At 68.0% G+C, this 55,118-nt stretch carries 56 protein-coding genes, 1 tRNA gene and 2 pseudogenes (1 of these 59 running past the window's edge); 31 read left to right on the top strand and 28 right to left on the bottom strand.

Going from position 1 to position 55,118, the window contains the following annotated elements; all coding sequences use genetic code 11:
* Positions 1-164: pseudogene (locus tag FA740_RS11345) on the top strand (IS3 family transposase); the annotation flags it as partial.
* A 44-nt stretch (positions 165-208) separates the two neighbouring features.
* On the opposite strand, the pseudogene FA740_RS11350 reads toward FA740_RS11345, so the two are convergent.
* The 3 genes and pseudogenes from FA740_RS11350 to FA740_RS11360 form a co-directional block, all read right to left on the bottom strand.
* A pseudogene (locus FA740_RS11350) lies at positions 209-849 on the bottom strand (transposase family protein); the annotation flags it as partial.
* 49 nt (positions 850-898) lie between these two features.
* The gene (locus FA740_RS11355; protein WP_136856896.1) at positions 899-1,705 is read right to left on the bottom strand and encodes a DUF6538 domain-containing protein; all 807 of its coding nucleotides are present in this window, start codon (positions 1,703-1,705) and stop codon (positions 899-901) included.
* 90 nt (positions 1,706-1,795) lie between these two features.
* A tRNA-Thr gene (locus FA740_RS11360) sits at positions 1,796-1,870 on the bottom strand.
* A 137-nt stretch (positions 1,871-2,007) separates the two neighbouring features.
* Between FA740_RS11360 and FA740_RS11365 the strand changes: the two genes are divergently transcribed.
* From FA740_RS11365 to FA740_RS11390, 6 genes are all read left to right on the top strand, one after another.
* Positions 2,008-2,199, top strand: a complete 192-nt coding sequence (locus tag FA740_RS11365) for a hypothetical protein (RefSeq protein ID WP_136856897.1) — start codon at positions 2,008-2,010, stop codon at positions 2,197-2,199.
* A complete protein-coding gene (gene murA / locus FA740_RS11370; protein WP_136856898.1) occupies positions 2,199-3,476 on the top strand; it encodes a UDP-N-acetylglucosamine 1-carboxyvinyltransferase in 1,278 nt (425 codons plus the stop codon). The genes FA740_RS11365 and murA overlap by 1 nt, the downstream gene beginning before the upstream one ends.
* On the top strand, positions 3,473-3,949 hold the full coding sequence (locus tag FA740_RS11375) for a DUF2948 family protein (protein ID WP_136856899.1): 477 nt from the start codon (positions 3,473-3,475) through the stop codon (positions 3,947-3,949). The genes murA and FA740_RS11375 overlap by 4 nt, the downstream gene beginning before the upstream one ends.
* A gap of 114 nt (positions 3,950-4,063) precedes the next feature.
* Positions 4,064-5,377: a histidinol dehydrogenase gene (hisD, locus tag FA740_RS11380; RefSeq protein ID WP_136856900.1), complete on the top strand. Its 1,314-nt coding sequence runs from the start codon at positions 4,064-4,066 to the stop codon at positions 5,375-5,377.
* Positions 5,374-5,853, top strand: coding sequence for a UPF0262 family protein (locus tag FA740_RS11385; RefSeq protein ID WP_136856901.1), 480 nt, complete (start codon positions 5,374-5,376; stop codon positions 5,851-5,853). Before hisD ends, FA740_RS11385 begins: the two co-directional genes overlap by 4 nt.
* A 4-nt stretch (positions 5,854-5,857) precedes the next feature.
* Positions 5,858-6,325 carry an arsenate-mycothiol transferase ArsC gene (locus FA740_RS11390; protein ID WP_136856902.1) on the top strand — a complete coding sequence of 156 codons (468 nt, stop codon included), beginning with the start codon at positions 5,858-5,860 and terminating at the stop codon, positions 6,323-6,325.
* Here FA740_RS11390 and FA740_RS11395 read toward each other — a convergent pair.
* The gene (locus FA740_RS11395) at positions 6,322-6,549 is read right to left on the bottom strand and encodes a DUF1127 domain-containing protein (RefSeq protein ID WP_136856903.1); all 228 of its coding nucleotides are present in this window, start codon (positions 6,547-6,549) and stop codon (positions 6,322-6,324) included. The genes FA740_RS11390 and FA740_RS11395 overlap by 4 nt on opposite strands.
* Before the next feature lie 145 nt (positions 6,550-6,694).
* On the opposite strand from FA740_RS11395, the gene FA740_RS11400 reads away from it, so the two are divergent.
* Positions 6,695-7,558, top strand: a complete 864-nt coding sequence (locus tag FA740_RS11400; RefSeq protein ID WP_136856904.1) for a LysR family transcriptional regulator — start codon at positions 6,695-6,697, stop codon at positions 7,556-7,558.
* 260 nt (positions 7,559-7,818) lie between these two features.
* Positions 7,819-8,940, top strand: coding sequence for a class I SAM-dependent methyltransferase (locus FA740_RS11405; protein ID WP_136856905.1), 1,122 nt, complete (start codon positions 7,819-7,821; stop codon positions 8,938-8,940).
* 200 nt (positions 8,941-9,140) lie between these two features.
* Here FA740_RS11405 and edd read toward each other — a convergent pair whose 3' ends face one another.
* Positions 9,141-10,943: a phosphogluconate dehydratase gene (gene edd / locus FA740_RS11410; protein ID WP_136856906.1), complete on the bottom strand. Its 1,803-nt coding sequence runs from the start codon at positions 10,941-10,943 to the stop codon at positions 9,141-9,143.
* Positions 10,944-11,063: 120 nt separating this feature from the next.
* On the opposite strand from edd, the gene FA740_RS11415 reads away from it, so the two are divergent.
* The 6 genes from FA740_RS11415 (at position 11,064) to ftsY (ending at position 17,786) form a co-directional block, all read left to right on the top strand.
* Positions 11,064-12,308 (top strand): RSP_2647 family RNA methyltransferase, encoded by a 1,245-nt coding sequence (locus FA740_RS11415; RefSeq protein WP_136856907.1) that lies wholly within the window; start codon positions 11,064-11,066, stop codon positions 12,306-12,308.
* Complete coding sequence (locus tag FA740_RS11420) at positions 12,308-12,847, top strand: RSP_2648 family PIN domain-containing protein (RefSeq protein WP_136856908.1); 540 nt, start codon at positions 12,308-12,310, stop codon at positions 12,845-12,847. Before FA740_RS11415 ends, FA740_RS11420 begins: the two co-directional genes overlap by 1 nt.
* Positions 12,848-12,907: 60 nt before the next feature.
* On the top strand, positions 12,908-14,353 hold the full coding sequence (gene zwf / locus FA740_RS11425) for a glucose-6-phosphate dehydrogenase (RefSeq protein ID WP_136856909.1): 1,446 nt from the start codon (positions 12,908-12,910) through the stop codon (positions 14,351-14,353).
* Entirely contained in the window at positions 14,353-15,024 is a 672-nt protein-coding gene (gene pgl / locus FA740_RS11430) for a 6-phosphogluconolactonase (RefSeq protein ID WP_136857003.1), read from the top strand. The genes zwf and pgl overlap by 1 nt, the downstream gene beginning before the upstream one ends.
* Before the next feature lie 10 nt (positions 15,025-15,034).
* On the top strand, positions 15,035-16,633 hold the full coding sequence (gene pgi / locus FA740_RS11435; RefSeq protein WP_136856910.1) for a glucose-6-phosphate isomerase: 1,599 nt from the start codon (positions 15,035-15,037) through the stop codon (positions 16,631-16,633).
* A gap of 103 nt (positions 16,634-16,736) precedes the next feature.
* Positions 16,737-17,786: a signal recognition particle-docking protein FtsY gene (gene ftsY / locus FA740_RS11440; protein WP_136856911.1), complete on the top strand. Its 1,050-nt coding sequence runs from the start codon at positions 16,737-16,739 to the stop codon at positions 17,784-17,786.
* Here ftsY and FA740_RS11445 read toward each other — a convergent pair.
* Complete coding sequence (locus FA740_RS11445; RefSeq protein ID WP_136856912.1) at positions 17,753-18,739, bottom strand: GlxA family transcriptional regulator; 987 nt, start codon at positions 18,737-18,739, stop codon at positions 17,753-17,755. The genes ftsY and FA740_RS11445 overlap by 34 nt on opposite strands.
* Before the next feature lie 147 nt (positions 18,740-18,886).
* Here FA740_RS11445 and FA740_RS11450 point away from each other — a divergent pair, with 147 nt between their 5' ends.
* The gene (locus FA740_RS11450; RefSeq protein WP_136856913.1) at positions 18,887-20,293 is read left to right on the top strand and encodes a class II 3-deoxy-7-phosphoheptulonate synthase; all 1,407 of its coding nucleotides are present in this window, start codon (positions 18,887-18,889) and stop codon (positions 20,291-20,293) included.
* 31 nt (positions 20,294-20,324) lie between these two features.
* Here FA740_RS11450 and FA740_RS11455 read toward each other — a convergent pair whose 3' ends face one another.
* From FA740_RS11455 to FA740_RS19715, 7 genes are all read right to left on the bottom strand, one after another.
* Complete coding sequence (locus FA740_RS11455) at positions 20,325-21,194, bottom strand: lysophospholipid acyltransferase family protein (protein ID WP_136856914.1); 870 nt, start codon at positions 21,192-21,194, stop codon at positions 20,325-20,327.
* Positions 21,170-22,114, bottom strand: a complete 945-nt coding sequence (locus tag FA740_RS11460) for a DMT family transporter (RefSeq protein ID WP_246053598.1) — start codon at positions 22,112-22,114, stop codon at positions 21,170-21,172. The genes FA740_RS11455 and FA740_RS11460 overlap by 25 nt, the downstream gene beginning before the upstream one ends.
* Positions 22,115-22,178: 64 nt before the next feature.
* Positions 22,179-24,197 carry a transketolase gene (gene tkt, locus FA740_RS11465; RefSeq protein WP_136856915.1) on the bottom strand — a complete coding sequence of 673 codons (2,019 nt, stop codon included), beginning with the start codon at positions 24,195-24,197 and terminating at the stop codon, positions 22,179-22,181.
* An 85-nt stretch (positions 24,198-24,282) separates the two neighbouring features.
* A complete protein-coding gene (locus FA740_RS11470) occupies positions 24,283-25,605 on the bottom strand; it encodes an HlyC/CorC family transporter (RefSeq protein WP_420873145.1) in 1,323 nt (440 codons plus the stop codon).
* Complete coding sequence (locus FA740_RS11475; protein WP_136856916.1) at positions 25,593-26,582, bottom strand: site-specific tyrosine recombinase XerD; 990 nt, start codon at positions 26,580-26,582, stop codon at positions 25,593-25,595. Before FA740_RS11475 ends, FA740_RS11470 begins: the two co-directional genes overlap by 13 nt.
* Positions 26,579-28,048: a hypothetical protein gene (locus FA740_RS11480; RefSeq protein WP_136856917.1), complete on the bottom strand. Its 1,470-nt coding sequence runs from the start codon at positions 28,046-28,048 to the stop codon at positions 26,579-26,581. Before FA740_RS11480 ends, FA740_RS11475 begins: the two co-directional genes overlap by 4 nt.
* Positions 28,038-28,205, bottom strand: a complete 168-nt coding sequence (locus FA740_RS19715; protein WP_169306285.1) for a hypothetical protein — start codon at positions 28,203-28,205, stop codon at positions 28,038-28,040. The genes FA740_RS11480 and FA740_RS19715 overlap by 11 nt, the downstream gene beginning before the upstream one ends.
* 140 nt (positions 28,206-28,345) lie before the next feature.
* Between FA740_RS19715 and FA740_RS11485 the strand changes: the two genes are divergently transcribed.
* Both FA740_RS11485 and aroB read left to right on the top strand, forming a co-directional pair.
* Entirely contained in the window at positions 28,346-28,897 is a 552-nt protein-coding gene (locus FA740_RS11485) for a shikimate kinase (protein WP_211243695.1), read from the top strand.
* Complete coding sequence (gene aroB, locus FA740_RS11490; RefSeq protein ID WP_136856918.1) at positions 28,894-30,000, top strand: 3-dehydroquinate synthase; 1,107 nt, start codon at positions 28,894-28,896, stop codon at positions 29,998-30,000. Before FA740_RS11485 ends, aroB begins: the two co-directional genes overlap by 4 nt.
* 81 nt (positions 30,001-30,081) lie before the next feature.
* On the opposite strand, the gene FA740_RS11495 is transcribed toward aroB, so the two are convergent.
* Positions 30,082-31,128, bottom strand: coding sequence for a Leu/Phe/Val dehydrogenase (locus tag FA740_RS11495; RefSeq protein WP_136856919.1), 1,047 nt, complete (start codon positions 31,126-31,128; stop codon positions 30,082-30,084).
* Between the two features lie 222 nt (positions 31,129-31,350).
* Positions 31,351-31,863, bottom strand: a complete 513-nt coding sequence (gene ssb, locus FA740_RS11500; RefSeq protein ID WP_136856920.1) for a single-stranded DNA-binding protein — start codon at positions 31,861-31,863, stop codon at positions 31,351-31,353.
* 215 nt (positions 31,864-32,078) lie between these two features.
* Here ssb and FA740_RS11505 point away from each other — a divergent pair, with 215 nt between their 5' ends.
* The gene (locus FA740_RS11505; RefSeq protein ID WP_136856921.1) at positions 32,079-32,699 is read left to right on the top strand and encodes a lytic transglycosylase domain-containing protein; all 621 of its coding nucleotides are present in this window, start codon (positions 32,079-32,081) and stop codon (positions 32,697-32,699) included.
* A gap of 20 nt (positions 32,700-32,719) precedes the next feature.
* Here the strand turns inward: FA740_RS11505 and FA740_RS11510 are convergent, their stop codons facing one another.
* The 12 genes from FA740_RS11510 to mdh all read right to left on the bottom strand — a co-directional run bounded on the left by FA740_RS11510 (position 32,720) and on the right by mdh (position 45,449).
* Positions 32,720-33,127: a lytic transglycosylase domain-containing protein gene (locus FA740_RS11510; RefSeq protein ID WP_136857007.1), complete on the bottom strand. Its 408-nt coding sequence runs from the start codon at positions 33,125-33,127 to the stop codon at positions 32,720-32,722.
* A 118-nt stretch (positions 33,128-33,245) separates the two neighbouring features.
* A complete protein-coding gene (lpdA, locus tag FA740_RS11515) occupies positions 33,246-34,634 on the bottom strand; it encodes a dihydrolipoyl dehydrogenase (protein WP_136856922.1) in 1,389 nt (462 codons plus the stop codon).
* 66 nt (positions 34,635-34,700) lie between these two features.
* Complete coding sequence (locus FA740_RS11520) at positions 34,701-35,102, bottom strand: MAPEG family protein (RefSeq protein ID WP_136856923.1); 402 nt, start codon at positions 35,100-35,102, stop codon at positions 34,701-34,703.
* Positions 35,102-35,356, bottom strand: a complete 255-nt coding sequence (locus FA740_RS11525) for a hypothetical protein (RefSeq protein ID WP_136856924.1) — start codon at positions 35,354-35,356, stop codon at positions 35,102-35,104. Before FA740_RS11525 ends, FA740_RS11520 begins: the two co-directional genes overlap by 1 nt.
* 83 nt (positions 35,357-35,439) lie before the next feature.
* The gene (gene odhB / locus FA740_RS11530) at positions 35,440-36,951 is read right to left on the bottom strand and encodes a 2-oxoglutarate dehydrogenase complex dihydrolipoyllysine-residue succinyltransferase (protein ID WP_136856925.1); all 1,512 of its coding nucleotides are present in this window, start codon (positions 36,949-36,951) and stop codon (positions 35,440-35,442) included.
* 4 nt (positions 36,952-36,955) lie between these two features.
* Positions 36,956-39,922, bottom strand: coding sequence for a 2-oxoglutarate dehydrogenase E1 component (locus FA740_RS11535; protein WP_136856926.1), 2,967 nt, complete (start codon positions 39,920-39,922; stop codon positions 36,956-36,958).
* Between the two features lie 34 nt (positions 39,923-39,956).
* Positions 39,957-40,346 carry a hypothetical protein gene (locus tag FA740_RS11540; RefSeq protein WP_136856927.1) on the bottom strand — a complete coding sequence of 130 codons (390 nt, stop codon included), beginning with the start codon at positions 40,344-40,346 and terminating at the stop codon, positions 39,957-39,959.
* 68 nt (positions 40,347-40,414) lie between these two features.
* Complete coding sequence (gene sucD / locus FA740_RS11545) at positions 40,415-41,299, bottom strand: succinate--CoA ligase subunit alpha (protein WP_136856928.1); 885 nt, start codon at positions 41,297-41,299, stop codon at positions 40,415-40,417.
* Positions 41,300-41,330: 31 nt separating this feature from the next.
* Positions 41,331-41,870, bottom strand: coding sequence for a hypothetical protein (locus tag FA740_RS11550; RefSeq protein ID WP_136856929.1), 540 nt, complete (start codon positions 41,868-41,870; stop codon positions 41,331-41,333).
* The gene (gene sucC, locus FA740_RS11555; protein ID WP_045999437.1) at positions 41,870-43,063 is read right to left on the bottom strand and encodes an ADP-forming succinate--CoA ligase subunit beta; all 1,194 of its coding nucleotides are present in this window, start codon (positions 43,061-43,063) and stop codon (positions 41,870-41,872) included. The genes FA740_RS11550 and sucC overlap by 1 nt, the downstream gene beginning before the upstream one ends.
* Before the next feature lie 187 nt (positions 43,064-43,250).
* The gene (locus FA740_RS11560) at positions 43,251-44,420 is read right to left on the bottom strand and encodes a hypothetical protein (protein WP_136856930.1); all 1,170 of its coding nucleotides are present in this window, start codon (positions 44,418-44,420) and stop codon (positions 43,251-43,253) included.
* Positions 44,421-44,486: 66 nt separating this feature from the next.
* Positions 44,487-45,449 carry a malate dehydrogenase gene (mdh, locus tag FA740_RS11565; RefSeq protein WP_136856931.1) on the bottom strand — a complete coding sequence of 321 codons (963 nt, stop codon included), beginning with the start codon at positions 45,447-45,449 and terminating at the stop codon, positions 44,487-44,489.
* Positions 45,450-45,607: 158 nt separating this feature from the next.
* Between mdh and FA740_RS11570 the strand changes: the two genes are divergently transcribed.
* The 12 genes from FA740_RS11570 to FA740_RS11625 all read left to right on the top strand — a co-directional run bounded on the left by FA740_RS11570 (position 45,608) and on the right by FA740_RS11625 (position 54,336).
* Positions 45,608-46,357 (top strand): sulfite exporter TauE/SafE family protein, encoded by a 750-nt coding sequence (locus FA740_RS11570; RefSeq protein WP_169306286.1) that lies wholly within the window; start codon positions 45,608-45,610, stop codon positions 46,355-46,357.
* 85 nt (positions 46,358-46,442) lie between these two features.
* Positions 46,443-47,285 (top strand): HpcH/HpaI aldolase/citrate lyase family protein, encoded by an 843-nt coding sequence (locus FA740_RS11575; RefSeq protein ID WP_136856932.1) that lies wholly within the window; start codon positions 46,443-46,445, stop codon positions 47,283-47,285.
* 42 nt (positions 47,286-47,327) lie between these two features.
* Positions 47,328-47,879, top strand: a complete 552-nt coding sequence (locus tag FA740_RS11580; RefSeq protein ID WP_136856933.1) for an NnrU family protein — start codon at positions 47,328-47,330, stop codon at positions 47,877-47,879.
* Position 47,880: 1 nt separating this feature from the next.
* Positions 47,881-48,087: a DUF1737 domain-containing protein gene (locus FA740_RS11585; protein ID WP_136856934.1), complete on the top strand. Its 207-nt coding sequence runs from the start codon at positions 47,881-47,883 to the stop codon at positions 48,085-48,087.
* On the top strand, positions 48,084-49,118 hold the full coding sequence (locus tag FA740_RS11590) for a MaoC family dehydratase (protein ID WP_136856935.1): 1,035 nt from the start codon (positions 48,084-48,086) through the stop codon (positions 49,116-49,118). The genes FA740_RS11585 and FA740_RS11590 overlap by 4 nt, the downstream gene beginning before the upstream one ends.
* Positions 49,119-49,423: 305 nt before the next feature.
* Positions 49,424-49,816 (top strand): succinate dehydrogenase, cytochrome b556 subunit, encoded by a 393-nt coding sequence (gene sdhC / locus FA740_RS11595; RefSeq protein ID WP_136856936.1) that lies wholly within the window; start codon positions 49,424-49,426, stop codon positions 49,814-49,816.
* A gap of 7 nt (positions 49,817-49,823) precedes the next feature.
* The gene (locus FA740_RS11600) at positions 49,824-50,213 is read left to right on the top strand and encodes a succinate dehydrogenase, hydrophobic membrane anchor protein (RefSeq protein ID WP_136856937.1); all 390 of its coding nucleotides are present in this window, start codon (positions 49,824-49,826) and stop codon (positions 50,211-50,213) included.
* 7 nt (positions 50,214-50,220) lie between these two features.
* Positions 50,221-52,023: a succinate dehydrogenase flavoprotein subunit gene (gene sdhA / locus FA740_RS11605; protein WP_136856938.1), complete on the top strand. Its 1,803-nt coding sequence runs from the start codon at positions 50,221-50,223 to the stop codon at positions 52,021-52,023.
* Entirely contained in the window at positions 52,023-52,394 is a 372-nt protein-coding gene (locus FA740_RS11610; RefSeq protein WP_136856939.1) for a hypothetical protein, read from the top strand. Before sdhA ends, FA740_RS11610 begins: the two co-directional genes overlap by 1 nt.
* Before the next feature lie 25 nt (positions 52,395-52,419).
* A complete protein-coding gene (locus FA740_RS11615) occupies positions 52,420-52,722 on the top strand; it encodes a hypothetical protein (protein ID WP_246053599.1) in 303 nt (100 codons plus the stop codon).
* On the top strand, positions 52,719-53,543 hold the full coding sequence (locus FA740_RS11620; protein ID WP_136856941.1) for a hypothetical protein: 825 nt from the start codon (positions 52,719-52,721) through the stop codon (positions 53,541-53,543). Before FA740_RS11615 ends, FA740_RS11620 begins: the two co-directional genes overlap by 4 nt.
* A gap of 13 nt (positions 53,544-53,556) precedes the next feature.
* Positions 53,557-54,336, top strand: a complete 780-nt coding sequence (locus FA740_RS11625) for a succinate dehydrogenase iron-sulfur subunit (RefSeq protein ID WP_136856942.1) — start codon at positions 53,557-53,559, stop codon at positions 54,334-54,336.
* Positions 54,337-54,483: 147 nt separating this feature from the next.
* Here FA740_RS11625 and glyS read toward each other — a convergent pair whose 3' ends face one another.
* Positions 54,484-55,118: the 3' end of a glycine--tRNA ligase subunit beta gene (gene glyS / locus FA740_RS11630; protein WP_136856943.1), read on the bottom strand. 1,684 nt of this gene lie beyond the right edge of the window; only the last 635 of its 2,319 coding nucleotides appear in the window; its start codon lies off the right edge, out of view; its stop codon occupies positions 54,484-54,486.

Raw genomic sequence — 55,118 nt, forward strand, 5'->3', positions numbered from 1 at the left:
GCCAGGGACCGTGGCGCAATATGCAGGATCTGGAAATGGCCACCCTCGGAAGGGTCGATTGGTTCAACAACAAGCGCCTGCTTGGCCCGATCGGAAACATCCCGCCAGCAGAGGCAGAACTGAACTTTCAAGTTCAGCGCGACATGCTCGATCTTGTCGCGTAAAGTCAAGCTATAGGTCTCCGATAAATCCGGGGCGATTCAGTCTTCCTGTCCGCCTTATTGACGAGCTGGGTCACGGCAAACTTGCTTGTGCGGTCAATGCCGACGAACAAAAACAGTTTGCCTTCAGCGGTCTGCGCCTCGGCGATGTCGATGTGAAAAACGCCGATGAGGTAGCGTTTGAACTTCTGCCGCTTCGGCTTGTCGCCTTCCACGTCAAGCAGTCGAGAGATACCGTGACGCGTGCCGGGCACCGATGCAGCGCCGAGCGTGTCAGGTGCGGGATGGATGGCTGCAGAGCATAGAGGCGTTCTGCGCTACCAACGATCCCCCGGATCGTTTGCTTCACGCTTGAACTCCAGCGGCAGCAGCGCGTGCCGCCGGAAAGCCACGATGGTCGCTTCCTCGGCCTCGGTCAGGATCGTCGAACGCGGTTCTCTCGGCCCGGTCTTGAGATCGTCGACCGTTTGTCGCTTGCGCCATTTCGCAATCGTCTTCTGGCTCGTCGGGAAAACGATTCACTGGATCGTTTTCTGATCCTCCTCACTCCCCAACTCCCGACTCAGAGTCGCGAGCGAAGCTTGCGATCATTCGGGCCAGGCCCTCGGACCGATGGCGGGCCGGCCCTCGTTATTGCAGCTCTGACGGCGTGCGTGGTCGTGGCGCTTCCGTGACGAACCTGACCCATAATGCATCCTTCCATTCCTCAGAAAGGATCGCACCATCAAACCGTGGGATCAAACAACTAGATATTTCTGACTTACCTTCCTGCCAGAAATGCTCTTGGCGTGGCGTAGATCGTCGCACCAGAGGGCGATGTCTTCAGGGGTCACCTTGCGGGCATCATCATGGCCAACGAATGTGCGCAGAGAGTCCAGCTTCTGTCGGAAGTCTCGGGCGGTCCTCTCGGGTTTCCCGTTGGCGAGGTGATCGCGTTCCCAGAGCTTGAACGCTTCGGTGATCGAGAAGTCAGCCGGGGAGGGTATCTGTTCGGGCACTTTGGTGGGGACCCATGCGGGGAACCTCTCGACCAGCTGGTCGGGGCGGAAGTCTCCTTGAGACCGGCGATGCTGGAAGTCGACCCATTCTTTGGCCACAATGTGCATCTGTCCGATGAGCCGACCGCGGCTGTAGTCATCGGCGTTCAGCCCCGCCTTGAGTAGCAGTCGGCCCGCATCGTCGCCATAATATTTGGCCAGTCCCTCAGGCGTGGCATCGGGCACCGACGACTTCTCCCGCAGGATTGCCCATAGCTGCGGTTCCCCCGGCTCTTGTTCAACCATCGTGTCGAGTACACGACGCCACTCACCAGCAAGGGCCACGAGTTGCGCGAAAGGTATCATGCCCGGGCCTGAGCGCATGGCCTGCCACTCTTGCTGCAATTCCTCATAGCGAAGGGCGAACCGACGCTTTGCTTCTGCCGGGTCTTTTGTGCGGAGGGATTCTTCCAGGACCGGGCGGGCCCCGGAGCGCACCAGATCGGATGGTGACCGGACTGTCAGATAGTAAACGCCGGTCTTAGGATGCTTGATCGGACTGGGCATTCGGAGGGCCATGTATGCCACTTCTGTATACCACCGAGGGGGCTTCAAGCCTCTGAACTAGCACAAGTTTTTTATGTTATTCAAAAAAAGTGGTGCTGTGAGAGAGGATTGAACTCTCGACCTCACCCTTACCAAGGGTGTGCTCTACCACTGAGCTACCACAGCAACGTGAGGCGGCGTTTAGACAAAGGCCGCAGAGGGTGCAAGGGGGTCCGTGCGATTTTTCGGCATTTTGGCGAATGACCGCGCGCGGCGCGTGCGTTTGCTGGACGAGCGGCGCGCGCGGCGCTAACAGATCAGCCATGACCGACCGTGACCCGGACAAGACACAGGCCCAGAGCCGCGACGAACGCCTCCGCCAGGCGCTGCGGGCGAATCTGGCGCGGCGCAAGCAGCAGGCCCGCGCCCGCGCCGGCACGGGCGGAGCAGGCACGGACGGAACCGACAACAAGACCACCCCGGACGCGGGCGGCGAGACAGGCAAGGACAGCTGATGGACCAGATCATCGTCACCGGGAACGGCCCCCTCAAGGGAGAGATCCCAATCGCCGGCGCCAAGAACGCCTGCCTGACGCTGATGCCCGCGACGCTGCTGACGGATCAGCCGCTGACGCTGACCAACGCGCCGCGCCTGTCCGACATCCGCACCATGACCGCGCTGCTGGGATCGCTTGGGGCCGAGGTCGCCAGCCTGCAGGAGGGTCAGGTCCTGGCGCTGTCCAGCCATGCGATGACCAGCCACCGCGCGGAATACGACATCGTGCGCAAGATGCGCGCCTCGATTCTGGTGCTGGGGCCGATGCTGGCGCGCGACGGCGTGGCCGAGGTGTCGCTGCCCGGCGGCTGCGCGATCGGCGCGCGACCCGTCGACCTGCATCTGCGCGCGCTGGAGGCGATGGGCGCGACGCTGGACCTGTGCGAGGGCTATGTGCATGCCAAGGCGCCGTCGGGGGGCCTCAAGGGCGCGGTCTTCGAATTCCCGGTCGTGTCGGTGGGCGCCACCGAGAACGCGCTGATGGCCGCCACCCTGGCACGCGGCACGACCGTCCTGAAGAACGCCGCGCGCGAGCCCGAGATCGTCGATCTGGCCCGCTGCCTGCGCGCGATGGGCGCGCAGATCGAGGGCGAGGGCACCGGCACGATCATCATCCACGGCGTCCAGGCGCTGCACGGGGCGACGCATCCGGTGGTCACCGACCGGATCGAGCTGGGCACCTATATGCTGGCGCCCGCCATGTGCGGCGGCGAGGTCGAGCTGCTGGGCGGCCGGATCGAGCTGCTGGCGGCGTTCTGCGAAAAGCTGGACGAGGCCGGGATCAGCGTCGAGGAGACGCCGCGCGGCCTCAAGGTCGCGCGCAAGAATGGCCGCGTGCGCGCCGTGAACGTGCGGACCGAGCCCTTCCCCGGTTTCCCCACCGACCTGCAGGCGCAGTTCATGGCGCTGATGTGCACCGCCGACGGCACATCGGTGCTGGAGGAGACGATCTTTGAGAACCGCTTCATGCATGCGCCCGAGCTGACCCGCATGGGCGCGCAGATCGAGGTCCATGGCGGCCACGCCACCGTCACCGGGGTCGAGAGCCTGCGCGGGGCGCCCGTGATGGCCACCGACCTGCGCGCATCCGTCAGCCTGATCCTGGCCGGAATGGCCGCGCAGGGCACCACCACCGTCAGCCGCGTCTATCACCTGGATCGCGGATACGAGCATGTCGTGCGCAAGCTGCGCGGCGTGGGCGCCCATATCGAACGCGTGAAAGAGGAGGCCGCATGACAGGCGACGCCCGCTTTTCCGATGCCGACCCCCGTCCCCTGGCCCTGAAGGCCGAGGATGAGGTCGACCTGCGCATCCTGTCCTCGCTGTTGCAGGACGCGGTGCTGACCGGGTCCGACATCAGCCACGACCCCAGGGCGCGGCGGCTGGCGCTGCTGGTCACGCGTTTCCGGTGGGAGGACGCCGCCGAGGCCCAGACCGAGGGCCGCGCGTTCGAGCGTGTCCGTTCGGTCCTGGTGATCGGCGACGTGATGCGGGTGGTCAGCGACGGCGTGGGTCGCGATGCGGACACCGTCCTGTCGCTGCTGGCGATCCGCTGGCAGCCGGGCGAGGACGGCACCGGCCGCCTGTCGCTGGATTTCGCCGGCGACGGCACGATCCTGGCTGAGGTCGAGTGCATCAACCTGGACCTGCGCGACGTGACGCGGCCCCATGCCGCCGTGTCGGGCAAGGCGCCGCGGCACCCGGACTAGGACGCGCCCGGCGTTTCGGGCAGAGGACAGACCCGCGGCATCCTGTCCGCGCCCCGGTGCTTGAGGCGGCCAGGGGTGCGGGGTAGGCCCGCGCGGGAACCAAGGGGAATGATGATGCCGGTTTTTCTGAACATCGCGGATGCGGATTTCGAGCAGGGCTTTGCGGCCATGCTGGGCGCCAAGCGCGAGGATTCGACCGATGTGAACGACGCGGTCACCGCCATCATCCGCGATGTGCGCGACCGGGGCGACGCGGCCCTGTGCGACCTGACGGCGCGGTTCGACCGGTTGCAGCTGACCCCCGCGACCCTGCGCTTTTCCCCCGAGGAGATCGCCGAGCAGGTGGCCCGCGTCACGCCTGAGGACCGCGCCGCCCTGGCCCTGGCCGCGGAACGCATCCGCGCCTATCACGCCCGCCAGATGCCCGAGGATGCCTCCTGGACCGACCCCGAGGGCGCGACCTTGGGCTGGCGATGGAGCGCGGTTTCGGCCGCGGGCCTTTATGTGCCGGGCGGGCAGGCGGCCTATCCCTCCAGCGTGCTGATGAACGCGATCCCGGCGCGGGTGGCCGGGGTGGAACGGCTGGTCATCTGCGTGCCGACGCCCGACGGGGTGATCAACCCGCTGGTCCTGCTTGCGGCGCAGCTGTCCGGGGTGGACGAGATCTATCGCATCGGCGGCGCACAAGCGGTGGCGGCGCTGGCCTATGGCACCGATACCATCGCGCCGGTGGACAAGATCACCGGGCCGGGCAACGCCTATGTCGCGGCGGCCAAGCGGCAGGTCTTTGGCCGCGTGGGCATCGACATGATCGCGGGGCCGTCCGAGGTTCTGGTGATTGCCGACGGTGATCAGAATCCCGACTGGCTGGCCTGGGACCTGCTGGCGCAGGCCGAACATGATGCCGACGCGCAGTCGATCCTGATCACCACCGATCCGACCATGGCGCAGGCGGTGGCGGCGGCGGTCGAGCGCATCATCCCGACGCTGGACCGCGCGGCCATCGCGGGCGCCAGCTGGCGCGATTACGGGACGGTGATCGTGGTCGATGATCTGGACCGGGCCGCCGCCCTGTCGAACCGCATCGCGCCTGAGCATCTGGAGCTGTGCGTGGCCGACCCCGACGCCTTGGCCGCCAAATGCATCCATGCCGGCGCAATCTTTCTGGGCGCGCATACGCCCGAGGCGGTGGGTGACTATGTCAGCGGGCCGAATCACGTCCTGCCCACGGCCCGGTCGGCGCGGTTCAGTTCCGGCCTGTCGGTGATGGATTTCCTGAAACGCACGACCATGGCGCGGCTGACGCCGGGGGCATTGGCCGCGATTGGCCCCGCCGCGGTGCGCCTGGCCGCATCCGAGGGCTTGCAGGCGCATGGCGCTTCGGTTCAGGCTCGGCTTGGGACCTTGAACGAAAGGCTGCCGGAATGAGCCGCATCACCCGGATCGAGATCGACGACAGCGCCATCGCCCCCGCCACCCCCGAGATGGAGCAGGAGCGGCGCGTCGCGATCTTTGATCTGATCGAGGATAACAGCTTTGCCGTGCCTGGCCGCGACGGGGGGGCGGCGCCCGACGGCCCCTTCGTGCTGGAGCTGTGCATCCGCGAGGGGCGGCTGGTCTTTGACGTCACCACCGAGGACGCGACCAAGGTGGCCGAGTTCCACCTGTCGCTTGGCCCCTTCCGGCAGGTGGTCAAGGATTACTTCCAGATCTGCCAAAGCTATTTCGACGCGGTCAAGCGCCTGCCCCCCGCCCAGATCGAGGCGATCGACATGGCCCGGCGCGGCATCCACAATGAGGGCGCACGCACCCTGCAGGAGCGGTTGGAGGGCAAGGCCAGCCTGGACATCGACACCGCGCGCCGCCTGTTCACGCTGATCTGTGCGCTGATCCCGCAGGGCTGAACCGATGGCGCAGGACAAGATCCCCTCATCGGTCCTGTTCTGCTGCGATCACAATGCCATCCGCTCTCCCATGGCGGAGGGCATGATGAAGCGGTTCTATGGCCGCGCGGCCTATGTCCAGTCCGCCGGGGTCAAGAATGACCTGGAGGTGGACGGATTCGCCATTGCCGTCTGCGACGAGATCGGCGTGCCCATCGCCAACCACCGCAGCCGCAGCTTTGAGGAAATGCAGGACTGGGGCGACGATCTGAGCCAGTTCGACCTGATCGTCGCCCTGTCGCCCGCCAGTCAGCGCATGGCGCTGGAGATGACGCGCCATGCGCATCTGGAGGTCGAATACTGGCCCATCATGGACCCGACCGGCTTGGCCGAGGGCCGCGAGGCGCGCCTGGCCGCCTATCGCCAGACCCGCGACCAGATCGAGGCCCGGATGCGCGACCGCTTTGGCCCGCCCCACGCGGATAAGGCCTAGCGGCGCCAGTGGCGCGGCACGTCCCACAGGGGGCGGGCGATCTCGGCCTCGACATCGTCGCGGGTCAGGCCGATGTCGCGCAGATGATCATCCGACAGGCGCGACAGGTCGATGCGGGTGCGGCGGACGTCCAGCATGGTCAGCAGACGCTCCAGCCAGGGCTTGCGCGGGATGATCCCGTGGCCGGTGACGACGCGCAGAAGGGCGGTGGATCGGGCAGACATGGTTCAACTCCGCTGATGGAACGTATCACGAAATCAGATGTATCAGTCATCGTTCATCTGATATGTTGATTGGTATCGCCTTCCGGGTTATCTGTGAAACGAATGGTTTTGATGCAACCCATCACCGGAACTGAAGGATCGACCCATGCGCAACCTGGATATCGGCACGTTGCGATCGCTGCAGGCGGTGGCCGAATACGGCGCCGTCACCCGCGCCGCCGAGGCGCTGAACATGACCCAGAGCGCGCTGTCCATGCAGATGCGGCGGCTGGAGGATCTGTTCGGCCGCCCCATGCTGGACAAGGCCGGGCGCGGCGTCGTGCTGTCGGATTTCGCCCAGGATCTGCTGGGGGAAAGCCGCAAGATGGTGGCGCTGAACGACGCGATCCTGTCGCGCTTTACCGGGGCGCGGCCCGACATGCGGCTGCGGGTGGGTCTGACCAGCGACTGGCTGTTCACCAAGGTGGCCCAGACCGTGCGCGCCTTTCGCCGCGACCATCCCCAGGTCGAGCTGGTGATCAACGACGCCCGCAGCAAGGACCTGCGCGCCCAGATGAAGCGCGGAGAGCATGACGTGATCCTGACCACCGAATTCGACGCGCCCCCCGGCGCGATCCATCTGGCCAAGGTCGATCTGGCCTGGTTCGGGGCCACCGGCGGGCAGGCCTGGTCGGAACGCCCGCTGCCGATCGCGAATTCGCCGCATTGCGCCTATTACCCGGTCGGCATGGCCGCGCTGGATCAGGCGGGCATCGAATGGGTTCAGGTCGTCGGAGAGGGCGGCAGCGATACCTGGCGCGTGCTGGCCGCCGCCGATCTGGGGGTGACGCTGCTGCCGCGTGGCATCCAGCAGCCGGGGCTGGAGGTTCTGGATCACGGCGGCGCGCTGCCGCCGCTGCCGCCGACCTGGCTGAACGTCTATGTCGCCGAAGGGCCGGCCCGCCAGGTGGCCGCCGATTTCGCGGGCTATCTGCGCCAGGTCGTCTGCGAGGTCGCCGCCGCCGCCTGATGCCGACAATTCGACCGATGGGGCGGCTTGACGTCGCGCCCGGCGATCTGCGACCCATAGTGTGTCTCAGAAGGATGCGGCGCGATGGACGACCTGACCCGACTGGCCATCCGGCATGACACCGACAAGTTCGGGTTGCATGACTACACGCCGGTCTATGACGCCCTGTTCGGCCCGTGGCGCGACAGGCCGGTGCGGGTGCTGGAAATCGGCGTCGGCGGCTCTGGGCATGCCGATCACGGCGGCGGGTCGCTGGCGATGTGGCGCGACTATTTTCCCAGGGCCGGATCGTCGGGCTGGATCTGGCGCCCAAGCAGCTGGATCTGGGCCCGCGCGTCAGCATCCGCAAGGGCGCGCAGGCCGACCCCACGGTCATCGCCGCCCTGATCGCGCAGGAAGGGCCGTTCGACATCATCATCGACGATGGCAGCCACCGTCCCGATGACGTGTTGGCCTCGTGGCGGCTGCTGGGGCAGGCGCTGGTGCCCGGCGGGATCTATGTTGTCGAGGATGTGCAGACCGCCTTCATGACGGCACTCGGCGGCTCGGCCGATCTGTCCGCGCCGAACCATCTGGCGGCGCTGCGCGATCTGGCCCTCGACCTGGGCGCGGGTCGCCTGGTCGAACCGGCACTCCAACGGATCGAACGCCATCACAACCTGATCGTCCTGGTCGCGGCGGATGGCCCTGCGCCCGATCTGATGCAGGCGCCTGATGCGCTGCGGGCCGCGGCGGCGGGACAGGGGGCGTTGTGGCAGGGCGGTGGCGGGACGGGCGCGCCGATCGTCGCGCTGCCCGTCGATCGTCTGAGCAGCGACGCGGCCCTGACCCAGGCCCTGCAGGGGCGTGCCGATGGCGAGGCGCTGGTCTTTCCCTGGCCCGAGGACACGGATCTTCTGCGCCGTCTCTTTGTCCAGATCGACCATCACGAGATCGCGGCCATCACGCCCGGCAGCCCGATCCTGGCTGCGGCGGCGCGGGTGCTGTCGCTGGTGATCGTGCCGGGCGGCGTGATGGTCGTGCAGGGGCCCAATGATTTTCCGTCGATCCATGCCTATCACCTGAGGTCGCGGCGGGCCATTCTGGCGCAGCATTGGGTCCAGACCGTCCTGCTGGACCCGGAGACGCAGCCCAGCCAGGGGCAGTTGCTGGGCCTGCTGGACCGGGCGCTGCTCTATGGCCGGCCGGGCAGCAGCGGACCGATTCAGCGGCGCCTGGCGGAGATCGGCTCCGATGACGCCGGAGGGCTGCAGCTGCAGATCCTGGCGGCGGGACGGGGCGGCGATTGGGGTCCGGTCGCCACCGTGGCGCTGGCCTGCGCGGCGCGCAGCGCGGATGCCGTCATGTCCGACGGCTATCGTCTGGTTGCGGCATGGGCCTAGGCGCGGGCCGGATCATGGTCCGAACTGGCGACCTATCTGGGCACCGATGCCGCCCCCGAGGAGCTGACCCTGATCCTGACCGCGCGCGCCCACGCGACCCCGACGCCCGAGGACGGAGCCGAGGCCGAGGCGCTGACCGGAATGGTCCGCGCGGCCCGGCGCGACCTGCGCGAGGCGCGCAAGCCGCAGCCGGCCTGAGGTCAGACGACCACACCGGCCCCTTCGGTCGCGGGCCCGGCGACGGCACGGAAGGCCGCGAACAGTTCGCGGCCCATGCCCTCTTGGCTGTCCGAGGCGTCGTGGACCGCGGGGGTGCGGCTGTCGAAATCCGCCTCCAGGCATTCCAGCGTGCCGTGGGCGGCGTCCAGGCGCACCATGTCGCCGTCGCGCAGCCGCGCCAGCGGGCCGCCCATCGCGGCCTCGGGGGACACATGGATCGCGGCGGGCACCTTGCCCGAAGCACCCGACATGCGCCCGTCGGTGACCAGCGCGACCTTGAGGCCCCGATCCTGCAGCACGGCCAGCGTCGGCGTCAGCGAATGCAGTTCCGGCATGCCATTGGCGCGCGGCCCCTGGAAGCGGACGACGACGATCGTGTCCTCGGTGAACTCACCGGCGCGAAAGGCGGTCTTGACCGATTCCTGGTCCTGGAACACGCGGGCGCGGGCCTCGATCAGATGGCGTTCGGGGGCGACGGCGCTGATCTTAATGACGCCGCGGCCCAGATTGCCCTGCAGCTGCTTCAGGCCGCCGGACGCCGCGAACGGATCGCTGGCGGGGCGCAGGATGCGGTCGTTCAGCGTGGCGCGCGCGCCATCCTCCCACCGGATGGCGTCGCCGTCCAGCTTGGGTTCGCGGACATAGCTGTCCAGCCCCGACCCGGTGATCGTCTTGACGTCCGGGTGCAGCAGGCCGGCCTCCAGCAGCTGCCCGATCATGTAGCCCAGGCCCCCCGCCGCGTGGAAATGGTTCACGTCGGCCAGCCCGTTGGGATAGACCCGCGCCATCAGCGGCACGTTTTCCGACAGGTCGTGGAAGTCGGCGATGTCGATGATGACGCCCGCCGCCCGCGCCATCGCGGGCAGGTGCAGGACCAGGTTCGTGGACCCACCCGTGGCCATCAGGCCCACGATGCCGTTCACGAAGGCGCGTTCGTCCAGGACCTCTCCGGCGGGGGTGTATTCGTTGCCCAGGTTGGTGATCTGCGCGGCGCGCTGGACGGCGGCCATGGTCAGCGCCTCGCGCAGCGGCGTGTTCGGGTTCACGAAGCTGGAGCCGGGCAGGTGCAGGCCCATGAACTCCATCAGCATCTGGTTGGTGTTCGCGGTGCCGTAGAAGGTGCAGGTGCCCGCCGCATGATAGCTGGCCATCTCGGCCCGCATCAGCTCGTCGCGGCCGACCTCGCCCGTGGCGAATTGCTGGCGGACCTTGGATTTCTCGTCATTGGGCAGGCCCGAGGGCATCGGTCCGGCGGGCACGAACACTGCCGGGATATGCCCGAAGGTCGCGGCGGCGATGATCAGCCCCGGCACGATCTTGTCGCAGACGCCCAGATACAGCGCCGAATCGAAACAGTCATGCGACAGCGCCACCCCCGCCGCCAGCGCGATCACGTCGCGGGAAAACAGCGACAGCTCCATCCCCGGACGGCCCTGGGTCACGCCGTCGCACATGGCGGGCACGCCGCCCGCGACCTGCACTGTGGCCCCCGCCGCGCGACCGGCAGCCCGGATCACGTCCGGGTAGCGTTCGAACGGCTGATGCGCCGACAGCATGTCGTTATAGGCCGTCACGATCCCGATATTGGGTTTGCGCGTGGTGGCCATGTCGGTCTTGTCGTCCATCGCGGCATAGGCATGGGCCTGATTGCCGCAGGACAGATGCGCGCGGGCCGGGCCGTCCTGCGCCGCGCGGGCGATCTTGGACAGATAGGCGCTGCGGCTGTCATGGGACCGTTCGCGGATGCGGTCGGTGACGCGGTCGATCATGGCGTGAAGGGTCATGGGGGCCTCCTCTGGCTTTGCGGCACTATACGCCGTTAGCGTTAACGGTTCAACCATTGCCGGCACAGGCTTGTGCGCGGGGGTGGGGCGTGTCAGATCGACCGCAAAAGGAGTTTTGCCATGAGCGAACTGCACCCCGCCGACGACCATTCCGACCAGCCGGTCACCCATCCGAACGACCGCGCCGTGATCCGGTTGCGCCCGAAATCCAAGCCGCAGGCGATCCGCCACGGCTTTCCCTGGGTCTTTGCCGATGAGGCCGTGCTGGACCGCCGCACCAAGGCGCTGCCCCCCGGCGGCCTGGCCGTTCTGGAGGATGCCGAGCGTCAGCCCCTGGGCCTGGTGACCGTGAACCCGGTCAGCAAGATCATTGCCCGCGTGATGGACACCGATCCGGGCGCGGTGATCGACGGCGCCTGGCTGCGCGCCCGCTTGACCCGTGCGCTGCAGATGCGGGCGCGAATCTATGACGAGCCGTTCTACCGCCTGGTCCATGCCGAGGCCGACGGCCTGCCGGGTCTGGTCATCGACCGCTTTGGCGATGCGGCGGTGATCCAGCCCAACGCGGCCTGGGCCGATGGGATGGTCGAGGAGATCGCCGACGCGCTGATCGACGTGACCGGCGTCACGACCGTCGTCGTGAACGGGCAGGGCCGGTCGCGCGGCCTGGAGGGGCTGGCCGAACGGCTTGAGGTCATCCGCGGCACCGCCCCTGAGGCGCCCGTGCAGGTGCGCATGAACGGCGCGACCTATCTGGCCGATCTGATGGGCGGGCAAAAGACCGGCCTGTTCTTTGACCAGCGCCCGAACCACGCATTCACACAGACCCTGGTCGATGGCGGCGAGGTTCTGGACGTGTTCAGCCATGTCGGCGGCTTTGGCCTGGCGGCCCTGGCGGCGGGCGCGGATCGCGCGCTGTGCATCGACGGCAGCGCACCGGCGCTGGAGCTGGCGCGCGGCGGGGCGGCGGCGATGGGCGCCACCGACCGGCTGGAGACGCGGCAATCCGACGCCTTTGACGCGCTGGAGGCGCTGGCCGCCGAGGGGCGGACCTTTGACGTGGTGGTCTGCGACCCGCCGGCCTTTGCGCCCTCCAAGCCCGCGCTGGAAAAGGGTCTGCGCGCCTATGAGCGTGTGGCCAAGATGGCCGCGCCTCTGGTCGCACCGGGTGGTTATCTGGTGCTGTGCAGCTGTTCGCACGCGGCCGATCTGACCGCCTTCCGCAATGCCAGCGCACGCGGCATCGGGCGCGGCGGGCGGCGGTCGGTCCTGATCCATACCGGTCAGGCGGGCCCCGACCATCCGACCCTGCCGCAGCTGGCTGAGACGGGCTATCTCAAGGCGCTGTTCTTTCGGCTGGACTGATGCGCGCGGTTCTGGACGCCAACGTCCTTTTCCCCACCATCCTGCGCGAGATCTTGACGGATCTGGCGCAGCCGGGCCTTTATGACGCGCTGTGGTCAGACCGCATCCTGGAGGAATGGCACCGCGCCGCCGCCCGCATCGGCCCCGATGCGGCCAGTGTCGCGGGGGCCGAGATCGCCCTGCTGCGCCTGCGGTTTCCGCAGGCGGTCCAGCCCGATGACGGCCAGCGGGCGATCGACCTGGACTTTCCCGACCCCGCCGACCGGCATGTGGTCGAGGCCGCGCTGGCCGGGGGCGCGTCCCTGATCATCACCGCCAATCTGCGCGATTTTCCGCAGCGGATGATGGCCGGGCTGGGCCTGCGTGCCACCCATCCCGACGCCTTCCTGCTGGATCTGCACCGCATCGACCCGCAGGCGGTCCTGCGCGCCCTGCACGCCGCCCGCGACAGGGCAGAGGCCGCAGGCGGTGCCATGAGCCTGGCCGAAATGCTGAAACGCTGCCGCCTTCCGCGGCTTGCGCGTGCAGTGAAAGGTTGAACGGCATTGCTGTTATCGCTAACAAGGGGTAAGGCGGACGCCACCCAACAGGAGGACAGCATGGTCTCTCGTGTCATTCCGGTCGATGACTTCGACCTTGTGATCTTTGGCGCCACGGGCGATTTGGCGCATCGCAAGATCCTGCCCGGTCTGTTCCGGCGCTTCAAGGCCGGGCAGATCCCGGCCAGCAGCCAGATCATCGGCGCCGCGCGCACCGAGCAGGACGATGACGGCTTTCGCGCCGAGGCCGAAAAGGCCATCTGCGAATTCGGCGGCGCGAGGAAGGGCGATGCCGATCTGGCCGAATTCCTGGCGCTGCTGGGCTATGTCGCGATCGACGCCAAGGGCGAGGGCGGCTGGCAGGCGCTCAAGGACCGGATGCGCAAGGGCGCGGTCCATGCGTTCTATTTCTCGGTCGCGCCGGCGCTGTTCGGCGACATCGCGGAAAGGCTGGCGGGCCATGGCATCGCCGATGATGACAGCCGCATCGTGGTCGAAAAGCCGTTCGGCCGCGACCTGGCCAGCGCGCGCGCGCTGAATGCCACGCTGGCGCAGCATTTCACCGAACAGCAGATCTATCGGATCGACCACTACCTGGGCAAGGAGACCGTCCAGAACCTGATGGCCGTGCGCTTCGCGAACGTGTTGTTCGAGCCGCTGTGGAACGCGCAATATGTCGACCACGTCCAGATCACCGTGGCCGAGACCGTTGGCGTGGCCGGGCGCGGCAGCTATTACGACAAGTCCGGGGCGATCCGGGACATGGTCCAGAACCACATGATGCAGCTTCTGTGCCTGATCGCGATGGAGCCGCCCTATCACTTCGACCCCGATGCCGTGCGCGACGAAAAGCTGAAGGTGATCCGCGCGCTGGAGCCGCTGGAGCCTGCCGACATTGTCCGCGGCCAGTATCAGGGCGAGGGCAGCGACTATCTGACCGATGCCGAGGACCGCGATTCGCGCACCGAAAGCTATGTCGCGATGAAGGTGCGCATCTCCAACTGGCGCTGGCAGGGCACGCCCTTCTATCTGCGCACCGGCAAGAAGCTGCGCGCCCGCACCAGTGAGATCGCGATCACTTTCAAGGAACCGCCGCATTCGATCTTTGACGACAGCGGCGTGCCCAAGGCCAACGAACTGGTCATCCGCCTGCAGCCGAACGAGGGCATGAACCTCAAGGTGATGATCAAGGAGCCGGGGCCGGGCGGCATGCGCCTGGTTCAGGTGCCGCTGGACATGTCCTTTGCCGACGCCCTGGGGCCTGAGGGGGCGGACATGCCCGACGCCTACGAGCGGCTGATCATGGACGTGATCCGCGGCAACCAGACCCTGTTCATGCGCGGCGACGAGGTCGAGGCGGCCTGGGCCTGGACCGACCCGATCATCAAGTCCTGGGAGGAGGGCAAGCGCCGTCCCGAACCCTATGACAGCGGATCTTCGGGCCCCGAGGAGGCGTTGCGCCTGATGCACCGCGACAACCGCCGGTGGAGGGAGATCAGGGCATGATGGATTTCAAGGAATACCCGGACCGCGAGATGCTGGCCTTGTCGCTGGCCGATCGCATCGCGTCCCAGCTGGCGCAGCACCTGCGCGGCAACGACCGCGCGACGCTGTGCGTGCCAGGCGGCACGTCGCCCGCGCCGGTCTTCGAGACGCTGTCGGGCGCGGATCTGGACTGGTCCCGCGTGACCGTGGTCCTGGGCGATGAGCGGTGGGTGGACGGCGATCATAAGCGCTCGAACAGTCGACTGCTGCGGCGGCATCTGCTCAAGGACAAGGCGGCGGCGGCGGATTACATCGACCTCTATACCGGCGACGCCTCGCCCGATCTGGCGACCGAGGGGCTGGCCGCACGGCTGGTGTCGCATCTGCCGCTGACGGTGGTGCTGCTGGGCATGGGCAACGACATGCACACCGCCAGCCTGTTCCCCGGCGCCGACCATCTGGAGGCCGCGATGGCGCCGGACGCGGCCCCCGTCATGGCGATCCGCGCCGAGGGCGCCGAGGAGCCGCGCATCACCCTGACGCGCCCCGTGCTGGCCGATGCGCTGAACATCCACGTCCTGATCATGGGCCCCGAAAAGCGCGAGGCGCTGGACCGCGCGCAGAAATCGGACCCGATGGACGCGCCGATCCGCGCCTTTCTTGACCAAGCCACCGTCCATTGGGCGGAATGAGGGACTGACCATGACCGAACTCTGGACCCGCCTTCAGGATCACCGCAAGGCCCAAGGGTCGGCCCGGATCGAGGATCTGTTCGACGCCGACCGCGCCACCGCGTTCCGCGTGCAGGCCGACGGGCTGACCTTCGACTATTCCAAGACGATGATCGACGCGGGCGCGCGCGACCTGCTGCTGCAGCTGGCCGCCCCCGTGGCCGCCCGCCGCGACGCCATGTTCGCGGGCGACAGGATCAACGAGACCGAGGGCCGCGCCGTCCTGCACACCGCGCTGCGCAACCTGCAGGGCAACGTCACCGTCGACGGCCAGGACGTGATGCCCGCCGTCCGCGACACCCATGCGCGCATGTCGGCCTTTGCCGCCAGCATCCGCGACGGCAGCATCGCGGGGCAGGGCGGTCGCTTTACCGATGTGGTCAATATCGGCATCGGCGGATCGGACCTGGGACCGGCGATGGCCGTACTGGCGTTGGCGCCCTATCACGACGGGCCGCGCACGCATTTCGTCAGCAATGTCGACGGCGCGGATATCGCCGACGCGCTCAAGGGGCTGGACCCGGCGACGACGCTGGTGATCGTGGCCTCCAAGACCTTCACCACCATCGAGACGATGACCAACGCCCAGACCGCCCGCGACTGGATGGCCAAGGCGGTCGCCGATCCGGGCGCGCAGTTCGTGGCCCTGTCCTCGGCCAAGGCCAAGGCCGGCGATTTCGGCATCGACGAGGCGCGGGTCTTTGGCTTTGAGGATTGGGTCGGCGGGCGCTATTCGGTCTGGGGCCCGATCGGGCTGTCGCTGATGCTGGCGGTCGGGCCGCAGGCGTTCGATCAGTTCCTGGCCGGGGCCGCCGCGATGGATGCGCATTTCCGCGATGCCCCCCCGGCGCAGAACCTGCCGGTGATGCTGGCCCTGACCGGCATCTGGCACCACCAGATCTGCGGCTATCCGACCCGTGCGGTGCTGCCCTATGACAACCGCCTGATGCGCCTGCCCGCCTATCTGCAACAGCTGGAGATGGAATCGAACGGCAAGCGCGTGGCGATGGACGGCAGCGACCTGTCGGTCGTCTCGGGCCCCGTGGTCTGGGGCGAACCCGGCACCAATGGCCAGCACGCCTTCTATCAGCTGATCCACCAGGGCACGATGCCGGTCCCGTGCGAGTTCATCCTGGCCGCGCGCGGGCACGAGCCCGACCTGGCCCATCACCACATCCTGCTGGCCGCGAACTGCCTGGCGCAATCCGAGGCGCTGATGCGCGGCCGCAGCTTGGACGAGGCGCGCGCCCTGATGGCCGCCAAGGGGCTGGAGGGGGCCGAGCTGGACCGCCAGGCCCGCCACCGCGTGTTCCCCGGCAACCGCCCCTCCACCACGCTGCTGATGGAGCAGCTGACGCCCTTTGCCCTGGGCCAGATCGTGGCGCTGTACGAACACCGGGTGTTCGTGGAGGGCGTGATCCTGGGCATCAACAGCTTTGACCAATGGGGGGTCGAGCTGGGCAAGGAGCTGGCGCTCAAGGTCGAGCCGCTGCTGAAGGGTGAGGACGCGCCGGGGCACGACCCCTCGACCGAGGCGCTGGCCGCGCTGATCCGGCAGATGCGCGGCTGAACCCGCCGCCGCGACCCCCGAAGGCCGCCCCTGTGCATCGGGGCGGCTTTTCCTTTTCGCCCTGAGCGGCTAGGGTCCGCGCGGCACAGCGAAAGGTCGGATCATGGCGTTCTTTACCAAATTGCGAGAGCGGCTGACGCGGTCCTCCTCCAAGATCGGGGCGGGGCTGGACGATATCGTCGCAGAGAGCCCGGCCCCCGCCGGCGATCCTGTCGTGGCCCCGGCTGCCGCGCCCGAACCCTCGGGCCTGGTGGGTCGGCTGTTCGGTCGCGCCACGGCCCAGCCCGAAGAGCCGCGCCGCGCGCTGGACGATGCCATGCTGGAGGAGCTGGAGGACATGCTGGTCCAGGCCGATCTGGGGGTCGAGACGGCGCTGCGCGTCACCGCCAACATCGCCGAGGGCCGGATGGGGCGGCGCGTCTCCTCGACCGAACTGAAGGAGCTGCTGGCCGCCGAGATCGCGCGCATCATGGCCCCCGTGGCGCGGCCCCTGCCGATCTATCCGAAAAAGCCGCAGGTCGTGCTGGTCGTGGGCGTCAACGGCGCGGGCAAGACCACCACCATCGGCAAGCTGGCCAGCCAGTTCCGCGCCGCTGGCAAGTCGGTGGTGATCGCCGCGGGCGACACGTTCCGTGCGGCCGCCGTGGAACAGCTGCAGGTCTGGGGCCAGCGGGCGGGCGTGCCGGTCATGGTCGCGCCGCAGGGCAGCGACCCGGCCAGCCTGGCCTATGACGCGATGGTGCGGGCCGAGGCCGAGGGTGCGGACCTGTTGATGATCGACACGGCGGGCCGGTTGCAGAACCGTCAGGACCTGATGGAGGAGCTGGCCAAGATCGTCCGCGTGATCCGCAAGAAGGACCCCGAGGCGCCGCACAACACCCTGCTGGTGCTGGACGCCACGACCGGCCAGAACGCCCTGAGCCAGGTCGAGACCTTCCGCAAGCTGGCCGATATCTCGGGGTTGGTGATGACCAAGCTGGACGGGACGGCGCGGGGCGGCGTGCTGGTGGCCCTGGCCGACCGGTTCGGCCTGCCCATCCACGCGATCGGCGTGGGCGAGCAGATCGACGATCTGGACGCCTTTGACGCCGAGGAGTTCGCCCGCGCGCTGGTCGGCCTTCAGGCCCCGGATGAGGTGCCGCGCTCCCGATAGGGGGTGCTGCCATATTGCGCCCGATAGCATTTCGAGAAATGCGACGGGCTGGAGAAGCCCGATGCCAGCGCGATCTCGATGATCGACATCTCGGTCTGCATCAACAGGTTGCGGGCCCGCGACAGGCGCGTCTCCATGTAATAACGTTTCGGACTGCGGTTCAGATAGCGGCGGAACAGACGCTCCAGCTGGCGGGTGGACATGCCCGCGTCCAAGGCCAGCTGGGCGGGGCTGATCGGGTCCTCAAGGTTCGCCTCCATCCGGGCGATCACGGCAGCCAGGCGCGGGTGGCGCACGCCGATGCGCGTCGGGATCGACAGGCGCTGGCTGTCCTGATCGGTGCGGATCGCGGTGTGCAGCATCTGATCGGCCACGTCGGCGGCCAGCGCGTCGCCATGCGCCAGCGCGATCAGGTGCAGCATCAGGTCGATCGAACTGGTGCCCCCCGCCGCCGTCAGCCGGTTGCCGTCATGGACAAAGACCGACCGGAACAGGTCGACCTCGGGGAAGGCCTCGGCCAGGCCGTCGTGGTTCTCCCAGTGGATCGTGGCCTTGCGCCCGTCCAAGAGCCCCGCCTCGGCCAGGACCCAAGTGCCGGTGCAGACCGCGCCCATCGCCGCGCCGCCGCGCGCCTGTCGGCGCAGCCAGGCCAGCACGGGGCGCGTCGCCTCGCGCGCGATGTCGGTGCCGCCACAGACGATCACGACCTCGTCCCGGCCCGGCGGGGGGGCGTCGGGGTCCAGGCCCGCATCGACCATCACCCGCGTGCCGTTCGAACAGGTCGCGCCGTCGGGCCGTGTGCCCACCAGCCGCCAGTCGAACAACACCCGCCCCGAGGCCCGGTTGGCCAGGCGCAACGGCTCGATCGCCGCCGTGAAGGGCAGCATGGTGAAACGGTTCAGCAACAGGAAGGTGAAGCGGCGCGGTTTGTCTGCAGGCGTTTGCGATGGCATGGGGGCTGTCTTTGCGTGCGGTTCCGCCCGGCACCCAAACAGCCTTTTGACGCCACGGCAAGGGGCATGCGCCGCGCGGTCCGGCAGGCCTTTTCCTGCCCGGTGTTAGCGTTTATACCGGCGCTGCATTTTCAAGGAGCGCAGGACATGACGCAGCAGATCCGCAAGACCGCCACCCAGACTTGGGACAAGGCCGGCTGGCGCGCCTATCCGCGCGTCCAGATGCCCGATTATACCGACGCGGCGGCGCTGAACGCGGTCGAGGATCAGCTGCGCCGCTATCCGCCTCTGGTCTTTGCCGGAGAGGCGCGGCGCCTCAAGGCGCAGCTGGCCGATGTGGCGGCGGGGCGCGGCTTCCTGCTGCAGGGCGGCGACTGCGCCGAGAGCTTTGGCGAATTCAGCGCCGACAACCTGCGCGACACCTTCAAGGTGCTGCTGCAGATGGCCGTGGTGCTGACCTGGGGCGCGCAGATGCCCGTGGTCAAGGTCGGCCGCATGGCGGGCCAGTTCGCCAAGCCGCGCAGCGCGCCCACCGAGGTCCTGGACGGGGTCGAGCTGCCCAGCTATCGCGGCGACATCATCAACGGCTTTGATTTCACGGCGCAATCGCGCATCCCCGATCCGCAGCGGATGCTGGCGGCCTATACGCAGGCGGCGGCGTCGCTGAACCTGCTGCGTGCGTTTTCCACGGGCGGTTTCGCCGACATGCACCGCGTCCAAAGCTGGATCGCCGATTTTGTCGACGGCCCCGAGGCCGCGAAATACCGCGACATCGCGGGGCGCATCGGTGATGCGATGGCCTTCATGCAGGCGGCCGGTGTCAATTCCGACACCGCGCATCAGCTGTCCAAGGTCGATTTCTACACCAGCCACGAGGCGCTGCTGCTGGAGTACGAAGAGGCGCTGGCCCGCATCGATTCGACCACCGGCCTGCCGGTGGCGGGGTCGGGGCACATGCTGTGGATCGGCGACCGCACCCGTCAGCCCGATGGCGCGCATGTCGAATTCTGCCGCGGCGTGCAGAACCCCATCGGCCTGAAATGCGGCCCGACCACCACGGCGGACGACCTCAAGGTGCTGATGGCCAAGCTGAACCCGGAAAACGAGGCCGGTCGCCTGACGCTGATCGCGCGGTTTGGCGCGGGCAAGGTGGGCGACCACCTGCCGCGCCTGATCGAGGCCGTCCGGGCCGAGGGCGCGAATGTCGTCTGGTCCTGCGATCCGATGCACGGCAATGTCATCAAGTCGTCCACCGGCTACAAGACGCGCGCGTTCGATTCGATCCTGCGCGAGGTCCGCGAGTTCTTTGCGATCCACAAGGCCGAGGGCACGATCCCCGGCGGCGTGCATTTCGAGATGACCGGCAAGGACGTGACCGAATGCACCGGCGGCGTCCGCGCCGTGACCGACGAGGATCTGTCCGACCGCTATCACACCGCCTGCGATCCGCGCCTGAACGCCAGCCAGTCGCTGGAGCTGGCCTTCCTGGTGGCAGAGGAACTGCGCGCCCGGCGCGAGGATGCGGCCCCGGCGCGCACCGCCGCCGCCATCTGATACCGAAAGGCCCCGCCGATGCGGGGCCTTTTCATTTCCAGCGGCGATGGACCCAGAACCATTGGTCCATGTGCCGCCTGACCAGCATCTCCAGATCGTCGTTCAGCGCCTGCATCATCACCCGCGGCTCATCCGGGGCAACGGGTGCACCCACATGCACGCGAAACGACAGGCCGTCCGGCTGGCGGATGCCGCAGATGGGCACCAGCAGCGCGTCATAGCGGCGCGCCAGTTCCGCAGGCGTCAGCACCGTGCGCGTGGGCAGGTCAAAGAACCGCAGCTCGGCCCCCTCGCGGTCGAACTGGTCGAACCCCAGGGCCAGCCAGCCGCCGCCCTTCAGGAACCGCAGCATCGCCGACAGGCCCGACCGGCCGCGTGGGAACAGCGGCTCGGCGATGGCGGTGATGGCGGGGACATAATGGCGGTTGAACGCTTCGTTGTTCATGGGGCGGTAAAGCGCGCCTACCGGCCAGCCGCGCCCGGCCAGCGCGGCGCGCATGGCGTCGTAATTGCCGAAATGCGCGCAGGCCAGGATGACGGGTCGGTGACTGTCCAGCGCCGCCTCCAGCGCGGGCAGGCCCGGCCCCTCCAGCGGGTCGGCGCGGCGGATGCGGTCGGTGAATGCGTCGCCCGAATAGATCTCGGCCAGGGACCGGCCTGCATTGTCGGGGACGGCGCGGACTAGTGCCTCCACCTCGGCGGCGGGCAGGTCGGGGCGGGCCAGGGCCAGGTTGTCGCGGATGCGCCGCCGCCATCCCGCGACCGGCGCGATCACATGCGCGAACACCCAGCCCATCGCCGGGATGCGCCGATGATAGGGCAGCAGGCGCGCCAGCCCCATGACCGCCAGAAAGGCGCCGTTCGCCAGGCGGTCGGTCAGCGTGGATCGGTCGTCGCGCATGATGCCTCCTTGGCGGCACGGGCCTCTCGGGACCATACATAGAGGCCCGCGGCCACGATGATCGCGGCCCCCGCGACGGTCCACAGATCGGGCAGCTGGCCAAAGAACACATAGCCCCACAGCCCGGCCCAGATCAGCCCGGTATAGCCGAAAGGCGCAAGCGCCCCCGCCTCGGCCGCGCTGAAGGCCTTGACCAGCAGATATTGGCTGATGGTGCCAAAGATGGCCAGCGCCGCAAAGGCCCACAGATCGCCCACAGCCACCGGCTGCCAGAACATCGGCACCACCAGGCTGGAGGCGATGGTGCCCACCACCGCCGACCACAGGACCGAGGTGGCCACCGAATCGGCCCGCACGATCCGCGTCAGCAGCGCGCCCGCCGAATAGGTGAAGGCCCCCGCCAGCGGCAGCAGGGCGGCGGGCTGGAACACGCCCAGGCCGGGGCGGATGATCAGCATGGCGCCGACCAGCGCGACGGCGATGCCCGCCAGACGGCGCACACCGATCCGTTCGCCCAGAAACAGCGCCGCACCCAGGGTGATCAGGACCGGGTTCAGGTCCATGATCGCCGTGGCCTCTGCCAGGCCGATATATTGCAGCGAGGTGAAGAACAGCGTGACCGAGCCCAGCTGCATGATCGCGCGCGCGAATTGCGTGCCCGGCTGGCGCGTGCGCAGCAAGGGCAGCATCGCGCCGCGAAAGATCAGCGCAAAGATCAGCAGGTTGCCGATAAATCGCGCCCAGATGACCTGGGCGGGGTGATAGGTCTGCGTCAGGTGCTTGGCCGTGGCATCCATCAGCGTGAATCCCAGGATCGCCGCCAGCAGCAGCGCGATGCCCCGCGCCTGGTCCGATCCGGGGCGGCGCAACCCGTCCCGTTCGCGGCCCATCAGGGCAAAGGCCCGCGCCAGCACCCGCATCAGCGCGCGGCCCGGCGATCACCGGGGCAGGCCGCCCCGGTGGCACCGCATGCGGCGGCTGGCGTCACAAAAGCGCCTTGGCGCGCTCCACCACGGCTTCGGCGGTGATGCCGAAATCCTTGTAGAGGTCGGGCGCGGGGCCGGACGCGCCGAACCCCTCCATGCCGACAAAGGCCGACCGCTCCTCGTTCCCGCGCTCGCCCAGCAGCAGCCACTCCCAGGGCTGGCGCACGGCGGCCTCGATGGCGATGCGGACGGTGTTCGCGGGCAGGACCTCGGCGCGATAGGCCTTGTCCTGGTCGCGGAACAGCTCCATCGACGGGACCGACACGACGCGGGTCGCGATGCCCTGGGCCTCCAGCGCGTCGCGGGCGGCGACGGCGATCTCGACCTCAGAGCCGGTGGCCATCAGCACGACCTTGGCCTCTGCGCTGGCCTCGCGCAGGACATAGGCGCCCTTGGCGGTCAGGTTCTCGGCCGTTGCCTCTCGCAGCAGCGGCAGGTTCTGGCGCGACAAAGCCAGGACCGAGGGCGTCGCGTCCTGCGACAGGGCGATCTCCCAGGCCTCGGCGGTCTCGATCTGGTCGCAGGGGCGGAAGGTCAGCGTGTTGGGCGTGGCGCGGCAGATCGCCAGATGCTCGACCGGCTGGTGGGTCGGGCCGTCCTCGCCCAGGCCGATGCTGTCATGAGTCATGACATAGACGACCGGCAGCCCCATCAGCGACGACAGCCGCATGGCGCCGCGCGCATAGTCGGTAAAGGTCAGGAACGTCCCGCCATAGGGCCGGAATCCGCCATGCAGCCAGATGCCGTTCATCGCCGCTGCCATGCCGTGTTCACGGATGCCGTAATGGATGTAGCGGCCCATGCGGTTGTCGGGCGCGAACACGCCCTGACCGCCGGTCTTGGTGTTGTTCGACCCGGTCAGGTCCGCCGATCCGCCGAAATTCTCGGGCATCTCGGCATTCAGAACCTCCAGCACGTTCTCACTGGCCTTGCGGGTGGCGACCTTGGGCTTGGCCTCCAGGGTCTGCACCTTGAAGGCGTCGATGATCGCGTTCAGGCGCGGGTTCGCTTCGGTCCCGATGCGGCGGGCGAAATCGTTGCGGGCCGCGTCGTCCAGCGCGTCCACGCGGTCGTTCCAGGCGGCACGGGCGGTCGCGCCGCGCTGGCCGATGGCGCGCCAGTCGGCGACCACCTGGTTGGGGATGTGGAACGGCTCGTGGCTCCAGCCATAGGCCTCGCGGGTGGCCGCGATCTCGTCCTTGCCCAGTGGCGATCCGTGGGCCTTGCTGCTGTCGGCCTTGTTCGGCGCGCCGAAACCGATGATGGTCTTGCAATCGACCAGCGTCGGGCGGCCGTCATCCTGCGCGGCCAGGGTCAGGGCGCGGTCGATATCGGCGGCGTCATGGCCGTCGCAGGACAGCACCCGCCACCCGGCGGCGGCAAAGCGGGCGTGCTGATCGGTGCGGTCCGACAGGCTGACGCGGCCGTCGATCGTGATGTCGTTGTTGTCCCACAGCACGATCAGGCGGCCCAGCTGCTGGTGGCCGGCCAGGGCGATGGCCTCGTGGCTGATGCCCTCCATCAGGCAGCCGTCGCCGGCGATGACCCAGGTGCGGTGGTCGCACAGATCAGCCCCGAACTCCGCACGCATCGCCTCCTCGGCGATGGCGAAGCCGACGGCCGTGGCCAGGCCCTGACCCAGGGGGCCGGTGGTGGTCTCGACCCCCTCGACATGGCCGTATTCCGGATGGCCCGCGGTGATCGCGCCCAGCTGGCGGAAATTGCGGACCTGATCCAGCGTCATCTGCTCATAGCCGGTCAGGTGCAGCAGCGAATAGATCAGCATCGACCCGTGGCCCGCTGACAGGATGAACCGGTCGCGGTCGAACCAGTGCGGGGCGCTGGCGTCGAATTTCAGGTGGTTGCGGAACAGGACCGTAGCGACATCGGCCATGCCCATCGGCATGCCGGGATGGCCGGAATTGGCGGCCTCGACCGCATCCATGGACAGCACGCGGATCGCGCTGGCCAGGGTCCAGTGGTCGGGGTCGGCAGAGCGGCGGGCGGCGATATCCATGGCGAAATCCTTGCGGGACTGGGGGACATGTGAATGCGGTTACGCGGCGTTGTTAGGGGCTTGGCCGCGCGGTTGCAAGACGCGCTCAGCCCTGGGGCTTGGGGGTCAGGGGGCGCACCCGCAGGCGACTGATGCGGTTCTCCCGACGCGTCACCACCTCGAACCGATAGCCCGCGAAACTGAACACCTGCCCCTGTTCGGGGATCGACTGCGCCATGTGGATCACCAGGCCCGCGATGGTGTTGGCCTCGTCATCGGGCAGATCCCAGTCCAGCTGGCGGTTCAGGTCGCGGATCGTCATGCCACCCTCGACCAGATAATCGCCGCTGGCATTGGGCTTCAGCGTCTGGTCCTCTTCGGTGTCGTGTTCGTCGGCGATCTCTCCGACGATCTCCTCCAGGATGTCCTCCAGCGTGATCAGACCGCGCAAGCTGCCGTATTCGTCCACGACCAACGCGAAATGCGTGCGCCGCTTGAGGAATTCGCGCATCTGTTCGTCCAGAGCGCTGGTCTCGGGCACGAAATAGGGGGGCATGACCACGGTCATCAGGTCGAACTGACGGGCGGCGGCGGCATCGTCGGCATTGCGCACGGCGCGGTTCACGGCGCGCAGCAGGTCCTTGGCATGGACCACGCCCACGATGTTCTCGCGCTCCTCGCGATAGACGGGCAGGCGGGTGTGGGGGCTGGCCAGGACGGTCTCCAGGATCTTGGCGGGGGGCAGGTCGGCGTCGATCATCTGGATCTCGCTGCGGTGGCGCATGATCTCCTCGACGGTGCGGTTGCCCAGATCCAGGGCGCCCAGCAGGCGGTCGCGATCCTCCTTGTTGACGGCGCCTTGCGCGTGACCCAGGGACAGCGCGCCCTCGATCTCCTCCTCAAGGGAGAACATGTGCTTGCCCGGATCGGTCTTGAGGCCCGCCACCGCAAGCATGACGTTCACGATGGCGCGCACCACGCTGACGATGGGGGCCAGCACGATGGTCAGGATGCGGATCGGGCGGGCCACCCGGCTGGCCACGGTCTCGGGCGCCGAGATGGCATAGGTCTTGGGCATCACCTCGGAAAAGATCAGCACCAGCACGGTCATGACCAGCGTGGCGATGGCCACGCCGCTGGCGCCCAACAGGCGGGTGAACAGCGCGGTGGCCAGGCTGGCGGCCAGGATGTTGACCACGTTGTTGCCCAGCAGGATCGCGCCGATCAGGCGTTCGCTGTCGGCGGTGATGCGGACGGCGGCCTCGGCCCCGGTATCGCCCTTGTCGGCACGGGCGCGCAGCTTGGCCTTGCTGGCGGCGGTCAGCGCGGTCTCGGACCCCGAGAAAAAGGCCGACAGCATCAGGCAGATCACGATCGCCCCCGCCGTCATGAGGGTTGCGACATCCAGCGCGGTCATCAGGTCGTCCATGGGGTCCTGTTCGGGTCAAGGGGATGATCATCCACCGCCACGGGGCGCGCCAGCGGATGATGGTTCAGAACGAGATCGCGCATGCGGTGGTTCAACACATGCGTATAGATTTCGGTAGAGCCCAGATCGGCATGGCCCAGCAGCATCTGGATGCTGCGCAGATCGGCGCCGCCCTCCAGCAGATGCGTGGCAAAGGCGTGGCGGATAACATGCGGCGTGACCTGGGCGGGGTCGATGCCGGCGGCGATCGCCATCTGTCCCAGCAGCCGCGAAAAGCTCTGCCGCGGCAGGTGGCCCGCGGCACCCGGCGCGGGGAACAGCCAGCGCGCGCCCTTTCCCGCCAGCAGGCGCGCCATGGCACTGCCGTGCGGGGCCGCGTCGCGCACCGCCAGCCAGTCGCGCAGCGCGGCCCGCGCCGCCTGGCCCAGGGGGACCATGCGGTCCTTGCCGCCCTTGCCGCGGATCACCAGCACCGCCGGATCGCCCCGGCAGCCCGAAACCGGCAGGCTGACCAGCTCGCTGACGCGCATGCCGGTGGCATACAGCATCTCGATCAGGCACAGGTTGCGGCTGCGGTCGGCGGGGGTGCGCCCGATGCCGGGGGCGGCGTCCAGCAGCGCCTGGATCTGGTCCTGCGTCAGCGTGCGCGGGATGCGCTGCGACCGGCCGGGGCCCGCGATGCGGATGGCGGGGTCGTCCTCGCGCCAACCCTCCTCCAGGGCGAAGCGGGTGAACTGGCGGATGGCCGACAGGCGGCGCGCGCGCGTGGCCCGCGACAGGCCCTGCGCGTCGCAATGGGCCAGGTAATCCTCGACCTGCTCGCGCGTCAACGTGGCCAGCGTCAATCCGCGCGGCCCCAGCCAGTCCGACAGGTCGCGCAGGTCGCGACCGTAAGCCAGCAGCGTGTTGCGCGCGGCCCCGGCCTCGGCGGCCTGGGCATCCAGAAAGGCGCCGATGGCCTGATGATCGCGGCTCATTGCGGGGCCTGGATCTGCGGCAGCAACGCGATCTGGGTCTGGGCGCGGTCTGCGTCATGGCCCAGTCCCAGGGCGCGCAACATGGCGATGCCGCGCCCGGCACGGGCCAGATCGCCCTCCAGGGCGGCGTCGATATCGGCCATCGCGGTCAGCAGCGCCTCGCCGCGCTGTGCGGCGGGGGGCGTGGGGACGGGGGCCGACATCTCGGGGGCGGGGTCGGGCAGGGGCGCGTCCGGCAGGCCCGCCCAGGCCCGCAGCAGGTCGGCCACCTCGCGCGCGCGCGGATCGGGAATGTCGGCGGGCAGATCGCCCGCGACCATCCCCGCCAGCAGATCGGCCATGCCCGCCCGGCGGAATTCGTCAAAGGCGCGGGGCAGGGCCTGCGCCAGATCGCCGCCGGTCAGCGCGGCCTCCAGCGTGCGCATGACGCCCGCGCGTTCCCAGACACCGCCCGATGCGGCGGGGCGCTGTTCGCCATAGATCTGGCGCAGGGTCGCGGCGGGCAGGGCGCCGGTGCGGGCCAGACGCTCGGCCGCCTCCAGCCGCGCCTTGAAGCCGCTGTTCAGCCGCAAATCCGATTGCGCGAAAGCCACCGGTAGCGACAGCGTCGGCAGCGGCTGGCCCACGGCCTCGTGGATGCGGAAATCCAGGGGCGTCATGCGTTCGGCCGGTTCCAGCAGGTCGGCGGTATCGACGAAGGCATCGTCCAGGAAATGCGTCAGCAGGATCGCCTGGCGTTCGTCGATCAGGCCAAGCGCCTCGGCGCCGTGCAGGCTGACGGCGGCGGCGGCCCAGTCCCCGGTCTGCGCCAGGCAAAAGATACGCGCCGCGAAACTGGGCGCGATGCCGGGCGTGCCGTTCATGATGGCGCAGGCGCGGCCCTCATCGCCCTCCAGCAGGGCGATGTCGAACATCCGGCGAAAGATCTCGGGCTGGCCGGGGCCTGCGGCGACCAGCAGGGCCTGCGCCTCCTCCAGCGCGCCCATATCCAGCAGGCGATCGGCGCGGGCCAGGAACAGCTGGCCGCGCGTCTCTCCGTTTCCGGTGGGCGGGGCCAGCTGCGCGGTCAGCAGGCGGCGCATCAGCGCCTGCATGGATTGCAGCCGCGCGGGCGTGGCCAGCACCATCCGCGACAGCACCTGCGGATCGCTGCCCGCCCACAGATCGACGGGCAGACCCGCACGGCGCGGGCTTTGCGTGCCGGTCTGGTCGGGGTCGCCCTGATCCAGGCGCGTGACCTGCACCGGGCCGACTGCGCCGCTGGTCGCCACCGCCTGCGGGCGTGCGCCGGGCCGGGGGGGCGGGATATCGCCCGGACGCCAGGCCGAGCTTTCGCGCGCGGGGCCGCGCACGCTGCCCGACAGCCAGTCGCTGGCCGACAGCGGCTGCTGCTGCGCGCCGCCCGCGACGGGCAGCAGCGCCAGTCCCAAGGCCAGGGCCAGAACGGGTCGGATGTCAGTTGCCATCGGTCGCGGGGGCCGGTTCTGCGGCGGTGGGGGCGTTCAGTTGCAGGGGGCTGCGCACTTCCTGACGGGTGGGGGCCATGTCGCCGAAATAGGCATAGCCCGCCAGGCCGATCAGGCCCGCCAGAATCAGCACCACCAGCAGTTTCAACATCCGCATTGCATTCGCCTTTTGCTCGACCGTGTTCGTTGGTTCATTGCCGGTCTTGGGCCGGCTGCTGGCGAATATATATGGCAATTTCCGAAAGATCACGTCATTCAGTCACCCGATTGACGGCGGTCGACCGCCGGGGAGGCCGAATGACCAGGGTGCTGACGCGCCATATCGTGCTGATCGGGATGATGGGGGCCGGAAAGACCGCCATCGGCCTGGACCTGGCCCGCCGCCTGCGCGTGCCGTTCAAGGATTCCGATGCCGAGATCGAGGCCGCCGCCGCCATGTCCATCACCGAGATCTTCGCCCGCGACGGCGAGGCGTTCTTTCGCGCCCGCGAAGCCCAGGTCCTGGGCCGCCTGCTGGCCGGGCCGCCGGGCGTCATCTCGACCGGGGGGGGCGCGTGGATGCGCCCCGAGAACCGGCAGATGGTCGCTGCGCGCGGGCTGTCCGTCTGGCTGAACTGTTCGCCCGAGACGCTGTGGATGCGCGTCCGCCAGCGCCCCACCCGACCCCTGCTGCAGACCGCCGACCCCAAGGGCACGCTGCTGCGTCTGCTGGAGGAGCGGGGCCCCGTCTATGCGCTGGCCGATGCGGAATTCGTGTCGCAGGCGGGCGACAGCATCGAGGCGACCTCGGGCCGGCTGCTGACGCAGCTGCGCGCCGCCCATCCCGACCTGATCCAGGAGATCCCATGACCGATCCCGTCACCGTCCATGTTCCCCTGGGCGCGCGCGCCTATGACGTGCGCATCGGCCAGGGCCTGCTGACCCGCGCGGGCGCCGAGATCGCGCCGCTGCTGGCGCGTCCGCGCGTGGCGATCGTGACCGATGCGACGGTGGCGGGGCTGCATCTGGCGCCGCTGCAGCAGGCGCTGCGGGAGGCGGGGATCGCCAGCGAGGCGCTGGTCCTGCCTGCCGGAGAGGGCACCAAAAGCTGGCCGCATCTGACCGCCTGCGTCGAATGGCTGCTGGAGCAGCAGGTCGAGCGGCGCGACGTGGTGCTGGCCCTGGGCGGGGGCGTGATCGGCGATCTGGTGGGGTTTGCGGCGGCGATCCTGCGGCGCGGCGTGCGGTTCGTGCAGCTGCCCACCACGCTTTTGTCGCAGGTGGACAGCAGCGTGGGCGGCAAGACTGGCATCAACAGCCCGCGCGGCAAGAACCTGATCGGCGCGTTTCATCAGCCGTCGCTGGTTCTGGCCGACATTGACGTTCTGGACACGCTGAGCCCGCGCGATTTCCTGTCGGGCTATGGCGAGGTGGCCAAGTATGGGCTGCTGGGGGATGCGGATTTCTTTGCCTGGCTGGAGGCGCATGCGCCCGACCTGCGCGGCGATCCGGCCCTGCGCCAGCAGGCGGTCGCGCGGTCGGTGGCGATGAAGGCGGGCATCGTGACCCGCGATGAGAGCGAGCAGGGCGAGCGCGCGCTGCTGAATCTGGGCCACACCTTCGGGCATGCGCTGGAGGCGGCGACGGGCTATTCCGACCGGCTGCTGCATGGCGAGGGGGTGGCGATCGGCTGTGCGCTGGCCTTTGATCTGTCGGCGCGGATGGGCCTGTGTTCGCAGGAGGCCCCGAGCCGGGTTCTGGCGCATCTGCGCGCGATGGGCATGCCCGCGCGACTGTCCGAGATTGCGGGCGATCTGCCCGATGACGCGGGCCTGTTCGCGCTGATGGGGCAGGACAAGAAGGTCGTGGACGGGCAGCTGCGGTTCGTTCTGGCGCGCGGGATCGGCGAGGCCTTTGTCAGCGACGCGGTCGAGGGCGGCGTCCTGGCCTCGGTGCTGCGCGACGCCCGCTGAGGGCGCATTCCGTCCCGGCCCGGAAAGCCGCGCAGGCCCCCATCGAGGGGGCCAGAACGGCTGGCTGTCGCCGGAGCCGGATCAGGCGGCGCGGCGGGGCGAGAGCATCGCCGCGACCATCTCATCGGCAACCTGCGCGGGCAGGCGGCCCGTGTCGCGGGCGCGGGCCAGCATCTGATCCACGCGGCCTGCGATGGCGGTCAGGCGGTCCAGACGCCAGGCGTCGGGATGGCCGTGGATCTCGCTGGCGACGCTGATGATGCCGCCTGCATTGACCACATAGTCGGGCAGGTAGGTGATGCCCCGCGCGGCCAGCGCATCGGCCACGCCGTCATGGGCCAGCTGGTTGTTCGCGGCCCCGCAGATCAGCCGCGCGGTCAGCGCCTGCGCGCTGTCATCGGTCAGCACGCCGCCAAGGGCGCACGGCGCCAGGATGTCGATCTGCTGGTCGAACACCTGATCCGGGGCGCAGGTCTGGGCGCCGAGGCGCGTCGCGGCGGCCTCCAGCGCGGGCTGGTTGATATCGGTCAGGATCAGCCGCGCGCCCGCGGCCGCCAGCTTTTCGGCCAAGGACATGCCGACATGGCCCAGGCCCTGCACCAGCACCCGCCGTCCCGTCAGGTCGTCGCTGCCGAAGACGTGGCGCGCGCCGACGCGCAGGCAGCGGAATACGCCCTCGGCGGTCCAGGGCGAGGGGTCGCCCGACGCGCCCGACAGGCCCACGGCAAAGCGCGTCGCCTCGGCCGCATGGGCCATGTCGGCGGGCGAGATGCCCACATCCTCGGCCGTCCAGTAGGTGCCGCCAAGCGCATCGACCGCCGCCCCAAAGGCGCGCATCATCGCCGGCGTCTTGTCGGTGCGCGCATCGCCGATGATCACCGCCTTGCCGCCGCCCAGACCCAGATCCGCCATCGCGTTCTTATAGGTCATGCCGCGCGCAAGCCGCGTCACGTCATGGATCGCGGCCTCGTCATCGGGATAGGCCCACATCCGGCAGCCGCCCGCCGCCGGGCCAAGCGCGGTCGAATGCAGGCAGATCAGCGCCCGCAGCCCGGCCTGCGGGTCCTGCGCCAGCACCAGACGCTGGAACCCCTGCGGGGCGGTCAGATCGGTCAATGTGAGTACCATGTGCATGTCTTCCTGTGGCAAGGGGCGCGGGCGTGCCGCGCCTGGATCGCCTCAGAAAGCGCCCCGCGGGACGCATTGCAAGCGCAGGATCATTCGCAAAGCCCGACCGGTTCGTCGCGCAATTTGCGGCAAGACCGGGCGGGTGCGCGGCAAGATCGCATCGCGGGGGCGCGCATGAAAAAGGGGCGGCCACCGGCCGCCCCTTTAGTGATTCGCGTCGGATCAGAACGGGATCTCGTCGTCGTAATCGGCCCGTCCGCCACTGGGGGCGCCGCTGCCGCCGCCGCGCGCGGGCGATCCGCCGCCCTGGTTGTAATCGTCATAGCCGCCGCTGTCGCGACCGCCACCCATGCCGCCACCGCCCATGCCGCCGCCACCGCCGCTGGCACCGTCCAGCATGGTCAGCGTGCCGCCGATGCCGCGCAACACGACCTCGGTGGAATAGCGGTCCTGGCCGGACTGGTCCTGCCACTTGCGGGTCTCCAGCGCGCCCTCGACATAGACCTTGCTGCCCTTTTTCAGATAGCGCTCGACCACGCCGACCAGGCCCTCGTTGAAGATGGCAACGGTGTGCCACTCGGTCCGCTCCTTGCGCTCGCCGGTGGTGCGGTCCTTCCAGGTTTCGGAGGTGGCGATGCGCAGGTTGGCGACCTTGCCGCCGTTCTGAAAGCTGCGGATTTCCGGATCGCGGCCCAGATTGCCGATCAGGATGACCTTGTTGACGCTGCCTGCCATGTGACGATTCCTTGGATCATGTGTGTTCGGGGGTTCATGTGCCTGCCCGGATCGAGCCGGTTTGCACGGGTCTAACCCGGTCCGACGGGGCGGGGCAAGGGCGCGCGCGGGTTCTTGCCCAGCCCGACGCCGTGGCTGGCAGCAGGTCCGATTTGATGTATAGTCCCTTCAAAAGCGGCGTCAGGCCGATGCGGACAAGGACGAGGGCGGACAAGATGCGGTTAGGCCAGACCCTGAAGGCGACGTTTTGCGTGGCGCTGATCTCGACGCTGGCGATGCCGGTGGAGGCGCAGGGGCTGCGCCTGTCGGGCAGCTCGTCGAAATCGCGGGCCGAACAATTCGCGCGCCAGACCCGGCTGATGGATTCGCGTCTGTCGACGCAGTACCAGTCCTCGGCCCGGCTGCAGCCCGGCACCCGCGAACGGGAGGTCGTGCTGGACACGGCGCCCAACATCCCCCGCTATACCGGGCGGCGCAGCGAATACCTGCCCCATGCCCGTCAGGCCGCCCAACGCCACGGCATCCCCGAGGATCTGTTCCTGCGTCTGGTTCAGCAGGAATCAGGCTGGAACCCCAATGCGCGCTCGCACAAGGGGGCGATGGGGCTGGCGCAGCTGATGCCGGGCACGGCGGCGAAACTGGGCGTGAATCCGACCGATCCGGTGCAGAACCTGAATGGCGGCGCGCGCTATCTGCGGATGATGTACAACCAGTTCGGCAACTGGACGCTGGCGCTGGCCGCCTATAATGCGGGGCCGGGCGCCGTCCAGAAATATGGCGGCATCCCCCCCTATCGCGAGACGCGGAACTATGTCCGCATCATCGCGGGGGGCTGATCGCCCGCGTTGGGCGTGGTTCAGCCCCGCAGGCCGGTGACACGCAGCAGGCCACGACGGCGCGCCTCGTAGTAATAGCCCCGCGAATACCAGCTGATCGCACCGTCCGGGTCGCCGTCGGCGACGATCCAGGCGCCGCGAAGGTATTTCACGCCATAGCGCAGGTTCGTGTCCGCATCCAGCAGCGCCGCGGGCGAGCCGCGATGGCCCATCGTCCGCGCGGTTGTCGGATTGATCTGCATCAGCCCGTAATAGGACCCATTGCGCGCCTCCGGCCGATGGCTGGATTCGCGCAGGATCACGCGCTGGACCAGGCTGCTGGGCACGTCGTAATGGCGCGACCAATAGTTGATGCGCTGGCGCAGTTCGGGCGTCTCGTTCGGATAGAGGCCGGAACCGCCGATCTGACCGTTCCCGCCCGAGCGCATGGTGTTGCCACCACACGCCGCAAGCGCCAGGACCGAGATCAGCAGCCCGCGCCGCCCGATCGTCCGTGCCGGACCGTGTTGGTGGCGCGGGGGCAGGGCCCCCGCCTCCGGGCGCATCTTACGCATGGATCGCCCCGCCGCCGCAGGCCAGCGCCGCCTCGCGCACGGCCTCGGACACGGTCGGATGCGCGTGGCAGGTCAGGGCCAGATCCTCGGCCGAGGCGCCGAACTCCATCGCCACGCAGACCTCGTGGATCAGGTCGCCCGCCGACGGGCCGATGATGTGGCAGCCCAGGATGCGGTCGGTCTCGGCATCCGCGATCAGCTTGACGAAGCCGTCGCCCTGGAACTGCGCCTTGGCGCGGGCATTGCCCATAAAGGGGAACTTGCCGATCTTGACCTTGCGCCCGCCCTCCTTGGCCTGTTCCTCGGTCAGGCCGACATTGGCGACCTCGGGGGTGGTGTAGATCACGCCGGGGATGACGCCATAGTTCACATGACCATGCTTGCCCGCGATGACCTCGGCGACGGCCATGCCCTCATCCTCGGCCTTGTGGGCCAGCATCGGGCCGGGGACCGCGTCACCGATGGCATAGACGCCCTTGACGCTGGTGGCCCAGTGGTCGTCGACCTTGACGAAGCCGCGATCGGTCATGGCGACGCCCAGAGCGTCAAGGCCAAGCCCGTCCAGATGCGGACGGCGGCCGGTCGCCACCAGCACCACATCCGCGGTGATCTGATGCTCGCTGTCGTCCTTTTTCAGGGCATAGGTGACGGTGGCCTGGCCGTCCTGGGCCTCGGCCGATTTCACGGCGGCACCCATCACGAATTTCAGGCCCTGCTTGACCAGCACCTTCTGGAACTGCTTTTGCACCTCGCCGTCCATGCCGGGGGTGATGACGTCCAGATATTCGACCACGGTCACCTCGGCGCCAAGGCGGGCATAGACCGAGCCCAACTCCAGCCCGATGACGCCCGCGCCGATCACGACCATGGATTTCGGGATCTTGGGCAGAGCCAGGCCGCCGGTCGAATCGACGATCACGCCGGCATCGTTGTCCACGGTCACGCCCTTCAGCGCGGCGGGGGACGATCCGGTGGCGATGACGATGGTCTTCGTTTCGTGGACGGTGTCGCCGACCTGGACCTTGCCCGCGCCGGGGATCGAGGCCCAGCCCTTGATCCAGTCGATCTTGTTCTTCTTGAACAGGAACTCGATACCCTTGGTGTTGCCCGCGACGGTGTCGGCCTTGTAGGCCTGCATCTTGTCCCAATCGACATCGACATGGGCGTTCATCAGGCCCATCTTTTCAAAGTTCTCATGCGCCTCGTGCAGCATGTGGCTGGCATGCAGAAGCGCCTTGGAGGGGATGCAGCCCACGTTCAGGCAGGTTCCGCCCAGGGTCTCGCGGCCCTCGACCACGCCGACCTTCAGGCCCAGCTGGGCCGCGCGGATGGCACAGACATAGCCGCCGGGGCCGGCGCCGATCACGATGAGATCATACATGGCAGTTCCTTTAGGTCAGGCCGCAGAGGCGGGGGCTTCGCGCCCCCGCACCCCCGCGGGATATTTTCATGAAGAAGAAATCAGGGCGGAGAGGATCATCAGCACCGTCGCGGCAAAGCCCGTGATCCAGATGATCGAGCGGCCCGGCACCCAGCCCAGCAGATAGGCCGGGATGTAGAGGATGCGCGCCGCGAGGTAGATCCAGGCACAGATCGCCGTCAGCGTGGACCCGGCCTGGCCGAGCGTGACCACGACCACCGCCAGGGTGAACATGATCAGACCCTCGAAATGGTTGTTGAAGGCGCGCTGCAGTCGGCCTGCCATGCCGGTCAGCTGGACCTGCCCGCCGTCGCGGGGGCTCATGGCCGCGCGGCGACCGACCTGGCGTTGGGCCATGATCGAATAGGCGGCGAACTGGCCGGTTTGCAACAGTCCCGCAAGGGCCAGGGCGGTCAGTTCGGGGGTCATCAGACGGTTTCCACGAAATGCGCGTCGGTCGCGCTGACGCCGGCCTGGGCGTGAAAGACCGCCGCGGCGCCGTCCAGATAGTCGCGGGCGGCGCGGGGGTTGCCGACCTGGAACAGCGCCCAGGAATGGCCGTCATCTTCGCGCCACAGCTGAAGCAGCGTCATGCCGTTGCGGCCCCGATCCTCGGCATCGGCGTCGAAGGCCGTTCGGAAGGTGGCGGGATCGGCATGGGTGTAGCGGATGATGAGCTGCATGGGAAACGGCCTTGGGGTGGGGGACCGGCTGCCCGGTCGGGTCCTGGCGCGGGGGATGGCGGCACCCCCCGCGCCCATGCGGATCAGAGATCCATCAGCAGGCGGCGCGGGTCTTCCAGCGCCTCCTTGACGCGGACAAGGAAGGTCACGGCGCCCTTGCCGTCCACGACGCGGTGGTCGTAGGACAGCGCCAGATACATCATCGGGCGGATGACGATCTGGCCGCCGACGACGACGGGACGCTCCTGGATCTTGTGCATGCCCAGGATGCCCGATTGCGGGGGGTTCAGGATCGGCGACGACATCAGCGAGCCATAGACGCCGCCGTTCGAGATGGTGAAGGTGCCGCCCTGCATCTCGGCCATGGACAGTTTGCCGTCGCGGCCCTTGATGCCCAGTGCGCCGATCTCCTTCTCGATCTCAGCAAAGCTCTTTTGGTCGGCGTCGCGCACGACGGGGACGACCAGGCCGGTGGGGGTGCCCACCGCGACGCCCATATGGACGAAGTTCTTGTAGACCACGTCCGTGCCGTCGATCTCGGCATTGACCTCGGGGACTTCCTTCAGCGCGTGGCAGCAGGCCTTCACGAAGAAGGACATGAAGCCCAGCTTGACCTTGTGCTTCTTCTCGAAGGCGTCCTTGTACTCGTTGCGCAGACCCATGACGCCGGACATGTCGGCCTCGTTATAGGTGGTCAGCATCGCGGCGGTGTTCTGGGCGTCCTTCAGGCGGCGTGCGATGGTCTGGCGCAGGCGGGTCATCTTGACCCGCTCCTCGCGGCCCGCATCATCGGCGCTGGAGGGCGCGCGGGGGGCGGCGGGTTTCGGCGCGGGTGCCTGCGCCTTGGCGACGTCCTCCTTCATCACGCGGCCGTCGCGGCCCGAGCCCTGGACCTGATCGCGGTTGACGCCCTTTTCGGCCATGGCCTTCTTGGCCGAGGGGGCGTCCTCGACATCGGTCCGGGGCGTCATCTCCTCGGGGCCGGCGTTCTTCAGCACGGTCTCCTGGGCATCCGACGCCTTGGGGGCCGCGGAACCGGCGGCGCCTTCGGTGATGATCGCCAGACGGGCCTTGGCATCGACGGTCGCGCCTTCCTCGGCCAGGATCTCGGCCAGGACGCCCGCGGCGGGGGCCGGGACCTCGACCGAGACCTTGTCGGTCTCCAGCTCGCACAGCATCTCGTCGGCCTCGACCCGGTCGCCGGGCTTCTTGAACCAGGTGGCGACTGTCGCCTCGGTCACGCTTTCGCCCAGGGACGGGACCATCACGTCCACGGAATTGCCGCTCATTGTCGTCTGTTCCTCGGTCTTTTCGGCCTTTTCCTCGGCCTTTGCGGGTTTGGGGGCGGCGGCTTCGCCACCCTCGCTGATCTGCGCCAGCAGCGCATCGGGGCCGACCGTCTCGCCTTCGGCGGCGACGATCTCGGCCAGGGTGCCGGCGGCGGGGCTGGGCACCTCGACGGTGACCTTGTCGGTCTCCAGCTCGCACAGCATCTCGTCGACCTCGACGCGGTCGCCGGGCTTCTTGAACCAGGTGGCGATCGTGGCCTCGGTGACGGATTCGCCCAAGGCGGGCACGCGGACTTCGGTGGTCATCGGATCATCCTTCGAGGTTCAGAGCGGTGGCGACCAGCGCCTCTTGTTCGGCCTTGTGGCGCGAGGCCAGGCCCGTCGCGACCGAGGCCGCCGCGTTCCGGCCCGCATAGCGCGGCCGCGTGTGCTTGGCACCCAGCCGTTCCAGCACCCATTCCAGATAGGGCTCGACAAAGGTCCAGCCGCCCTGGTTCTTGGGCTCCTCCTGGCACCAGACGATCTCGGCCTGCTTGAAGCGGCCCAGCTCCTTGACCATCGACTGTGCCGGGAAGGGATAGAACTGCTCCAGGCGCAGCAGATAGGTGTCGGTGATCCCGGCCTCGTCGCGGGCCTTGAGCAGGTCATAATAGACCTTGCCCGAACAGACCACGACGCGCTTGATCTGGTCGTCCGCCACCAGCTTGGTGGCCGAGCGGCCGCGCTGCGCATCGTCCCACAGCACGCGGTGGAAGGTGCTGCCCGACTGGAACTCTTCGGCGTTGCTGATCGCCAGCGGATGACGCAGCAGCGATTTCGGCGTCATCAGCACCAGCGGCTTGCGGAAGCCGCGGTGGATCTGCCGGCGCAGGATGTGGAAATAGTTCGCGGGCGTGGTGCAGTTCGCGACGATCCAGTTGTCCTCGGCGCATTGCTGCAGGAACCGCTCCAGGCGGGCCGAGCTGTGCTCGGGCCCCTGACCCTCGAAGCCGTGCGGCAGCAGCATCACCAGGCCCGACATGCGCAGCCACTTCTTCTCACCCGAGGAGATGAACTGGTCGAACATGATCTGCGCGCCGTTGGCGAAATCGCCGAACTGCGCCTCCCACAGAGTCAGCGTGTTGGGTTCGGCCAGCGAATAGCCGTATTCAAAGCCCAGCACCGCGTATTCCGACAGCATGCTGTCGATGACCTCATAGCGGGCCTGACCCTCGGCGATGTTGTTCAGCGGATAGTAACGGTCCTCGGACTTCTGGTCGATGAAGGCCGAATGCCGCTGGCTGAACGTGCCGCGGGTGCTGTCCTGACCGGACAGGCGCACGCCGTGACCCTCCTGGACCAGCGAGCCAAAGGCCAGCGCCTCGGCGGTGGCCCAGTCAAAGCCCTCGCCGGTCTCGAACATCTGCTTTTTCGCCTCGACCAGGCGGCCGACGGTCTTGTGCAGGTTCAACCCCTCGGGGACGGTGGTCAGCGCGCGACCGACCTGGGTCATCACCTCGGGGGCGATGCCGGTCTCGCCGGCGACGTAATCCGTGCCCTCGCGGTTCATGCCCGACCACTTGCCGTCCAGCCAGTCGGCCTTGTTCGGCTTGTAGTTCTTGCCGATCTCGAACTCTTCGTTCAGGTGCGCCTGGAAGGCGGCCTTCATGTCCTCGATTTCGCCCTCGGGGATCAGCCCGTCGGCGACCAGACGTTCGGTATACAGCTGCAGCGTGGTCTTCTGCGCCTTGATCTTGGTGTACATCGCCGGGTTGGTGAACATCGGCTCGTCGCCTTCGTTGTGACCAAAGCGGCGATAGCAGATGATGTCCAGAACCACGTCCTTGCGGAACTTCTGGCGGAACTCGATGGCCACGCGGGCGGCATGGACGACTGCCTCGGGGTCGTCGCCGTTCACGTGGAAGATCGGCGCCTCGACCATCAGCGCGATATCGGTCGGATAGGGCGAGGTGCGGCTGAAGGCCGGTGCGGTGGTGAAACCGATCTGGTTGTTCACCACAATATGGATGCAACCGCCGGTGCGGTGACCGCGAATGCCCGACAGCTGCAGGCATTCGGCCACGACGCCCTGACCCGCAAAGGCCGCGTCGCCATGCAGCAGGATCGGCAGGACCGAGCTGCGGTCGGTGGTGTCGCCCAGTTGGTCGCTCTTGGCGCGCGCCTTGCCCAGCACGACCGGGTTGACGGCCTCCAGGTGGCTGGGGTTGGCGGTCAGCGACAGGTGGACGGTGTTGCCGTCGAACTCGCGGTCGGCACTGGCGCCCAGGTGATATTTCACGTCGCCCGACCCGTCGACATCCTCAGGCTTGAAGCTGCCACCCTGGAATTCGTGGAAGATCGCGCGATAGGGTTTGGACAGCACGTTGGCCAGGACCGACAGGCGGCCGCGATGCGGCATGCCGAACACGATCTCCTTCACGCCAAGCGCGCCACCGCGCTTGATGATCTGTTCCATCGCGGGGATCAGCGCCTCGCCGCCGTCCAGGCCGAAGCGCTTGGTTCCCATGTATTTCACATGCAGGAACTTCTCAAAGCCCTCGGCCTCGACCAGCTTGTTCAGGATGGCGCGGCGGCCTTCGCGGGTGAACGCGATCTCCTTGCCGTAACCCTCGATCCGCTCCTTCAGCCAGGCGGCTTCCTCGGGGTTCGAGATATGCATGTATTGCAGCGCGAAGGTGCCGCAATAGGTGCGGGTCATCAGCTCGGTGATCTGACGGATCGACGCGACCTCAAGGCCCAGCACATTGTCGATGAAGATCGGGCGGTCCATGTCGGCGGGGCCGAACCCGTAGGTCGCGGGGTTCAGCTCTCCGTGATCGGGCACGTCGCGCAGGCCAAGCGGGTCCAGATTCGCGTGCAGGTGACCCCGGATGCGGAAGGCGCGGATCAGCATCAGCGCGCGGATGCTGTCCAGCACCGCCTGACGCATCTGGCCCTCGTTCAGGGGCACCCCCTTTTCCTCGGCCTTGGCGGCGATCTTCTTCATCGCGGCGGCGCCATCGCCCTTGGCGGCACTGGGCCATTCGCCCGTCAGTGCGGCGGTGGTGTCGTCGGTGGCCGTGGGCGGCCAGTCGGCGCGCTTCCAGCTGGCACCCTCGGCCGCGGCGGTCGCATCGGCGCTGTCATCGCCCAGGGCGCGGAAGAACGCGTCCCAGGCCTGGTCGACCGCGCCTGCGTCCTTGGCCCACTGGCCATACAGCTGTTCGACATAGGCCGCGTTATGGCCCTGCAGGAACGAGGAATCGTGGAATTCGGTGTTTTTCGGCTGGTCGGTCATGGCTGGTCCCCGTTCAGGGCAAGGATGGGTTAAATCAGGCGCAGTAGATGTCGAAGATGCGGGCGCCGGGATCGGCGGAGGGGTCGAGGCGGGGCTGCTGCACGATGCGCAGGGGTGCGCGCCGCTCCAGCCCGCACAGGGCGACGGCGGCGCGGCTCTCGGCATTGGCGGGGGCGGCGGCGGGCTGATAGATGACCCGCCAGCCGAAATCCCGGCGCGCGACCGTGCGGACCGAGGCGGGCGGCAGCCCGCTGGCCTGATGCAGGTCGGTGCGGGCCGGGATGCCGCCGGGCAGGATGTCGTCCGTCATGCGGCTGCCGCATGCCGTCAGCGACAGAAGGGCCACCAGCGACAGCGGGACACCCCGCCGGGCCGCAAGGCGCGTCCGGCAAGGCTGCGGCTCGGGGGCGCGCTGAGCGGTCACTGTGGCTGGTCCTCCGTCACGGTATCGCATCCCCGATACATAAGCATCGGGGACGCGGGTTCAAATCATCAACCCTTGATCGCCTTCAGAACGGCCTCGCCCAGGCCCGCGGGGCTGTCGGCGACGATGATGCCGGCCTTCTTCATGGCCTCGATCTTGGATTCCGCATCGCCTTTGCCGCCCGACACGATCGCGCCGGCATGGCCCATGCGACGGCCCGGAGGTGCGGTGCGACCCGCGATGAAGCCAGCGGTGGGCTTCCAGATGCCCTTGCGCTTCTGCTCGGCCAGGAACTCGGCGGCCTCCTCCTCGGCGGAACCGCCGATCTCGCCGATCATGATGATCGATTCGGTCTCGGGGTCCTCCAGGAACAGGCGCAGCACGTCGATATGCTCCATCCCCTTGATCGGGTCGCCGCCGATGCCGACCGCGCTGGACTGGCCCAGACCCACGTCGGACGTCTGCTTGACGGCCTCATAGGTCAGGGTGCCCGAACGCGACACGACGCCGACCGATCCGCGACGGAAGATGCTGCCCGGCATGATGCCGATCTTGCATTCGTCGGGGGTCATGATGCCGGGGCAGTTCGGCCCGATCAGGCGCGACTGCGACCCGGCCAGGGCGCGCTTGACGCGCATCATGTCCAGCACCGGGATGCCCTCGGTGATGCAGACGATCAGCGGAACCTCGGCGTCGATCGCCTCCAGGATCGAATCCGCCGCGAACGGGGGCGGGACATAGATCACGGACGCATTGGCGCCGGTCACGGCCACGGCCTCGTGGACCGAGTTGAAGACGGGCATGCCCAGGTGATCCGTGCCACCCTTGCCCGGCGTCACGCCACCGACCATCTGCGTGCCATAGGCGATCGCCTGTTCGGTGTGGAAGGTGCCCTGGGATCCGGTAATCCCCTGGCAGATGACTTTGGTATTCTTGTCAACGAGAACGGCCATATTTCCGTGTCCTTCGTGAAAGTTCTGTTGTCTATCGCCGCATCAGGGCGAGCGTGATTTCATTCTGTCCAGGCCCGCGCGGGTTCCGCAACAGGGCCACCACTTCGGCCTGTCCCGGCGCCGTTTCCCAGGCCGCCTCATAGGCGGCGGAGGGGGCCAGCGGTCGGGCCTGGGGCCAGGTCCGTGCGATCTCGGCGGCGATGGCGTTGGTCTGCCCCGACCGGGCTGCGGCCTGCACGGCGCAGGTCCGGCCCGTCTCCGACAGGATTACCATCGGCCGGAGGTCCGCGACGACAAAGCGACGGGTACCGCCTGACCAACCGCCCATAGGCACATAGTCCGAGGCACGCAGCAGCGCGGTACGCGCCGCATTGTCTGAGGGCGTCTCCAAGCAGTGCTTGCTGAAGGTTCCGATCAGCGTCGCGGGCCGGGTCGCCGGCACCATCAGCCTGGCGGGCATGTTCGCAAGCTCCTGGCGTTCCCCGAACGACGCATCGGATGATGCGCAACCGGTCACGGCAATGGCCAAGGCCACCGCCGCACCGCGTCCGAGGATCGCCAGAACCCTCATCAGCCCTTGACCGCTTTCACGATCTTCTCAGCGCCGTCCTTGAGGTCATCGGCCGCGATCACGTTCAGACCGCTATTGGCGATGATCTCCTTGCCCAACTCGACGTTCGTGCCTTCCAGACGCACGACCAGGGGGACCTGCAGGCCGACCTCCTTCACGGCGGCGATGATGCCCTCCGCGATGATGTCGCAGCGCATGATGCCGCCAAAGATGTTGACCAGGATGCCTTTGACGTTCGGATCGCTGGTGATGATCTTGAACGCCTCGGTGACCTTCTCGGTCGTGGCGCCGCCGCCGACGTCCAGGAAGTTGGCGGGCTCGGCGCCGAACAGCTTGATGATGTCCATCGTGGCCATCGCCAGACCGGCGCCGTTGACCATGCAGCCGATCTCGCCGTCCAGCGCGATGTAGTTCAGGTCGAACTTGGAGGCGGCCAGCTCCTTGCTGTCCTCCTCGGTCTCGTCGCGCAGCGCCATGATGTCGGGCTGGCGATACAGCGCGTTGTTGTCAAAGCCCATCTTGGCGTCCAGGCACTTGATCTGGCCTTCGGGCGTGACGATCAGCGGGTTGATCTCCAGCATCTCCATGTCTTTTTCAATGAACATGCGATACAGGTTCTTGACCAGGGCCACGCATTGCTTGACCTGCGCGCCTTCCAGGCCCAGGGCAAAGGCCACGCGGCGGCCGTGGAAGTCCGACAGGCCGGACGCCGGATCGACGCTGAAGCTGACGATCTTTTCGGGGGTGTGCTCGGCCACTTCCTCGATGTCCATGCCGCCCTCGGTCGAGGCGACAAAGCTGACGCGCGAGGTCTGGCGGTCCACCAGCAGCGCCAGGTACAGCTCACGCGCGATGTCGCTGCCATCCTCGATATAGATGCGATTGACCTGCTTGCCGGCCGGTCCGGTCTGGTGCGTGACCAGCGTGCGGCCCAGCATCTGGCGGGTCAGCTCCTCGGCCTCCTCGACCGATTTCGCCAGGCGGACGCCGCCCTTCTCACCGGCCGCAGCCTCGGTGAAGTGGCCCTTGCCACGGCCACCGGCATGGATCTGCGCCTTGACGACCCACAGCGGGCCGTCCATCTCGCTGGCGCAGGTCTTGGCCTCGTCGGCCTTCATCACGATGCGGCCCTCGCTGACCGGTGCGCCGTATTGACGCAGCAGCGCCTTGGCTTGGTATTCGTGAATGTTCATCGCGACCCCCTCGTTCGGTTCGACAGATTTGGGGGCCTTGTGACATGATGCAGCAGCACACAGAAACGAAATCCCCTTAAAATGCCCAAAACCGGCGGGAAGTCGCCAAATGTGATCACGCCCTGATTTCCTGTGATCACAAACCCCGCGGACGATAGCGCAAGCAGGTTGATTCGCCGCCCCGACCCTAGTTCAGAAGCAGCATGTAAAGCCCCGCGCGCCCGCCAAGGCTGTCCACGAACCGGTCCCAGCTGTCGCGCCCGACCGTCAGGCCGGGGCGTGCATAGGGCAGGGCCGCGCTGCCCTGCAGCCAGTCGATCACATCGACCGGACGCGGATTGTCCAGCCACATCGCCAGATCGACGCCGTGCCCGGGCGCCATGCGCCAATGCGGGATCAGCATGCGCCCGTCCAGCGCCTGATCGACCTCATCCAGGATCGACAGCCACAGCGGTCCGGTGCCGGGCGGCAGATCGAACCCCAAGGCCGCGTCCTGGGCCTCGTTCGGGATCCATTCGCGGTCGTTGTCGGTCTCCAGCGCGACCTCGGCCCAGAACAGGCGGTTGGCGGCGACCATCGCGCGCAGGTGATCGCCTGCCGTCCGGGTCAGGGCGGGGTCGGGCTGCTGGCGCAGGGTCCGCAGGACCACGGCGATGCGGTCCAGCACCGGGCCAAAGGCCTGTGCCTGCCTGTCGAAAGTCGGCGCGCGGGCCATCTGGCCGGGCGGTTGGGCGAATTGCTCGGCCAGGGCCGCGCCCAAGGCGATCCGCCCCGCCAGCGCCGGTTCGGGATCAAAGGCCAGGATCAGCGTCGCCACCCCCTCGATCAGGTGGGTATAGGCGCGCAGCCAGTGGATGTCGGCGCCGTCAAAGCGGATCTGGGCGCCGCCCTCGGGCGGGGGCAGGGCGGCCAGCGCGATCAGATCCTCGCCCGCGCCGCGCGTGCCGTCGCCATCCACGTCCAGCCAAAGGTCGCGCAGGTCCAGGATCAGCGTGGCGGGCGCGTCGGGCAGGGCGTCGCGCGTGTCCTGCATGGCGGCCGACAGATCGCGCATCATAACGGTGACGAAATCGGCGGTCATCGGCTGCGGGTCGGGGTTCGGCGGCAGGGGCGCGCCCAGCAGCGGCAGCGGCACCAGCGGATCGGTCGCGCCGATGCGGTGGCGGGCCTGGAACGCGGCCTCGATCCCGCCCAGAAACCGCGTGGCGGCCAGCGCCAGGTCTCGATCCGGGGCAGGGGCCCGGGCCTCCAGCGCGGCGCGGGCGCCCGACAGGCCGTCACGGGCGATCAGGTCCGACACCTCCTGCGCCCCGGCGGGGCAGGCGGTCAGCAGCAGGGCGGCAAGCAGGCGACGCATGGGACCCCCCAAATGGAAACGGCGCGCCAATCATGGCGCGCCGTCCCCGGTTTCGGCAAGCGGCGATCAGGCCAGCGAGGGGTCGATGCCCTTGCAGGCCTCGACCAGGCCCTTCACGGCCTCGACCGACTTGTCCATCATCGCCTGTTCGGCGTTGTCCAGCTTGATGTCGATGATCTTTTCCACGCCACCGGCGCCGATCACGGTCGGCACGCCGACATACATGCCCTTGAGGCCATAGGCGCCGTCCACATGCGCCGCGCAGGGCAGGACGCGCTTCTGGTCCTTCAGATAGGCCTCGGCCATCTCGATCGCGCTGGTCGCGGGAGCGTAGAAGGCCGACCCGGTCTTGAGCAGGCCGACGATCTCGGCGCCGCCATCGCGGGTGCGCTGGACGATGGCGTCCAGCTTGTCCTGCGTGGTCCAGCCCATCTTGACCAGATCCGGCAGCGGGATGCCCGCGACCGTCGAATAGCGGGTCAGCGGCACCATCGTGTCGCCATGCCCGCCCAGCACGAAGGCCGTCACGTCGCGCATGGACACGTTGAACTCCAGCGACAGGAAATGGCGGAAGCGCGCCGAATCCAGCACGCCGGCCATGCCGCAGACCTTGTTGTGGGGCAGGCCGCTGAACTCGCGCAGCGCCCAGACCATCGCGTCCAGCGGGTTGGTGATGCAGATCACGAAGGCGTCGGGGGCATGCTTGGCAATGCCCTCGCCCACGGATTTCATGACCTTGAGGTTGATGCCCAGCAGGTCGTCGCGGCTCATGCCCGGCTTGCGCGGAACGCCCGCGGTCACGATGCAGACATCGGCGCCAGCGATGTCGGCATAGTCGTTGGCGCCCTTCATGCGGGCGTCGAACCCTTCGGACGGGCCCGATTGCGCGATGTCCAGCGCCTTGCCCTGCGGCGTGCCTTCCGAGATGTCGAACAGGACGACGTCGCCCAGTTCCTTCATCGCGGCCAGATGCGCCAGCGTGCCGCCGATCTGTCCCGCACCGATCAGTGCGATTTTGGGTCGGGCCATGGATAACCTCCGATTGGGTGGTGAAAAGTTGCGGCAGGGGTAAGCGGTCGCGCAAGGAATCGCAAGATGGTCCCACAGCCGGGTGGGCATGGTTGTGCTAACACTTGTCTTCATCGCCCGCCCGCGCCACAGATTGCACGTCGTGCAGGGAGGGGCCCATGCTGGAATTGTCGCAGGCGGGATGGGCGCTGGCCGTGCTGTCGGCCTTTGCGGTGGGCCTGTCCAAGGGCGGGCTGGCGATGGTGGGCATCATCAGCGTGCCGCTGATGTCGCTGGTCATGTCGCCGGTGCAGGCGGCGGGGCTGCTGCTGCCGATCTATGTGATCTCGGACATGGGCGGGCTGATGGCGTTCCGGCGCAATCTGAACCGGCGCGTGCTGATGCTGGCGCTGCCCGGTGCGATGGCGGGGATTGCGGTGGGCTGGGCCACGGCCAGCATCGTGCCGGTCTGGGGCGTCACGCTGATCGTGGGGGTGATCGGGCTGGGATTCGCGCTGAACGCGCTGATCCGACCGGCGCTGGATGCGGCACCCCGCCCGCCGCGGGGCAGGGCCGCGACGATCTGGGGCGGGCTTGCGGGCTATACCAGTTTCGTCAGCCATTCCGGCGCGCCTTTGTGGCAGGTCTATGCCCAACCCCTGCGCCTGTCGCCGTTGGTCTATGCGGGCACGACGACCTGGTTCTTTGCCATCGGCAACCTGGTCAAGCTGGTGCCCTATGCAGCGCTTGGCCAGCTGTCGCCGGCCAATCTGGCGACGGCTGGGGTGCTGATGCCGGTCTCGCTGGTCGCGGTCTGGATCGGGCTGCGGCTGGTGCGGATCATCCCCGCTGCGCTGTTCTATCGGCTGATCACCTGGGGGTTGCTGGCGGTGTCGCTGCGGCTGATCTGGCAGGGGCTGAGCGGCTGATTTCTGCACTGCGGCAAAAACGGGCTTGCCAAATCTGGCGCAGCGCGGCACCAAGGCGCAAGATTGTTACCCGGAGGTTTTCCCCATGGCCCGCCCCTATCGCTCGGTCCTGTATATTCCCGCCGCCAATGCCCGCGCGATGGACAAGGCGCGCGGCCTGCCCGCCGACGCGATCATCTTTGATCTGGAGGATGCCGTGGCCCCCGACGCCAAGGCCGCCGCGCGCGATGCGCTGGCCCAGGCCCTGACGCAGGATTACGGCCCGCGCGCGCGGATCGTGCGCATCAACGCGCTGTCCACGGAATGGGGCGCCGATGACGCCCGCGCCTGCGCCGGGCTGGCGATCGACGCGGTGCTGATCCCCAAGGTGGACGGCCCGGACGACCTGGACCGCGTGGCCAAGATGATCCCCGACACGCCCCTCTGGGCGATGATGGAGACACCTTTGGGCATGCTGAACGCCGCCGCCATCGCCGCTCATCCACGGCTGGCGGGGATGGTGATGGGCACCAACGATCTGGCCAAGGATCTGGGCAGCCGCTTTCGTGCCGATCGGCTGCCGATGATGGCCGGGTTGGGGCTGTGCCTGCTGGCGGCCAAGGCGCATGGGGTGGTGATCGTGGACGGCGTGTTCAACGCTTTCAAGGATGAGGACGGCCTGCGCGCCGAATGCGATCAGGGCCGCGACATGGGGTTCGACGGCAAGACCCTGATCCACCCCGCCCAGCTGGAGATCGCCAACGCCGCCTTTGCCCCCACCGAGGAGGAGGTCGCCCTGGCCCGCCGCCAGATCGAGGCGTTCGATGCGGCCACGGCCGAGGGCAAGGGCGTCGCCGTGGTCGACGGCCGCATCGTCGAGAACCTGCATGTCGCCACCGCGCGCCAGACGCTGGACCGCGCGCAGGCGATTGCGGCCATGGCGCAATAAGGGCAGTCTGCGCGCCACAAGCTCCAGCGAGAGGAAAGCCAGATGCTGATCCTGATCCTAGGCGTGGCCCTGTGGTGGGCTGCGCATCTCTACAAGCGGATGGCCCCGGCCAGCCGCGCCTCGATGGGCGAACGCGGCAAGGGGATGGTCACCGGCCTGCTGGTCTTGTCGATCATCCTGATGGTCATCGGCTATCGCGGCGCAGAGGGTGCGTTCTTCTGGGGGCCGAATGCGGCGCTGGTGGGCATCAACAACCTGTTGGTCCTGGTCGGCATCTACCTGTTCGCGGCCAGCGGCATGAAGACCCGCGTGACCGCCCATACCCGCCACCCGATGCTGTGGGGCTTTGCCCTGTGGGCGGGCGCGCATCTGCTGGTCAATGGCGACACGCCGTCCATCATCCTGTTCGGCGGCCTGCTGGCCTGGGCCTTCGTCGAGATGGTGGCGATCAACCGCGCCAGCCCCTGGGTCCGCCCGACCGGACCCTTTCCCGCCCGCAAGGAGGCGATGGCCGTCTTTGGCGCCGTCATCGTCATGGGCGTCATCGGCCTGATCCACGGCTGGATCGGCCCCTGGCCCTTCGGAGGAGCCTGACATGCCCCTGATCTATCGCTGCATCACCGATGACGACACATCGCAGTTCTGCCACCGCGTCAGCGAGGCCCTGTCCAAGGGCTGGTCGCTGCATGGCAGCCCGTCCATGGCGCATGACCCGGCCAAGGGCGTCATGCGCATGGCCCAGGCCGTCACCAAGGAAATCGAGGCCGACTATCACCCCGACATGAAGCTGGGACAGCAATGACCAAGACCAACCCCGGACGGTTCTTCGAGGATTACACGGTCGGCCAGACCATCCGTCACGCGGTGCCGCGCACCGTGGCCGAAGGGGAACGGGCGCTGTATCACGCGCTGTACCCCGCGCGGCATGCGCTGTATTCGTCGGATGATTTCGCGATTTCCTGCGGGTTGGACGGATCGCCGCTGGACGATCTGCTGGCCTTTCACACCGTCTTTGGAAAGACCGTCCCCGATGTCAGCCTGAACGCGGTGGCCAATCTGGGCTATGCGCAGGGGCGCTGGCTGCGTCCGGTCTGGCCGGGAGACACGCTGCGCGCCGAAAGCCAGGTGATCGGCCTGCGCCAGAATTCCAACGGTCAGTCGGGCGTGGTCTGGGTGCGCACCCAGGGGCTGAACCAATCCGACGAGGTCGTGCTGGATTATGTCCGATGGGTGATGGTCCGCAAACGCGACGCGGACGCGCCTGCGCCCGAACCGATTGTGCCGGACCTGGCGTCGGTCGTCGATCCGGCCGACCTGATCGTTCCGGAGGGGTTGAGCTTCACTGATTATGACTTTGATCTGGCGGGGGAATCGCATCGGTGGGGCGATTACGCCGTGAGCGAGGTCATCGACCATGTCGACGCCGTCACCATCGAAGAGGCCGAGCATATGCTGGCCACCCGCCTGTGGCAGAACACCGCCAAGGTGCATTTCGACGCCACCCACCGCCCCGACGGGCGGCGGCTGATCTATGGCGGCCACGTCATCAGCCTGGCCCGCGCGCTGTCCTTCAACGGGCTGGCCAATGCGCAGATGATCGTGGCGCTGAACGGCGGCGCGCATGCCAATCCGTGCTTTGCGGGCGACACGGTCCGCGCCTGGTCCGAGGTTCTGGACCGCGCACCGACCAGCGCACCGGGCATCGGCGCGATCCGCCTGCGGCTGGTCGCCATGCGCGACGGCGGCACGGCGGGCACCCTGCGCAGCGCGGACGGCAAATACAGCCCCGAGGTGCTGCTGGATCTGGATTACTGGGCGCTGATGCCGGTCTGATGGCCCTGTGATCGCGGGCCCCGAGTCGCGGCGTGGGCCCGCCTTGTCTGGCGCAAGACGGGCTTTTGCGCTAACAGGTCAAGGGCATGCGGGACGGGAATGGTTACTTGTGATCACAGCTGCGGCAAGTGTGATCACAAAGCGCCAATTCCGCGGCATTTCGGCGCGCGGGGTGGTATCTGCGGATGACAGATGGCATCTAACGGGTCAAGAACGGCACCAATCGCCAGCCCTCGCGGCAAGCCCGGCCTTCGGTCCAGGGAACCTGCGACGGGACACTGAGAACCGACAAAGGAGGGCCGCCGATGGCCGACGTGAACCGGGGTAACCGGCCCCTTTCCCCCCATCTTCAGGTCTATCGCCTGCCGCTGCCGGCGATCACCTCGATCCTGACGCGCATCACCGGACACGCGCTGTCCGCGGGCATCCTGCTGCTGGTCTGGTGGCTGGTCGCCGCCGTCACCAGCCCCGGCGCCTTCGCGACCGCCGATTGGGTGCTGCGGTCGTGGCTGGGGTTCCTGATCATGACCGCCTCGACCTGGGCGCTGTGGTTCCATGCGCTGTCCGGCGTGCGCCACCTGTTCTACGACAACGGCATGGGCCTGGAGATCGAGGACGCCAAGCGCGCCTCCTGGGGCATCATCATCGGTTCGGTCGCGCTGACCGTGCTGAGCCTGATCATCTTCTTCATCGGCTGAGGGCATCATGCGTTACATCACCCCCCGCAAGGCCGCACAGGGCCTTGGCTCGGCCCGCGCCGGCACCGCGCATCACTGGAACATCACGATGAGCAGCTATGCGCTGATCGTGCTGACGCCGCTGTTCCTGATCGCCGTGGGCGGCGCCATCGGCCTGCCCCAGGATCAGGTCGTGGCCCATTTCGGCAGGCCCTTTCCCGGCATCATCACCGCGCTGTTCATCATCGTGGGCATGATCCATTTCATCAAGGGATCGCAGGGCGGCGCGATTGCCGACTATGTTCACGGCACCGCCCAGCAGCTGACCATGGTCGCCATCGCGATCTTTGGCTGGGGCGTGATCGCCGCCGCCGTCTTTGCGCTGGCCAAGATGGCCTTCACCCTTCCCGCGATCTGAGGACGACATGGCAGCTTACCAAACAACCGTTCATGACTATGATGTGGTCGTTGTCGGGGCCGGTGGCGCAGGTCTGCGCGCGACGCTCGGCATGGCCGAACAGGGGTTGCGCACGGCCTGCGTGACCAAGGTGTTCCCGACCCGCTCGCACACCGTCGCCGCCCAGGGCGGCATCGCCGCGTCCCTGTCCAACATGGGCCCCGACAGCTGGCAGTGGCACATGTACGACACCGTCAAGGGGTCGGACTGGCTGGGCGACACCGACGCCATGGAATACCTGGCGCGCGAGGCCCCCAAGGCCGTCTATGAGCTGGAGCATTACGGCGTGCCGTTCTCGCGCACCGAGGATGGCCGCATCTATCAGCGCCCCTTCGGCGGCCACACCACCGAATATGGCGAAGGCCCCCCGGTCCAGCGCACCTGCGCGGCGGCCGACCGCACCGGCCACGCCATCCTGCACACGCTTTATGGTCAGTCGCTGAAGAACAACGCGGAATTCTTCATTGAATATTTCGCGCTGGACCTGATCATCACCGATGGCCGCTGCACCGGCGTCGTCTGCTGGAAGCTGGACGACGGCACGATGCACGTCTTCAACGCCAAGATGGTGGTGCTGGCGACGGGCGGCTATGGCCGCGCCTATTTCAGCGCGACCAGCGCCCATACCTGCACCGGCGACGGCGGCGGCATGGTCGCCCGCGCGGGCCTGCCCCTGCAGGACATGGAGTTCGTGCAGTTCCACCCGACCGGCATCTATGGCTCGGGCTGCCTGATCACGGAAGGTGCGCGGGGCGAGGGCGGTTACCTGACCAACTCCGAGGGCGAGCGCTTCATGGAGCGGTACGCGCCGACCTACAAGGATCTGGCCAGCCGCGACGTGGTTTCGCGCTGCATGACGCTGGAGATCCGCGAGGGTCGCGGCGTCGGCGGCGACAAGGACCACATCTTCCTGAACCTGATGCACCTGCCGCCCGAGACGCTGCATGAGCGCCTGCCGGGCATCTCCGAATCCGCCAAGATCTTTGCGGGGGTCGACGTAACCCGTGCGCCCATCCCGGTCATCCCCACTGTGCATTACAACATGGGTGGAATTCCGACGAACTATTGGGGCGATGTGCTTGCTCCGACGCCGGAAAACCCCGATGCGATCTTCCCGGGCCTGATGGCCGTGGGCGAGGCGGGCTGCGCCTCGGTGCATGGCGCGAACCGTCTGGGGTCGAACAGCCTGATCGACCTGGTGGTCTTTGGCCGCGCCGCCGCGATCCGCGCGGGCGAGGTCGTGGACCGTGCGGGTGCCGTGCCGTCGACCAACCAAGCCGAGGTGGACCGCGCGCTGGACCGGTTCGACGGTCTGCGCCACGCCAACGGCACCACCGGCACGGCCGAGCTGCGCAACGAGATGCAGCGCACCATGCAGCTGGACGCCGCGGTCTTCCGCACCGACAAGACCCTGGCCGAGGGCATGGCCAAGATGGAGTCCATCGCCGGCAAGATGGACGACATAAAAGTGACCGATCGTGGTTTGATCTGGAACACCGACCTGATGGAAACGTTGGAGCTGACGAACCTGATGCCAAACGCCCTGACCACCATCGTGGCGGCCGAAGCGCGCAAGGAAAGCCGCGGCGCGCATGCGCACGAGGATTACCCTGAGCGGGATGACGCCAACTGGCGCAAGCATTCGCTTGCCTGGGTCGACGGGAACAAGGTTAAACTGGCCTATCGCCCCGTCCACCTGGAGCCCCTTACCACGGCCGAGGAAGGCGGGATCGACCTGCAAAAGATCGCTCCGAAGAAAAGGGTTTATTGATGCGCTTCAACCTCATCGCCGCTTTCGGCCTGTCCGCCGTCACCCTGGCGGGCTGCGTGGCCCCGGTCCCCATGACCGGGCCTGCCGTGCCCTCCGCCCCCGTGGCCACCGCGCCTACGCCGACCATCCTGGATGCCGCCTCGCGTCAGGTCGCGCGCAATGTCGTCGACGGAGAGATGAGCCGCCGCCTGCCGGGCGTCAACGTCTCGCCCTATACCGACTGCGTGGTCAACAACGCCACCACGGCCGAGTTGATCGACATCGCCCAGATGTCGCGTTCGGGCGCCTCGGGTACCGCCGACAGCGTGGCGGCAATCGTCTCGCGGCCGGCCACGACGCAGTGCATCGCCGCTGCGGCGCGCACGGCCTGACGCCATGATCGCGCGGACGCTTCGCATGGGTCTGCTGCCGCTGATCGCGGTGCTGGCGGCCTGCGGTCCGGTCCCCGTGGACCAGGCCGAGCGGAGCTGTCTGCGCGACGCCGAACTGGCCGAGCGCCCTCGCGGCAGCGTCGCGATGGGCATCGGCTCCGGCTCGGGGGGGACGCGCGGCTATGGCAGCGTCAACCTCGAGATCGGCAGCGATTATCTGCGCGGGCGCAACCCGTCCGACGTGTTCAGCAGCTGTGTCCAGCGCCGGTCCGGTCAGGCCCCGACCCGCGTCCTGGCCGATCAGCCCGGCTGGCGGGGCACCCGATGAGCCGCCCGCTGCTTTTGCATGTCGGCGTCCAGAAGACCGGGACGACCAGCCTGCAACGCTTTCTGCGCCGGTCGGAACGGGATCTGTCCGATCTGCTGGTGGTCCGCACGCCTGAGGAGGGCACGCCGATGCGGCCCCTGGGACGCGCGGCCATCGCCTTCAGCCTGACGCCGGATGACGCGCATCGCGACCGCCTGATCGCAGCGTTTGACGCCGTCCTGGACACGCTGCCCGACGACGGGCGTGGCGTGATCATCAGCCACGAGAACCTGGCCGGCGCCATGCCCGGCAATGGCGGCGAGACGCGGCTGTTTCCGGCGCTGCCGCAGATGCTGTCGCTGATCGTCGCGCGGGCCGAGGCGCGGGGTTACGCCCCCCATGTCGCGGTCTATACGCGGCGGATGACGGCCTGGCTGCCCTCGGTCTGGGCGCAGGCGGTCCGCACGGACGGCTATGCCGAGACGCTGGCGCAGTTTCGCGACAGGACCGCCGCGCTGCCGGGCTGGGGCGATCTGATGCGCCGCATGTCGGCGGAGCTGGGCGCGGGCCGGGTAAGCCGCCTGCGTCTGGAGGACGAATCCGATGCGGATCGGCCCGGACGCCAGCTGCTGGCGCTGGCCGGTGTGCCCGAGGCGCGTCTTGACGCATTGCCTTTGCTGGACAGCCGCGCGATGGAGCGTCTGAGCCCCGGCGCGACCGAATTTCTGCGCCGCCTGAACGGGCTGGCGCTGAACCCGCATGCCCGCGACCGGGTGGCCGATCTGGTGGCCCGCTCGCAACCCCTGTTCACGGCGCATTTGCCGTCCGAAGGCACTCTCTGAAAGGAGCTACCCCATGGTCCAGTTCACCCTGCCCAAGAACAGCCAGATCCGGGTCGGCAAGACCTGGCCCAAGCCCGAGGGCGCAACCAACGTCAAGAAGTTCAAGATCTATCGGTGGGACCCCGAGACCGGAGAGAACCCGCGTCTGGACACCTATTTCGTCGATCTGGACAAATGCGGCCCGATGATGCTGGACGCGCTGATCAAGATCAAATCCGAGATCGACCCGACCCTGTCCTTCCGCCGGTCCTGCCGCGAGGGGATCTGCGGGTCCTGCGCGATGGTGATCGACGGCGGCAACAAGCTGGCCTGCATCTTCGGCATCGACGAGGTCAAGGGCGACGTGTCGATCTATCCGCTGCCGCACATGCCGGTGGTCAAGGATCTGGTGCCGGACCTGACGCATTTCTATGCGCAGCACGCCTCGGTGAACCCCTATCTGCAGACCAAGTCGCCCACCCCCGGCAAGGAGTGGAAGCAGTCGATCGAGGATCGCAAGAAGCTGGACGGTCTGTATGAGTGCATCCTGTGCGCCTCTTGCTCGACCTCTTGCCCCAGCTATTGGTGGAACGGCGACCGCTATCTTGGGCCGGCCGCGCTGCTGCACGCCTATCGTTGGATCATCGACAGCCGCGATGAGGCCACGGGCGAGCGTCTGGACGAGCTGGAGGACCCCTTCAAGCTGTATCGCTGCCACACGATCATGAACTGCACCAACACCTGCCCCAAGGGGTTGAACCCCGCCAAGGCCATCGCGTCGATCAAGCACATGATGGTGGAACGCGCGGTCTGATTGCGTCCCGCGACGGTGGGCGGGGGGCCAGCCCCCCGCACCCCCCGCCGAGGGGACGTATCGTCCCCTCGGGCTCCCCTGGGGGCGGCGATCATGGAAAAGGGCCCGGGGAGTGATCTCCGGGCCCTTTTCCGTCGGTTCGGTTGGTCAGCCCTCGATGCGGGTGAAGTCGGCGATCTGGCGGCCGGCCTCGCGGATGCGCGACAGCAGGTTCAGGCGGTTGCGCCGGACGATCTGGTGGTCGGTGTTCACCTGGACCGCGTCGAAGAAGGCGTCGATGGGGGTGCGCAGGGCAGCGATGGCGGTCATGGCGGCCGGGAAGTCCTGTGCGACCATGGCGCGCTTGATCGCGGGTTCGGCGGTATCCAGCGCGGAGAAGAGGGCGCGTTCCTGGTCCGTCTCGGCGAACTTGACGTCGGCGCCGAAGCTGTATTCGACGCCGTCCTTCTCCTCGGCCTGGGCCAGGATGTTGCCGGCGCGCTTGAGGCCCTGGGTCAGGTTCCGCCCGTCCTCCGTCGTCAGCATCGCGTTCAGCGCCGTGGCGCGGTTCACCACCTGCACGAGGTCGTCATTCCCGTCCTGCGCCAGCACCGCGTCGATGATGTCGTGGCGGATGCCTTGGTCGCGCAGGTGGACCTTGAGGCGCTCGTGGAGGAAGGAGAGGAGGTCGGCAATGCTATCGTCAACCTTAGCAGTAGTAAGTCTTAGGGCCTCACCCAGACTGTCGAGCGATTCTATGTCATGACCCGAAATCTCTTGCCACGTGTCGAGTTGATCTCGCA

The sequence above is a fragment of the Paracoccus hibiscisoli genome, from assembly GCF_005048265.1.
GTDB classification, from domain to species: domain Bacteria; phylum Pseudomonadota; class Alphaproteobacteria; order Rhodobacterales; family Rhodobacteraceae; genus Paracoccus; species Paracoccus hibiscisoli.

Excerpts from the sequence above, each read along its gene's own strand:
- FA740_RS11355 (WP_136856896.1), bottom strand. The coding sequence starts at position 1,705 with ATGCCCAGTCCGATCAAGCATCCTAAGACCGGCGTTTACTATCTGACA.
- FA740_RS11365 (WP_136856897.1), top strand. The coding sequence starts at position 2,008 with ATGACCGACCGTGACCCGGACAAGACACAGGCCCAGAGCCGCGACGAA.
- murA (WP_136856898.1), top strand. The coding sequence starts at position 2,199 with ATGGACCAGATCATCGTCACCGGGAACGGCCCCCTCAAGGGAGAGATC.
- FA740_RS11375 (WP_136856899.1), top strand. The coding sequence starts at position 3,473 with ATGACAGGCGACGCCCGCTTTTCCGATGCCGACCCCCGTCCCCTGGCC.
- hisD (WP_136856900.1), top strand. The coding sequence starts at position 4,064 with ATGCCGGTTTTTCTGAACATCGCGGATGCGGATTTCGAGCAGGGCTTT.
- FA740_RS11385 (WP_136856901.1), top strand. The coding sequence starts at position 5,374 with ATGAGCCGCATCACCCGGATCGAGATCGACGACAGCGCCATCGCCCCC.
- FA740_RS11390 (WP_136856902.1), top strand. The coding sequence starts at position 5,858 with ATGGCGCAGGACAAGATCCCCTCATCGGTCCTGTTCTGCTGCGATCAC.
- FA740_RS11395 (WP_136856903.1), bottom strand. The coding sequence starts at position 6,549 with ATGTCTGCCCGATCCACCGCCCTTCTGCGCGTCGTCACCGGCCACGGG.
- FA740_RS11400 (WP_136856904.1), top strand. The coding sequence starts at position 6,695 with ATGCGCAACCTGGATATCGGCACGTTGCGATCGCTGCAGGCGGTGGCC.
- edd (WP_136856906.1), bottom strand. The coding sequence starts at position 10,943 with ATGACCCTTCACGCCATGATCGACCGCGTCACCGACCGCATCCGCGAA.
- FA740_RS11415 (WP_136856907.1), top strand. The coding sequence starts at position 11,064 with ATGAGCGAACTGCACCCCGCCGACGACCATTCCGACCAGCCGGTCACC.
- FA740_RS11420 (WP_136856908.1), top strand. The coding sequence starts at position 12,308 with ATGCGCGCGGTTCTGGACGCCAACGTCCTTTTCCCCACCATCCTGCGC.
- zwf (WP_136856909.1), top strand. The coding sequence starts at position 12,908 with ATGGTCTCTCGTGTCATTCCGGTCGATGACTTCGACCTTGTGATCTTT.
- pgl (WP_136857003.1), top strand. The coding sequence starts at position 14,353 with ATGGATTTCAAGGAATACCCGGACCGCGAGATGCTGGCCTTGTCGCTG.
- pgi (WP_136856910.1), top strand. The coding sequence starts at position 15,035 with ATGACCGAACTCTGGACCCGCCTTCAGGATCACCGCAAGGCCCAAGGG.
- ftsY (WP_136856911.1), top strand. The coding sequence starts at position 16,737 with ATGGCGTTCTTTACCAAATTGCGAGAGCGGCTGACGCGGTCCTCCTCC.
- FA740_RS11445 (WP_136856912.1), bottom strand. The coding sequence starts at position 18,739 with ATGCCATCGCAAACGCCTGCAGACAAACCGCGCCGCTTCACCTTCCTG.
- FA740_RS11450 (WP_136856913.1), top strand. The coding sequence starts at position 18,887 with ATGACGCAGCAGATCCGCAAGACCGCCACCCAGACTTGGGACAAGGCC.
- FA740_RS11455 (WP_136856914.1), bottom strand. The coding sequence starts at position 21,194 with ATGCGCGACGACCGATCCACGCTGACCGACCGCCTGGCGAACGGCGCC.
- FA740_RS11460 (WP_246053598.1), bottom strand. The coding sequence starts at position 22,114 with ATGCGGGTGCTGGCGCGGGCCTTTGCCCTGATGGGCCGCGAACGGGAC.
- tkt (WP_136856915.1), bottom strand. The coding sequence starts at position 24,197 with ATGGATATCGCCGCCCGCCGCTCTGCCGACCCCGACCACTGGACCCTG.
- FA740_RS11470 (WP_420873145.1), bottom strand. The coding sequence starts at position 25,605 with ATGGACGACCTGATGACCGCGCTGGATGTCGCAACCCTCATGACGGCG.
- FA740_RS11475 (WP_136856916.1), bottom strand. The coding sequence starts at position 26,582 with ATGAGCCGCGATCATCAGGCCATCGGCGCCTTTCTGGATGCCCAGGCC.
- FA740_RS11480 (WP_136856917.1), bottom strand. The coding sequence starts at position 28,048 with ATGGCAACTGACATCCGACCCGTTCTGGCCCTGGCCTTGGGACTGGCG.
- FA740_RS19715 (WP_169306285.1), bottom strand. The coding sequence starts at position 28,205 with ATGCGGATGTTGAAACTGCTGGTGGTGCTGATTCTGGCGGGCCTGATC.
- FA740_RS11485 (WP_211243695.1), top strand. The coding sequence starts at position 28,346 with ATGACCAGGGTGCTGACGCGCCATATCGTGCTGATCGGGATGATGGGG.
- aroB (WP_136856918.1), top strand. The coding sequence starts at position 28,894 with ATGACCGATCCCGTCACCGTCCATGTTCCCCTGGGCGCGCGCGCCTAT.
- FA740_RS11495 (WP_136856919.1), bottom strand. The coding sequence starts at position 31,128 with ATGGTACTCACATTGACCGATCTGACCGCCCCGCAGGGGTTCCAGCGT.
- ssb (WP_136856920.1), bottom strand. The coding sequence starts at position 31,863 with ATGGCAGGCAGCGTCAACAAGGTCATCCTGATCGGCAATCTGGGCCGC.
- FA740_RS11505 (WP_136856921.1), top strand. The coding sequence starts at position 32,079 with ATGCGGTTAGGCCAGACCCTGAAGGCGACGTTTTGCGTGGCGCTGATC.
- FA740_RS11510 (WP_136857007.1), bottom strand. The coding sequence starts at position 33,127 with ATGCGCTCGGGCGGGAACGGTCAGATCGGCGGTTCCGGCCTCTATCCG.
- lpdA (WP_136856922.1), bottom strand. The coding sequence starts at position 34,634 with ATGTATGATCTCATCGTGATCGGCGCCGGCCCCGGCGGCTATGTCTGT.
- FA740_RS11520 (WP_136856923.1), bottom strand. The coding sequence starts at position 35,102 with ATGACCCCCGAACTGACCGCCCTGGCCCTTGCGGGACTGTTGCAAACC.
- FA740_RS11525 (WP_136856924.1), bottom strand. The coding sequence starts at position 35,356 with ATGCAGCTCATCATCCGCTACACCCATGCCGATCCCGCCACCTTCCGA.
- odhB (WP_136856925.1), bottom strand. The coding sequence starts at position 36,951 with ATGACCACCGAAGTCCGCGTGCCCGCCTTGGGCGAATCCGTCACCGAG.
- FA740_RS11535 (WP_136856926.1), bottom strand. The coding sequence starts at position 39,922 with ATGACCGACCAGCCGAAAAACACCGAATTCCACGATTCCTCGTTCCTG.
- sucD (WP_136856928.1), bottom strand. The coding sequence starts at position 41,299 with ATGGCCGTTCTCGTTGACAAGAATACCAAAGTCATCTGCCAGGGGATT.
- FA740_RS11550 (WP_136856929.1), bottom strand. The coding sequence starts at position 41,870 with ATGAGGGTTCTGGCGATCCTCGGACGCGGTGCGGCGGTGGCCTTGGCC.
- sucC (WP_045999437.1), bottom strand. The coding sequence starts at position 43,063 with ATGAACATTCACGAATACCAAGCCAAGGCGCTGCTGCGTCAATACGGC.
- FA740_RS11560 (WP_136856930.1), bottom strand. The coding sequence starts at position 44,420 with ATGCGTCGCCTGCTTGCCGCCCTGCTGCTGACCGCCTGCCCCGCCGGG.
- mdh (WP_136856931.1), bottom strand. The coding sequence starts at position 45,449 with ATGGCCCGACCCAAAATCGCACTGATCGGTGCGGGACAGATCGGCGGC.
- FA740_RS11570 (WP_169306286.1), top strand. The coding sequence starts at position 45,608 with ATGCTGGAATTGTCGCAGGCGGGATGGGCGCTGGCCGTGCTGTCGGCC.
- FA740_RS11575 (WP_136856932.1), top strand. The coding sequence starts at position 46,443 with ATGGCCCGCCCCTATCGCTCGGTCCTGTATATTCCCGCCGCCAATGCC.
- FA740_RS11580 (WP_136856933.1), top strand. The coding sequence starts at position 47,328 with ATGCTGATCCTGATCCTAGGCGTGGCCCTGTGGTGGGCTGCGCATCTC.
- FA740_RS11585 (WP_136856934.1), top strand. The coding sequence starts at position 47,881 with ATGCCCCTGATCTATCGCTGCATCACCGATGACGACACATCGCAGTTC.
- FA740_RS11590 (WP_136856935.1), top strand. The coding sequence starts at position 48,084 with ATGACCAAGACCAACCCCGGACGGTTCTTCGAGGATTACACGGTCGGC.
- sdhC (WP_136856936.1), top strand. The coding sequence starts at position 49,424 with ATGGCCGACGTGAACCGGGGTAACCGGCCCCTTTCCCCCCATCTTCAG.
- FA740_RS11600 (WP_136856937.1), top strand. The coding sequence starts at position 49,824 with ATGCGTTACATCACCCCCCGCAAGGCCGCACAGGGCCTTGGCTCGGCC.
- sdhA (WP_136856938.1), top strand. The coding sequence starts at position 50,221 with ATGGCAGCTTACCAAACAACCGTTCATGACTATGATGTGGTCGTTGTC.
- FA740_RS11610 (WP_136856939.1), top strand. The coding sequence starts at position 52,023 with ATGCGCTTCAACCTCATCGCCGCTTTCGGCCTGTCCGCCGTCACCCTG.
- FA740_RS11615 (WP_246053599.1), top strand. The coding sequence starts at position 52,420 with ATGGGTCTGCTGCCGCTGATCGCGGTGCTGGCGGCCTGCGGTCCGGTC.
- FA740_RS11620 (WP_136856941.1), top strand. The coding sequence starts at position 52,719 with ATGAGCCGCCCGCTGCTTTTGCATGTCGGCGTCCAGAAGACCGGGACG.
- FA740_RS11625 (WP_136856942.1), top strand. The coding sequence starts at position 53,557 with ATGGTCCAGTTCACCCTGCCCAAGAACAGCCAGATCCGGGTCGGCAAG.